Origin of the sequence: Streptomyces sp. NBC_00353, from assembly GCF_036108815.1 — a bacterium.
GTDB lineage: Bacteria > Actinomycetota > Actinomycetes > Streptomycetales > Streptomycetaceae > Streptomyces.
Map to the genome: position 1 here is coordinate 8,604,891 of NZ_CP107985.1, position 56,967 is coordinate 8,661,857.

The 56,967-nt window shown below is 68.5% G+C and carries 49 protein-coding genes and 1 riboswitch (2 of these 50 running past the window's edge); of the genes, 19 read left to right on the forward strand and 30 right to left on the reverse strand.

All coding sequences use genetic code 11. The features are described 5' to 3' along the window. Positions 1–211, forward strand: the end of a protein-coding gene (gene lnt, locus OHA88_RS38775; RefSeq protein WP_328628958.1) for an apolipoprotein N-acyltransferase. 1,382 nt of this gene lie to the left of the window's left edge; 211 of the gene's 1,593 nt are visible here — the last part of the coding sequence; the start codon falls outside the window, past its left edge; the stop codon is at positions 209–211. Between the two features lie 33 nt (positions 212–244). After that, positions 245–724, forward strand: a complete 480-nt coding sequence (locus OHA88_RS38780; RefSeq protein ID WP_326601982.1) for an NUDIX hydrolase — start codon at positions 245–247, stop codon at positions 722–724. A gap of 88 nt (positions 725–812) precedes the next feature. Here the strand turns inward: OHA88_RS38780 and OHA88_RS38785 are convergent, their stop codons facing one another. The 15 genes from OHA88_RS38785 to dacB all read right to left on the reverse strand — a co-directional run bounded on the left by OHA88_RS38785 (position 813) and on the right by dacB (position 25,312). Continuing rightward, positions 813–2,195 (reverse strand): MFS transporter, encoded by a 1,383-nt coding sequence (locus OHA88_RS38785; RefSeq protein WP_328628959.1) that lies wholly within the window; start codon positions 2,193–2,195, stop codon positions 813–815. A 726-nt stretch (positions 2,196–2,921) separates the two neighbouring features. Then, on the reverse strand, positions 2,922–4,382 hold the full coding sequence (gene zwf / locus OHA88_RS38790) for a glucose-6-phosphate dehydrogenase (protein ID WP_328628960.1): 1,461 nt from the start codon (positions 4,380–4,382) through the stop codon (positions 2,922–2,924). 3 nt (positions 4,383–4,385) lie between these two features. Next, positions 4,386–5,417: a phosphogluconate dehydrogenase (NAD(+)-dependent, decarboxylating) gene (gnd, locus tag OHA88_RS38795; protein WP_389117419.1), complete on the reverse strand. Its 1,032-nt coding sequence runs from the start codon at positions 5,415–5,417 to the stop codon at positions 4,386–4,388. 388 nt (positions 5,418–5,805) lie between these two features. Further along, a complete protein-coding gene (sbnA, locus tag OHA88_RS38800) occupies positions 5,806–6,888 on the reverse strand; it encodes a 2,3-diaminopropionate biosynthesis protein SbnA (protein ID WP_328629897.1) in 1,083 nt (360 codons plus the stop codon). Positions 6,889–7,100: 212 nt separating this feature from the next. After that, positions 7,101–8,171: a 2,3-diaminopropionate biosynthesis protein SbnB gene (sbnB, locus tag OHA88_RS38805; protein ID WP_328628961.1), complete on the reverse strand. Its 1,071-nt coding sequence runs from the start codon at positions 8,169–8,171 to the stop codon at positions 7,101–7,103. After that, positions 8,168–9,172: a TauD/TfdA family dioxygenase gene (locus OHA88_RS38810; protein WP_328628962.1), complete on the reverse strand. Its 1,005-nt coding sequence runs from the start codon at positions 9,170–9,172 to the stop codon at positions 8,168–8,170. The genes sbnB and OHA88_RS38810 overlap by 4 nt, the downstream gene beginning before the upstream one ends. 23 nt (positions 9,173–9,195) lie before the next feature. Next, entirely contained in the window at positions 9,196–12,450 is a 3,255-nt protein-coding gene (locus tag OHA88_RS38815; RefSeq protein ID WP_328628963.1) for a non-ribosomal peptide synthetase, read from the reverse strand. Between the two features lie 62 nt (positions 12,451–12,512). Continuing rightward, positions 12,513–15,047 (reverse strand): Pls/PosA family non-ribosomal peptide synthetase, encoded by a 2,535-nt coding sequence (locus tag OHA88_RS38820; RefSeq protein WP_328628964.1) that lies wholly within the window; start codon positions 15,045–15,047, stop codon positions 12,513–12,515. 593 nt (positions 15,048–15,640) lie between these two features. Continuing rightward, the gene (locus OHA88_RS38825; protein ID WP_328628965.1) at positions 15,641–16,831 is read right to left on the reverse strand and encodes a thiolase family protein; all 1,191 of its coding nucleotides are present in this window, start codon (positions 16,829–16,831) and stop codon (positions 15,641–15,643) included. Between the two features lie 115 nt (positions 16,832–16,946). Next, a complete protein-coding gene (locus OHA88_RS38830; protein WP_267006787.1) occupies positions 16,947–17,591 on the reverse strand; it encodes a CoA transferase subunit B in 645 nt (214 codons plus the stop codon). After that, positions 17,591–18,373 carry a CoA transferase subunit A gene (locus tag OHA88_RS38835; RefSeq protein ID WP_326813748.1) on the reverse strand — a complete coding sequence of 261 codons (783 nt, stop codon included), beginning with the start codon at positions 18,371–18,373 and terminating at the stop codon, positions 17,591–17,593. Before OHA88_RS38835 ends, OHA88_RS38830 begins: the two co-directional genes overlap by 1 nt. Positions 18,374–18,462: 89 nt before the next feature. Then, positions 18,463–20,226 carry an FAD-dependent oxidoreductase gene (locus OHA88_RS38840; RefSeq protein WP_328628966.1) on the reverse strand — a complete coding sequence of 588 codons (1,764 nt, stop codon included), beginning with the start codon at positions 20,224–20,226 and terminating at the stop codon, positions 18,463–18,465. A 14-nt stretch (positions 20,227–20,240) separates the two neighbouring features. After that, positions 20,241–22,202, reverse strand: coding sequence for a maleylacetate reductase and hydroxyquinol 1,2-dioxygenase domain-containing protein (locus tag OHA88_RS38845; protein ID WP_328628967.1), 1,962 nt, complete (start codon positions 22,200–22,202; stop codon positions 20,241–20,243). A 234-nt stretch (positions 22,203–22,436) separates the two neighbouring features. After that, complete coding sequence (locus tag OHA88_RS38850) at positions 22,437–23,339, reverse strand: AraC family transcriptional regulator (RefSeq protein ID WP_267006791.1); 903 nt, start codon at positions 23,337–23,339, stop codon at positions 22,437–22,439. A 350-nt stretch (positions 23,340–23,689) separates the two neighbouring features. Continuing rightward, on the reverse strand, positions 23,690–25,312 hold the full coding sequence (dacB, locus tag OHA88_RS38855; protein ID WP_443044326.1) for a D-alanyl-D-alanine carboxypeptidase/D-alanyl-D-alanine endopeptidase: 1,623 nt from the start codon (positions 25,310–25,312) through the stop codon (positions 23,690–23,692). Positions 25,313–26,902: 1,590 nt separating this feature from the next. Then, a riboswitch (cyclic di-AMP (ydaO/yuaA leader) is annotated at positions 26,903–27,090 on the forward strand. A gap of 2 nt (positions 27,091–27,092) precedes the next feature. Here dacB and OHA88_RS38860 point away from each other — a divergent pair. Further along, positions 27,093–27,860, forward strand: coding sequence for a transglycosylase SLT domain-containing protein (locus tag OHA88_RS38860; RefSeq protein ID WP_328628968.1), 768 nt, complete (start codon positions 27,093–27,095; stop codon positions 27,858–27,860). Positions 27,861–28,289: 429 nt separating this feature from the next. After that, positions 28,290–29,933, forward strand: a complete 1,644-nt coding sequence (locus tag OHA88_RS38865; RefSeq protein WP_328628969.1) for a GMC oxidoreductase — start codon at positions 28,290–28,292, stop codon at positions 29,931–29,933. A 3-nt stretch (positions 29,934–29,936) separates the two neighbouring features. Here OHA88_RS38865 and OHA88_RS38870 read toward each other — a convergent pair whose 3' ends face one another. The 3 genes from OHA88_RS38870 to OHA88_RS38880 form a co-directional block, all read right to left on the reverse strand. Further along, the gene (locus OHA88_RS38870) at positions 29,937–30,416 is read right to left on the reverse strand and encodes a carboxymuconolactone decarboxylase family protein (protein WP_328628970.1); all 480 of its coding nucleotides are present in this window, start codon (positions 30,414–30,416) and stop codon (positions 29,937–29,939) included. Beyond that, complete coding sequence (locus OHA88_RS38875) at positions 30,413–31,492, reverse strand: NAD(P)H-dependent amine dehydrogenase family protein (protein WP_328628971.1); 1,080 nt, start codon at positions 31,490–31,492, stop codon at positions 30,413–30,415. Before OHA88_RS38875 ends, OHA88_RS38870 begins: the two co-directional genes overlap by 4 nt. Positions 31,493–31,668: 176 nt before the next feature. Further along, positions 31,669–32,862, reverse strand: coding sequence for an MFS transporter (locus tag OHA88_RS38880; RefSeq protein ID WP_328628972.1), 1,194 nt, complete (start codon positions 32,860–32,862; stop codon positions 31,669–31,671). A gap of 74 nt (positions 32,863–32,936) precedes the next feature. Between OHA88_RS38880 and OHA88_RS38885 the strand changes: the two genes are divergently transcribed. Further along, entirely contained in the window at positions 32,937–33,695 is a 759-nt protein-coding gene (locus OHA88_RS38885; RefSeq protein WP_267006797.1) for a DeoR/GlpR family DNA-binding transcription regulator, read from the forward strand. Between the two features lie 143 nt (positions 33,696–33,838). Here OHA88_RS38885 and OHA88_RS38890 read toward each other — a convergent pair whose 3' ends face one another. Then, positions 33,839–34,900 carry an ArsR family transcriptional regulator gene (locus tag OHA88_RS38890; RefSeq protein ID WP_328628973.1) on the reverse strand — a complete coding sequence of 354 codons (1,062 nt, stop codon included), beginning with the start codon at positions 34,898–34,900 and terminating at the stop codon, positions 33,839–33,841. 160 nt (positions 34,901–35,060) lie between these two features. Here OHA88_RS38890 and OHA88_RS38895 point away from each other — a divergent pair, with 160 nt between their 5' ends. Both OHA88_RS38895 and OHA88_RS38900 read left to right on the forward strand, forming a co-directional pair. After that, positions 35,061–35,435 carry a peptidase inhibitor family I36 protein gene (locus OHA88_RS38895; protein WP_328628974.1) on the forward strand — a complete coding sequence of 125 codons (375 nt, stop codon included), beginning with the start codon at positions 35,061–35,063 and terminating at the stop codon, positions 35,433–35,435. A gap of 259 nt (positions 35,436–35,694) precedes the next feature. Beyond that, the gene (locus OHA88_RS38900) at positions 35,695–36,450 is read left to right on the forward strand and encodes a hypothetical protein (protein ID WP_328628975.1); all 756 of its coding nucleotides are present in this window, start codon (positions 35,695–35,697) and stop codon (positions 36,448–36,450) included. A gap of 188 nt (positions 36,451–36,638) precedes the next feature. Here the strand turns inward: OHA88_RS38900 and OHA88_RS38905 are convergent, their stop codons facing one another. Continuing rightward, the gene (locus OHA88_RS38905; RefSeq protein WP_328628976.1) at positions 36,639–38,864 is read right to left on the reverse strand and encodes an FUSC family protein; all 2,226 of its coding nucleotides are present in this window, start codon (positions 38,862–38,864) and stop codon (positions 36,639–36,641) included. Between the two features lie 486 nt (positions 38,865–39,350). Here OHA88_RS38905 and OHA88_RS38910 point away from each other — a divergent pair, with 486 nt between their 5' ends. The 3 genes from OHA88_RS38910 (at position 39,351) to OHA88_RS38920 (ending at position 41,137) form a co-directional block, all read left to right on the forward strand. After that, on the forward strand, positions 39,351–40,130 hold the full coding sequence (locus tag OHA88_RS38910) for a hypothetical protein (protein ID WP_328628977.1): 780 nt from the start codon (positions 39,351–39,353) through the stop codon (positions 40,128–40,130). A gap of 235 nt (positions 40,131–40,365) precedes the next feature. After that, a complete protein-coding gene (locus OHA88_RS38915; RefSeq protein ID WP_328628978.1) occupies positions 40,366–40,881 on the forward strand; it encodes a GNAT family N-acetyltransferase in 516 nt (171 codons plus the stop codon). 103 nt (positions 40,882–40,984) lie between these two features. Beyond that, positions 40,985–41,137, forward strand: a complete 153-nt coding sequence (locus OHA88_RS38920; RefSeq protein WP_328628979.1) for a winged helix-turn-helix transcriptional regulator — start codon at positions 40,985–40,987, stop codon at positions 41,135–41,137. A gap of 110 nt (positions 41,138–41,247) precedes the next feature. Here the strand turns inward: OHA88_RS38920 and OHA88_RS38925 are convergent, their stop codons facing one another. The 5 genes from OHA88_RS38925 to OHA88_RS38945 all read right to left on the reverse strand — a co-directional run bounded on the left by OHA88_RS38925 (position 41,248) and on the right by OHA88_RS38945 (position 46,448). After that, positions 41,248–42,153, reverse strand: coding sequence for a YncE family protein (locus OHA88_RS38925; RefSeq protein WP_328628980.1), 906 nt, complete (start codon positions 42,151–42,153; stop codon positions 41,248–41,250). Further along, on the reverse strand, positions 42,150–43,136 hold the full coding sequence (locus OHA88_RS38930; protein ID WP_328628981.1) for a 3-hydroxyacyl-CoA dehydrogenase NAD-binding domain-containing protein: 987 nt from the start codon (positions 43,134–43,136) through the stop codon (positions 42,150–42,152). The genes OHA88_RS38925 and OHA88_RS38930 overlap by 4 nt, the downstream gene beginning before the upstream one ends. A gap of 68 nt (positions 43,137–43,204) precedes the next feature. Beyond that, positions 43,205–43,987 carry a crotonase/enoyl-CoA hydratase family protein gene (locus tag OHA88_RS38935; protein ID WP_328628982.1) on the reverse strand — a complete coding sequence of 261 codons (783 nt, stop codon included), beginning with the start codon at positions 43,985–43,987 and terminating at the stop codon, positions 43,205–43,207. After that, a complete protein-coding gene (locus OHA88_RS38940) occupies positions 43,984–45,216 on the reverse strand; it encodes a CaiB/BaiF CoA transferase family protein (protein WP_328628983.1) in 1,233 nt (410 codons plus the stop codon). Before OHA88_RS38940 ends, OHA88_RS38935 begins: the two co-directional genes overlap by 4 nt. A gap of 5 nt (positions 45,217–45,221) precedes the next feature. Continuing rightward, positions 45,222–46,448: an acyl-CoA dehydrogenase family protein gene (locus OHA88_RS38945; protein WP_328628984.1), complete on the reverse strand. Its 1,227-nt coding sequence runs from the start codon at positions 46,446–46,448 to the stop codon at positions 45,222–45,224. A gap of 363 nt (positions 46,449–46,811) precedes the next feature. Between OHA88_RS38945 and OHA88_RS38950 the strand changes: the two genes are divergently transcribed. From OHA88_RS38950 to OHA88_RS38960, 3 genes are all read left to right on the forward strand, one after another. Next, positions 46,812–47,384, forward strand: coding sequence for a hypothetical protein (locus OHA88_RS38950; RefSeq protein ID WP_328628985.1), 573 nt, complete (start codon positions 46,812–46,814; stop codon positions 47,382–47,384). Continuing rightward, positions 47,357–47,902, forward strand: coding sequence for a hypothetical protein (locus OHA88_RS38955; protein ID WP_328628986.1), 546 nt, complete (start codon positions 47,357–47,359; stop codon positions 47,900–47,902). The genes OHA88_RS38950 and OHA88_RS38955 overlap by 28 nt, the downstream gene beginning before the upstream one ends. A 157-nt stretch (positions 47,903–48,059) precedes the next feature. Further along, positions 48,060–48,242, forward strand: coding sequence for a DUF6381 family protein (locus OHA88_RS38960; RefSeq protein ID WP_267006810.1), 183 nt, complete (start codon positions 48,060–48,062; stop codon positions 48,240–48,242). Positions 48,243–48,392: 150 nt separating this feature from the next. On the opposite strand, the gene OHA88_RS38965 is transcribed toward OHA88_RS38960, so the two are convergent. Both OHA88_RS38965 and OHA88_RS38970 read right to left on the reverse strand, forming a co-directional pair. Beyond that, complete coding sequence (locus OHA88_RS38965) at positions 48,393–48,752, reverse strand: peptidoglycan-binding domain-containing protein (protein WP_328628987.1); 360 nt, start codon at positions 48,750–48,752, stop codon at positions 48,393–48,395. 144 nt (positions 48,753–48,896) lie between these two features. After that, a complete protein-coding gene (locus OHA88_RS38970; RefSeq protein WP_328628988.1) occupies positions 48,897–49,454 on the reverse strand; it encodes a TetR/AcrR family transcriptional regulator in 558 nt (185 codons plus the stop codon). A 130-nt stretch (positions 49,455–49,584) separates the two neighbouring features. Here OHA88_RS38970 and OHA88_RS38975 point away from each other — a divergent pair, with 130 nt between their 5' ends. Together OHA88_RS38975 and OHA88_RS38980 are read left to right on the forward strand one after the other, a co-directional pair. Continuing rightward, positions 49,585–49,803: a hypothetical protein gene (locus OHA88_RS38975; protein ID WP_328628989.1), complete on the forward strand. Its 219-nt coding sequence runs from the start codon at positions 49,585–49,587 to the stop codon at positions 49,801–49,803. Positions 49,804–49,865: 62 nt separating this feature from the next. After that, positions 49,866–50,927, forward strand: coding sequence for a hypothetical protein (locus tag OHA88_RS38980; protein ID WP_328628990.1), 1,062 nt, complete (start codon positions 49,866–49,868; stop codon positions 50,925–50,927). A gap of 99 nt (positions 50,928–51,026) precedes the next feature. Here OHA88_RS38980 and OHA88_RS38985 read toward each other — a convergent pair whose 3' ends face one another. The 3 genes from OHA88_RS38985 to OHA88_RS38995 all read right to left on the reverse strand — a co-directional run bounded on the left by OHA88_RS38985 (position 51,027) and on the right by OHA88_RS38995 (position 52,802). Next, a complete protein-coding gene (locus tag OHA88_RS38985; protein ID WP_328628991.1) occupies positions 51,027–51,812 on the reverse strand; it encodes an HAD family hydrolase in 786 nt (261 codons plus the stop codon). Between the two features lie 65 nt (positions 51,813–51,877). Beyond that, positions 51,878–52,318: a CBS domain-containing protein gene (locus OHA88_RS38990; RefSeq protein WP_328628992.1), complete on the reverse strand. Its 441-nt coding sequence runs from the start codon at positions 52,316–52,318 to the stop codon at positions 51,878–51,880. Positions 52,319–52,499: 181 nt separating this feature from the next. Further along, entirely contained in the window at positions 52,500–52,802 is a 303-nt protein-coding gene (locus tag OHA88_RS38995; protein WP_328628993.1) for a hypothetical protein, read from the reverse strand. 286 nt (positions 52,803–53,088) lie between these two features. Here OHA88_RS38995 and OHA88_RS39000 point away from each other — a divergent pair, with 286 nt between their 5' ends. The 4 genes in view from OHA88_RS39000 to OHA88_RS39015 are tightly spaced (at most 45 nt apart) and all read left to right on the forward strand, a layout consistent with a single transcriptional unit that may run on beyond the window. Next, complete coding sequence (locus tag OHA88_RS39000) at positions 53,089–53,826, forward strand: DUF1684 domain-containing protein (protein ID WP_328628994.1); 738 nt, start codon at positions 53,089–53,091, stop codon at positions 53,824–53,826. A 45-nt stretch (positions 53,827–53,871) separates the two neighbouring features. Next, a complete protein-coding gene (locus tag OHA88_RS39005; RefSeq protein WP_328628995.1) occupies positions 53,872–55,389 on the forward strand; it encodes an ABC transporter substrate-binding protein in 1,518 nt (505 codons plus the stop codon). Next, positions 55,389–56,354: an ABC transporter permease gene (locus tag OHA88_RS39010; RefSeq protein ID WP_267006820.1), complete on the forward strand. Its 966-nt coding sequence runs from the start codon at positions 55,389–55,391 to the stop codon at positions 56,352–56,354. Before OHA88_RS39005 ends, OHA88_RS39010 begins: the two co-directional genes overlap by 1 nt. After that, positions 56,351–56,967 carry the 5' portion of an ABC transporter permease gene (locus OHA88_RS39015; protein WP_326632662.1) on the forward strand. The gene runs 211 nt beyond the window's last position, so only the first 617 of its 828 coding nucleotides appear in the window; it begins with the start codon at positions 56,351–56,353; its stop codon lies beyond the right edge, outside the window. The genes OHA88_RS39010 and OHA88_RS39015 overlap by 4 nt, the downstream gene beginning before the upstream one ends.

The following is a 56,967-nucleotide window of genomic DNA, read 5'->3' on the forward strand; positions in this document are numbered from 1 at the left end:
GGTCAGCGCGGTCATCCGCCCGGACGGGACGATCGTCCAGCAGACGAAGATGTTCACCCCGGACGCGCTGGTGGACAAGGTGCCGCTGCGCTCGTCCCTGACCCCCGCGACCCGGCTGGGCACGCTCCCCGAAGGGCTGCTCGCGCTGATCGCCGTGGCGGGACTGGGCTGGGTGGCTGTCCGGTCGGTACGGGTCCGCCGCGGGCGGTGAGTCGTGCCGGGCGAGCCACGTATGGTCGTCCCCATGGCTACTCCTGACTTCATCCGCGAACTCCGTGTCACTGCCGGTACACAGCTGCTCCTGCTGCCGGGCGTCACTGCCGTGGTCTTCGACGACGAGGGCCGGGTGCTGCTCGGGAGACGCTCCGACACCGGCAAATGGTCGGTCATCGGTGGCATCTGCGAACCGGGGGAGCAGCCGGCGGTGTCGGCGGTCCGCGAGGTGTACGAGGAGACTGCCGTGCACTGCGTGGCGGAGCGGGTGGTGCTCACGCAGATGCTCGATCCCGTGCAGTACGCGAACGGCGACCGGTGCCAGTTCCTGGACGTCACCTTCCGTTGCCGGGCGACCGGGGGCGAGGCGCGCGTCAATGACGACGAGTCGCTGGAGGTGGGCTGGTTCCCGGTCGACGCCCTGCCGCCGTTGAACGAGTTCGGGCTCCTGCGGATCAAGCAGTCGCTCACGGACGAACCCACCTGGTTCGAGCCCGCGGGCCGGCAGTGACGCAGTAACAGCAGCCGCGCATGCAGACGCCGGACGGGCTCGACCACTCAGCCCGTCCGGCGATTCCACGACTCACACAGTCAGATGCTCATGCGGTACGGGCGTCGGCGGGCACAGCTGCGCCCGCGTCCGGCTCCGGTGCCGCCTCGATGTTCTCGAGGTCGCGGTACCGGGTCTCCTTCGCACACACGACAGCCAGCACGGTGATCAGCGCCGCGGCGATCACATACAGCGAGATCCATGTCGAACTGTGGTAGTTCTCGAGCAGCGCGGTGGCGATGAGCGGCGCCGGGGCACCGGCTGCGACCGAAGAGAACTGAGCACCGATCGACGCACCCGAGTACCGCATCCGGGTCGCGAACATCTCCGAGAAGAAGGCCGCCTGAGGCGCGTACATCGCCCCGTGGAAGATGAGCCCGACCGTGACGGCGAGCAGCAGGCTTCCGAAGCTGCTGCTGTCGATCAGCGCGAAGAACGGGAACATCCACAGCCCCACACCGACCGCCCCGATCAGATAGATGGGCTTGCGGCCGAACCGGTCCGACAGCGCGCCCCACACCGGGATGACCGCGAAGTGGATGGCGGAGGCGATGAGTACGGCGTTCAGCGCCGTCTGCCTGCTCAGGTCCGCGGCAATCGTCGCGTACACGAGGATGAACGCCGTGATCACGTAGTAGCTGATGTTCTCCGCCATCCTGGCCCCCATGGCGATGAGCACATCCCGCCAGTGGTGCCGCAGCACGGCGACGAGCGGCATCTTCTCGGCCGCGGCGGCGGCCCCCGTGCGCGCCTCGGCCTGCGCCAGCGCAGCCTTGAACACCGGTGATTCATCGACAGAGAGACGAATCCACAAGCCGACGATCACGAGCACACCGGAGAGCAGGAACGGGATGCGCCAGCCCCAGGACCCGAAGGCGGAATCCGACAGCAGCGCGGTGAGCGCGGAGAGCACCCCGGTCGCGAGCAGCTGCCCGGCCGGCGCCCCGGTCTGCGGCCAGGAGGCCCAGAACCCACGCCGCTTCGCATCCCCGTGCTCCGATACGAGGAGCACAGCCCCGCCCCACTCACCACCGAGGGCGAAGCCCTGCACCAGTCGCAGGACCGTGAGCAGGACCGGAGCGGCGGCACCGACGGTGGCATGCGTCGGCAGCAGCCCGATGGCGAAGGTCGCCCCACCCATCAGCAGCAGACTCAGCACCAGCAGCTTCTTGCGGCCGAGCCGGTCGCCGTAGTGCCCGAACACCAGGGCGCCGAGTGGCCGGGCTGCGAAGCCGACCGCGTAGGTGAGGAAGGAGAGGAGCGTTCCGACGAGCGGGTCGGACTCGGGGAAGAACAGCTTGGGGAAGACGAGCGCGGCTGCTGACCCGTAGAGAAAGAAGTCGTACCACTCGATGGTGGTCCCGATGAGGCTTGCGGCGACGATGCGCTTGAGCGAGCGGGTGGTTGGCGGTGCGGATGCCGAGGCGGCCATGGGTACCACTTCCGGACGGTTGCGGGGACGTTTCCGTGTCGCCACACCGTAGGAACGGGCAGGTCAGAGGCGTATGTGGTGGGAGACCATAGTTCTCGGGTCGAGTGTGCACGGGGCCACCATGACAGGTGTGTCGAGCCTGCCTCATGGACCGTACTGAAGGCGGCGGGCGTCTGTCCGAGTTGTGTCGTTCGGCATGGTTCAGTGCCTTGGTGCTGACTCCCGTGCTGGTCCTGATCACCCGTCCCGTGCTGACTCGGTGCTGACTACGCAGCGTTGAACTTCAGGATTCGGGGCGGATCGGGCGGTGGCGTTCTTCGCCTTCCACGGCTGTCGTCAGGTCCGCCGGGTTCCCGCTGAGGCGGCCATGGGCGGTGGCGCGGAGTCTCGCCGTTCTTGGGTGCGTCCGCCGGTGCGTGAAGTTTGGCTCCTGGCCGGTCCGGATCTTGGTCCGCGCTCAGAGCGTCGGCGGGTGCTGGACCGCGCCCTCGTCAGCGGCATGGCCGAGAGACCCCGGAGTCCGGTCGGAACGCCCCGCATGGATACCAGGGCCATCTGGTCGGCCGCTGCGCTGCCGGCCGACAGCACCCCGCGGTGCTGGGCCTCCCACAGCACGGTCATCGCATCGACGGCCTCCCGCGATGTCCGAGGGCGGTCAGGCACACCTACAGCTGACCGTGCAGGGGAAGGGCTCGACGGGCGCGGTCCGTCCGCGCCGGTTGCGGGTCACCGGCGGTCGGGCAGACTCCAGCGGTACGGAGCGATGAGCCGGTCGACCGACTCGGGGCCCCAGGAGCCCGGGGCGTACGGCTCGACCTGCGGCGGGTTCGCCAGCAGCGGGGCGGATGCCTCCCACAGACGCTCGATCCCGTCGGAGCGGGTGAACAGGGACTGGTCTCCCAGCATCGCGTCCAGGATGAGGCGTTCGTATCCTTCGAGCGCGTACATCGAGTTGAAGGAGCCGCCGTAGTCGAAGACCATCCCGGCCTCCTCGAGGCGCATGGCAGGGCCGGGCTCCTTCACCAGGAAGCGGGTGGCGATCCGGCCGGGGTCGTCGAAATCGATCACCAGCTCGTTGTTCCGGGCTTCTTCTGAGTCGCCCTGCGCGGGCAGCGGGAACATGCGCAGGGCCGGTTCCCGGAATCCGAGCGTCACGACGTGCCTTCCCTCTCCGAGCGACTTGCCCGAACGCAGGAAGAAGGGCACACCGGCCCACCGCCAGTTGTCGAGTTCGACGCGCAGCGCGATGAACGTCTCGGTGTCCGACCGGGGATCGACGCCCGGCTCGTCGCGGTACCCCTCGTACTGGCCACGGACGACCTGTGCCGGGTCCAGTTGCCGCAGGGACTGGAAGACCTTTTCCTTCTCGTCCCGCAGCGACTTCGCCGTGAGTTCGGCAGGGGGCTCCATCGCCATGAACCCCATGAGCTGGAAGAGGTGAGTGACGATCATGTCCCGGAAGGTGCCGGTGCCTTCGAAGAACTGTGCCCGGCCCTCGATCCCGATCTTCTCCGGCACGTCGATCTGCACATGGCTGATGTGGTCGCGGTTCCAGATGGGCTCGAAGAGACCGTTGGCGAACCGGAGGGCGAGGATGTTGTCCACGGACTCCTTGCCGAGGAAGTGGTCGATGCGGAAGGTCCGGGACTCGTCGAACACGGAGTGGATCGTCGCATTGAGGGCCTGGGCCGAGGGGAGATCCGTACCGAAGGGCTTCTCCACGATGACGCGGGCGTTCTCGGCGAGGCCGGTCGCGCCCAGCATCTCGATCACGGAGGCGAAGGCCGTCGGCGGCACAGCGAGGTGGAACAGCCGGCGGGGTCTGCCTCCGACGGCCTGCTCGGCCTTCCGTACGGCCGAAAGGAGCGGCTCGGGGTCGTCGGGGTCCGCCGCGCCGAATGTCAGCGCTTCCTCGAACTCCTGCCACTCCGGGCCTTCCGGCTTCGATCTGCCGAATTCGGCGACCGCCTCCCGGGCCCGTTTGCGGAAGTCGTCGTCGCTGAGCGCGGCCTGGGACGGTGCCGAGCCGACGATCCGGTAGCGGGCCGGCAGCAGTCCGGCCTTGGCGAGATGGAAGAGTCCTGGCAGGAGCTTGCGCCGGGCGAGGTCACCGGTCGCACCGAACAGCACGATGACGTGGTCTTCGGGGACCGGACCACTGCTTTCGGATCCGGGGCCGCTGGTCATGGTTCACCGCGCCTTCTCGGCGTGACCGCCGAATTCGCCGCGCATCGCGGACAGCACCTTGTCCCTGAACTCGCCCAGCCCGCGCGATTCGTACCGCTCGGTGAGCGCGGCGCTGATGACGGGTGCGGGCACGCTCTCCTCCACGGCCGCGACCACCGTCCACCGTCCCTCTCCGGAGTCGGAGACCCGGCCGGCGAAATCGTCGAGTTCGGGCGAGCGGGACAGCGCGTCGGCCACGAGGTCGACCAGCCAGGAGCCGACGACGGAGCCGCGGCGCCACACCTCGGCGACCTCGGCCACGTCGATCTCGTACTGGTAGGCCTCGGGTTCGCGCAGCGGGGCGGTCTCGGCGTCGACGGAGCGCGAACGCAGGCCCGCGTCCGCGTGCTTGATGATGCCGAGCCCCTCGGCGATGGCGGCCATCATCCCGTACTCGACCCCGTTGTGGACCATCTTCACGAAGTGGCCTGCGCCGCTCGGGCCGCAGTGCAGATAGCCCTGGGACGCGGTCCCGTCGGTCCGGGTCCTGCCGGGGGTGGGTTCGGCGTCCCCGGTGCCCGGGGCGATGGCGCGGAAGACGGGGTCCAGCCGGGCTACCGCCTCCTCCTTGCCGCCGATCATCAGGCAGTAGCCCCGCTCCAGGCCCCAGACACCGCCCGAGGTCCCGCAGTCGACGTAGTGGATCCCGCGCGGAGCGAGCTGCTTCGCCCGGGTGATGTCGTCCCGGTAGTACGAGTTGCCGCCGTCGATGACGGTGTCACCGGGGTCGAGCAGGGCCGCCAACTGGTCCAGTGTCGACTGCACCACGCCGGCGGGGAGCATCAGCCAGACGTTTCTGGGCTTTTCCAGCTTGTCGACCAGGTCGTGAAGGGAGGAGGCCGCGGTCGCCCCCTCCTTCTCCAGTTCCTGTACGGCCTCCCGGTCGAGGTCGTAGACGACACAGCGATGGCCGTCACGCATCAGTCGGCGCACGAGATTGGCGCCCATCCGGCCGAGCCCGATCATGCCGAGCTGCATGGGTGTGTCAGTGGTCATGGCCGACTTCCCGTTCTTCAGAGCGCGGTGGTGACGGATGACTGCGTTGGCGGACGAGCCGTGGCCGGGCTCCGGCTCCTGGGCGATGCCGTCATGTCCTCGCCTCTGCCGCGACTGCACCAGCGCTCGTGACCGAGCCCCTAAGCTAGCGTCGACGAACGATGGAACCGGGCATGCCGGGCCGCACAGGGTCTGGGATCCTGCTGTCTTTACGCTGAACGGCTCAGGTTCGACGAGGTCGAGGGTTAGGGCGGGGATCCGCTTCCGGCCCCTGGAACATTCCGTGACGCCTCTGCAGTCGCGGCGTCGGGTGCGCTGTACCGCGGCTCTTCCAACAGGGTCCGTCCGCGTGCGGCTTCGGGCAGCCACTTGTTCCAAACGAAAGGCCCTAGGTCTTTCGATCCTGGAGCTGATGGTGCTGGTCGCTGTTGCGGTCGCCGGTCTGCAGGTCCAGCCGCCGACGCCACCGTGCCGCCGGCGCGGCGGAGTCTGCCCAGGAACCGGGGGGCACCTTACGGGAGTTGAGCACATCCTCACCGTAAATGTCCTGCAGCCAGTTGGTGTGGTAAATGGTGTCGAGGTAGCGCTCGCCGAGGTCCGGGGCGATGGTCACCGCGGTCAGTTCGCTCGTGTCATGCCGGGCCAGCCAGTCCGTTGCGCCGCTGACCACCGTGCCGGTGGAGCCGCCGAACAGGAATCCGCCCCTGGCCAAACGATGGCAGGCACGGATCGTGTCCGCCTCCTCGACACGTATCACCTCATCCACATAGGACTCGTCGAGCAGCGGCGGCCGCATGCTCATCCCCAGGCCGGGAATCATCCGGCGGCCCGGCGAACCGCCGAAGGACACCGAGCCGACGCTGTCCACCGCGATGATCCGCACCGGCCGGTGCCACTCCCGGAAGTAGCGCGCACAGCCCATCAGGGTCCCGGTGGTGCCGGCCCCGACGAACAGCACGTCCAGTCGAGGGAACTGGCGGGCGATCGCCGGCGCCGTCGTGCGGTAGTGCGCCTTCCAGTTGCTCGGATTGGTGTACTGGCTGAGCCACACGTACCGGTCGTCGGAGGCGCACAGCGCGCGGATGTACTCGATCCGCGCGCCGAGAAAGCCGCCGTTGGCCTCCTGGTCGGCGATCACGTGCACCTGACTGCCCAACGCCTCCATCATCAGCCTGGTCGACAGGTTGCCGCGGGCGTCCGTCACGCACAGGAACCGGTAGCCCTTGCTCGCCGCGATCATGCTCAGTGCCACGCCGAGGTTTCCGGACGAGGACTCGACGAGGATCGATTTCGGCGTCAGGATTCCATCCCGCTCAGCGGTCTCCACCATCTCGGTCGCGGCCTTCAACTTGATCGAGCCGGCGAAGTTGAAGCCCTCACACTTCAGGTAGAGCGAGTGCCCGAACATCGACCGAAGGTCGACATAGAGCTCCTCTTGGTTGAAGGCGTAGGGAACGGATATGACGGGCACCATGGTCTCCTCTGTCTGGCGCAGCGCAGTTCCGGGAACGTCCATCCGGCCGTGGGCGGGCTTCTCGCTCTTGCGGCCGGGAGCCCGTGTCCAACCGAGCCGGGCGGCCCTGCGTCAGCGGCCGCTGTGCCGTACGTCCTGACTTGCTGCGACTTGACCGGTGATCTCTCCTGGGAATACCCCTGCACAAGCCTCCTGGGTTCTCGGCCGGCTCATCCGTACCGGCTCAGTTCGTGGAAGAAGTCGTCGACGATGTGCAACTCGCCGCTGCGGACCACTTCGTTGTAGACGTCCTTGCCCACCGCGAGGTCGAGCACCCCGAGGCCGAAGGGTGAGAACACCACCGGCCGGTCCGCCGGCACCGTCACGCGTGCGGCCATCACGTCGTCCAACGTGCCGTGCAGGAAGTCCCGGTTGCCCGTGAGCTGCTCGGCCAGATGCGGCGAGGTGTCGGCCTTCAGGCAGTGCTCGACGTCATCGACGATGTTGGTCGAGGCGAGCAGGATCTCCGGCGCGAGGTCGCGCAGCGACACGTGCAGCACCAGGGGATTGTGCGCGAACCATGACAGGTCGCTGACATGCGGCCGGCCGGCGACGGTTGCGAAGACCACCAGGTCGCTGTGGCGGATCAACTGCTCGGCGCTGTCGTGCACGGTGATCCGGCCGGTGGTGCCCGACTGTTCCAGGTAGCACCGGAAGCCTGCCGCGCTGTCGGCGGACAGGTCGTGCACGCCGATCTCGTCGAACGACCAGCCGGTGCCGGCCAGGAAGGTGTGGATGTAGCGGGCGATCAAGCCCACCCCGAAGAACCCGACGCGCGTCGGTCGGGGCCGGTCGCGGCTGAGCCAGTCGGCAGCCGACGCCGCCGACGCGGCCGTCCTGGTGGCGCTGATGATCGAGCTTTCCAGACAGGCGAACGGGTAGCCGGTGTCCGGGTCGTTGAGGATCAGCACGGCCGAGGCCCTCGGGATGCCCGCCCTCACGTTCTCCGGGAAGCTGGAGATCCACTTCAGGCCGTCCACCCGCGCCTCCCCGCCGATCGAGGCGGGCAGCGCGATGATCCGGGAGGACGGGCGGTCGGGGAAGCGCAGGAAGTACGACGGCGGGTTCACCGAATCACCGGCGCCGTGCACCCGGTAGGTGGCCTCGACCAACTCCACGATTCGTTTCTCGCGTCCGTGCAGCGCGCGCTGGACCTGGGCACCGGAGATCACCGCGAACGGTGGCACGGTGATCGGCGCGGGCAGCGCGGACTCCGTTGCGGTGGAAGCGACGGCGGTCATCCTGTGCTCACCTCGACAGTCGGCGAGCAGTCGGCCAGATGTACGGGGTCGGCCATGGCGACGACCACTTCGCGCGGCCCCTCGAAGGGCTCCCTGCTGTGCGCGGTGCGGATGTTGTCGACGAGCATCAGGTCGCCGGCCTGCCACGGCTCGCGTGCGGTGTTGGCCTCGTAGACGCTGTTGAGCAGCTGCACGACGTCCTCGGCGATCGGGTCGCCATTGCCGAAGCGGGTATTGAACGGCAGCCCGTCGGCGCCGTAGACGTCCACCAGGTACTCGCGCACCTCGGGGGCCATCGTCCACTCGTTGAGGAACGCGATCTGGTTGAACCAGCAGCGCCGGCCGGTGACCGGGTGACGCACCACGGCGCTGCGGCGCTGTCTGGTGCGCAGTCCACCGTCGGGCTGCCACTCGAACGTGATCGCGTTGGCGCGGCAGTAGCTCTCGACGGCGCCACGGTCGTCGGTGCCGAACGCCTCGGCGACGGTCGCCCCGATCTCGTCGTTGTAGCTGCGGGTGAGCAGCCACCCCTCCCGCTCGAAACGCTCGGTCAACTCGGCGGGCAGCGCGTCGAGCACGGTCGGTGAGTCGGCCACCGCGGTCGCCCCGCCGTCGGTGGGTGCGCTGAGACAGGCGAACATCATCATGCCGGGGAACTCAAGCGTGTAGCTCAGTTCGTGGTGCATGCACATCGGCTGGTTCGGCGGCCACTTCGATGAGGAGTACACGCCGTCGGAGTAGGTCCGTCGGGGCGCGAAGACCTCCTTCTCGGTCATCAGACCCGTGGCCAGCCTCGCGAAGACGGCGCCGGTTCCGGCCGCGTCCCGCAGCCCGAGGCCGCGTACCAGGACCGACCCGTGCTCGGCGACGACAGCGCGCAGCGCGTCCCGGTGCTCGGCTGCCCAGCCCGGCGCGTCGCCGGTGGCCTCGGCCCGCAGCAGCGGGGGTTTGCCGGGTTCACGTTCCACGTCGACCAGCGACGCCGTGGATAGGGACGACATCTCGATGTCCTTTCAGTTGCCACTCAGGAAGAAGCGAACAAATCGGCGGCGCGCAGTACGGCCTCTGCCGCCTCGGTCGGACGGGTGCGCAGGAAGTAGTGGCCTCCCTCGGCGAGCTCGTGCAGGTCGACCTGCTCGGCCAGGAGCTGCCAGTCGCGGTACCGGCGCGGGTACTCCGCTGTGCTCGGGTCGTCGGCGGCAACGACCACGGTGACCGGCGCGGACAGCTTCAGCGCCGGTGGGCTGTCCAGGGCGTCGGCGAAATAGTGGTGCGCGGACACGCAGTCGTGCCGGTAGGCGGCACCGATGTGCTCGGCGTGCTGCGCATCCAGCTCACCGAGCTCGGTGTACCCGCCCTCCGAGCTCAGCCTCGCGGCGATCTCGGCGTTGCTCCGCCCGGTCAGATCGGCGATGGTGGCCCGCCGGTCGGCGGCGTTGCCGAGCAGCTGCGCGCCGAGGAACACCCGCTGGACGTCCACCCCGCTCTCCTGCAGCTTTCTGGCAGTCTCCACGGCCAACGCGGTTCCCGAGGAATGGCCCCACAGCAGGACCCTGGTCAGGCCACGCCGGATGATCTCGACGACGACGTGCTCGGCCACCTGTGCCATCGGCGCGAACGGCTCGCTCTCGGCGGCCACGTCGTGACCGGGCAGCTCGACGGCGTAGACCGCCGGCCCGCCGCCCGGCAGTGCCCCGGCCATCGGCTGGAAGTTCACCGCGTTGCCGCCGGCGTAAGGGAAGCACACCAGGGCGGCGGCCTGCGTTCCGTCCGATTCCGACAGTGACTGGAGCAGTCCGGAGCGCCGTTCGGACCTGCCGTCGACCAGCCCGGCCAGATCGGCAAGGACCGGGTGGCGGGTGACGTCCTTGAGGGACACCGCACGGTCCAGGGTGATCGCCAGCTTCACTGCCGACAGCGACGTGCCGCCCCGGTCGAAGAAGTGGTCCCGCCGTCCGATCTGGTGCTGCGGGATGCCGAGCACCTTCGCCCATGCGACCGCCAGCTGCCGTTCGGTCGGCGTACTCGGCGCGCGGTACTCGTCCTGGGCGGCGCCGAGTTCTTCGGAGAGCCCTCGCAGAGCCTTCCTGTCGATCTTGCTGTTGGCTGTCAGTGGCAGACTTTCCCGCCAGTGGAAGGCCGACGGGACCATGTACTCGGGCAGCGACTCACCGAGCCGGTCCCGCAGGACGTCGACCTCGAGCGGCCGTCGACCGGAGTAGAACGCCACCAGGTGCTTGCTCCGGTCGGCCCGCTCGGTCACCACCACCGCACCGTCGCGAACACCGGGCACCTGCAACAGGGTGTTCTCGATCTCGCCGATCTCGATCCGGAAGCCACGAATCTTCACCTGGTTGTCCCGGCGGCCGAGGAACTCCAGTTTGCCCCCGGGCTGCCAGCGGCCGTAGTCGCCGCCCCGGTAGAGCCGGGCGCCGTCACGGTGCGGATCGGCCAGATAGGCCTGCCGGGTGCGCTCGGGGTCGTTGACGTATCCGCGGCCGACGCAGACGCCGGAGAAGACGATCAGACCGGGGGCGCCGAGCGGCACCGGGGTCAGGTGCTCGTCGACGACATACACGTGCACGTTGTTGACCGCGGGACCCAGCAGGATCCGGTCCCCGTCGGGCACGCGGTCCATGACCTCGTGGTTGGTGTCGTCCGAGGTCTCGGTCAGCCCATAGGCGTTGACCAGCTTGATCCCGGGCTGGGCGGCGAACCAGCGCTGCGCGAGCTCCTTCTTCAGCGCCTCGCCGGTGACCGACACGCACCGCAGGTCCGGCAGCTCGCGGGGGTGCTGCTTCAGACAGGACACGACGACGTCCAGGTAGGAGGGTACGACCTGGAGGACGGCGACCCGGCCGTCAACGATCTTGTCGACGAACCGCTCGACGTCCAGGATCACCTCCTGCTCCACCAGCAGCGTCCGCCCGCCGACCAGCAGCCCGGACACCAGTTGCCACAGCGAGATGTCGAAGCACTGGGGCGCGGTCTGGGCGACCACCTGTCCCTCGCCGATCCCCAGGTCGTCGATCTTGGCGTAGAGGTGGTTCAGCATGCCCGCGTGCTCGCACATCGCGCCCTTGGGCTCTCCCGTGGAGCCGGAGGTGAAATAGATGTAGGCAAGCTGGTCCGGTGCGACGTGGAGGCCCAGATCGTCGTCGGCATGGTCCTCCTCGTAGGCTGCGCCGACGAAGAGCTTCTGGACCCCGGACAGCGAGCCGAGGGCCTGGTCGAGCGTGGAGGTGCTGCCGGGATCGGTCAGCACGAGCCCGCATGCGGCACGGGAGAGCATGGTCGCGACGCGATCGGCCGGGAAATGCGGCTCGATGGGCAGGTACACGCCGCCGGCCTTGAAGACAGCGAGGACGGCGGCCATCCAGTCCAGGTTGCGCTCCGTCACCACCGCGACGACACCCTCGGGGCGCAGCCCCCGCGCCAGCAGGGCTCGTCCCACCCGGTTGGCGCGTGCGTTGAGTTCCCGATACGTCAGCTGCTGCTCCCCGTGCACCGCAGCGACGGCGTCCGGGTGAGCCGACACCCGCTGCTCGAACAGCTCGTGGAACCGGTGGTCCGGCAGCTCCCGGTGTGGACCGGCGAATTCTTCGAGCTGGAAGTGGAGTTCCTCGGCGGAGAGCAGGCTCTGCGGTCCGTGCTCGGCGTCCGGATCGGCGGCGATCAGCGCGAGCGCGGTGAGATGGTAACCGGCGATCCTGTCGGCGCAGTCCGCGTCGAGCGCATCGGTCCGATACCGCAGTCGCAGCACGAGATGGCCGCCGCGTTGCGAAAATCCCAACCGCAGCACGGTGTTACCGGCGACTTCGCCGCCCGAGCCGTGCGGATCGAACACGGTCTCGACCGACGGTTCGGCCAGGCCCAGCTCGCGCCTGAGCTCATCGACCGGAAAGTCCTTGTGCAACAGCAGATCCGACGCTGCTCGATGGGTGTCCAGCAGCAGCGCACGCCACGAGTCGGGGTCCGTCGTCAGCCGGCACGGCAGCGGCCGGCCGCCCTCCACGGTGACGTAACCGGTCGTGACCTCACGCTCGCCGGACAGCGCGGCAAGTACCTTGGCGTGCGCTGCCAGCAGCACGGAGTCGACCGGCACCGCCAGGCCCTTGGCCAACCGGCCCAACGCCGCCACGACGCCGTCCGGGATCGTCGCCTCGTGTTCGCCGACGCCCGTCACCGGATCGAGCGTCCACCGCGGTATTGCGGTGCATCCACCGGCGAGCAGCACAGCGCGCCAGTACTCCCGGTCGGCCTGCTCCTGCATTCCCATCTGGTCGTCCCTCTCCATTCACCGTCGCCACCGTGCTGTTCGCGCCGACAAGGGCGGCGCTGCTACCTCTTCCCGGTCAGCGCCTCGGGCTGATACAGGGCATCTCGCATCTCCGTGGCGGGGTTTCCTCCCCAGCGGGCGTGCTGCGGGACTTCCTCGCCCTTCATGAGAAAGGAGTCGGGGGCGAGTACCGCGCCCTCGCCCATCGTCACGCCGTAGTGGACGTGGGCTCCCACACCGAGGGTGCAGCCGACGTCGATGGTGCTGCGATCGGACTTGAAGGTGCCGTCCTCCTGCGAGTGGCACTGGATCTTGCTTCCGGCATTGAGCGTGCAGTCGCTCCCGATGGTGGTGAGCGTCCGCTCCGTCAAATAGCAGCCGTCATCGAAGACTCTGCTGCCGATCCGAACGCCCAGCATCCGCCAGATCACGTTCTTGAAAGGGGTGCCGTTGAAGACGTTGAGGTACGTGTCGGGCACCTTCCAGAGGCGCTCGTGCCACCAGAAGTAAGGCTCGTAGATGGAACACAACCGAGGTCGCAGCGAGCGGAATGCCGCGATACCGCGTTCCACCAGTACGAAGTAGACAGCGGTGAACCCGAGACTGGACACCAGGAACACAGCGATCAGCACATGTCCGTAGGAGTCGTACAGTTCGGCGTTCGCGAGGCCGAGCATCGTGAGCACGAAGAAGTGCAGCCACCGCACGAGCAGGAAGAAGACCATCGATCGGATGTTGTAGCGGTTCTTTGCGGCGAGGCTGCGGCGCAACTCGTCGCCGGTCCGAAGGTGGTCGAACCGGGAGTCGCGCTCGACCGACCGGGGAATCTCGAAGCACGGCGAGCCGAGCAGGCCCACACCCTCGCGCACCTCACCGTCGAGCGGAACCATCACCTTCGTCGCAAGGAGACAGTTCTCGCCCGTCCTGGCCCCCGAGGGATAGGCGATGTTGTTCCCGAGGAAGTTGTATGGCCCGATCGAGGCCCGGGACACCCGGAAGGACGTGCTCGAGAAGTCGGCGTTGACGATGGAGAGTCCGTCAGCGACCATCGTCCCGCTGCCGACAGAGCACAGATACGGGGTCTCGTGCTGGACTTCCGTGCCGAAGTTCGACCCGGTCTGCTCGACGCGGGACAAGTCGTATCCGAGGCCGCGCAAATAATGGACGATGTAGGAGCTGTCACCGAGCAGCCACTTGAAGAACTTGATGTTGGTCATGCGCCCGATCGCCCGGTGAGCCGAGTAGTGAAACCCGTACAGCGGATAGACCTTGTCCGGCTTGACGACCAGGTTCAGCAGGCGCGGAACGGTGAACAATACGGCCAGGCCCACGACGACGAAGCCGAAGAACAACACCAGGGAAAGGATCAGCGCGTCGATGTAGAGATCTGTCGATGTGAACCCCACCGTGCCCGGGCCCAGCCGGTTGTGCAGCGCCGGAACCAGGGTCACCAGCATGTACGCGCCTCCGACAGCCAGCGGCACGTAGAGGAAGAACAGCTGAAGCACGGTGACGAGGCCGAAGCCGGCCCGCCGCAGCGTGCTGCATTTGGCCGGCGCGATCCTCAGGTAGTCGTGCTGCGTGAGCTGTGCCGGGGATCCGTGCCAGCGCTGACCGTCCGGGACCGCCTGACCGCTGTACAGCGTGGACGTGTGGCCGAGTTGAGCACCGTCGCCCATGGACGTGTCGATGTCGAGGACGGTCTTCTCGCCGATGAACACGTCCCGGCCAAGGGTGACGCGACCGGTCTGGATACGGCCGGCGTGCGCCCGGTAGCAGAGGAAGAACGAGTCCTTGCGGATCACCGTGCCGGAGCCGATCGTCAGCAGGTCGGGGCAGACCGGAACGCTGCGGGAGAGGATCGTGACTCCCTTGCCGATCCGTGCGCCCAGGGCCCGCAGGTACAGCACGTACAGGGGATTGCCGACGAAGAAGATCATCGGGTTGGCGTGGATCAGCACCTTGACGGTCCAGAAGCGCAGGTACGTCAGACCCCAGACCGGGAACTCGCGCGATGTCCACCGGCCGATGAGGAGCCATTTGGCCGCGATCGGGAAGGTGCACAGACCGACGAAGCCGACGCCGCCGAAGACGAGCGATCGCAGATAGATGTCGATCACATCCGAGCCGGCGGAGACCCATGCGTAGCCCAGGTCGGCCACAAGTCCGGCGAGGAATGAATATCCCAGGAAGAGCAGGAACTGCAGTGTCCCGCAGAGGGCGTACTGCACTGTGCCGACCGGGGCCACCACCTCGGTCGGCGCCGGGGACGACGACTCGACAGGGATGGGCGCGGCTTCCGCGAGCCCCGTCGCCAGGCTGCGTATCGTCGGGTGCCGGTAGATGTCCTTCATCGACGCCGACGGAAGGTCCGCCCGCTTCCTGACCCGTGCGCAGAAATGCGCCATCACCAGGGAGTTGGCGCCGAGGTCATCGAAGAAGTGGCTGTCGACCGACACTCGTTCGACACACAGGACGTCAGCCAACACCTCGGAGAGCTCTCTCTCGATGCCGGTCTCCGGGGCGGTGTATCTGCACTCGTCGATCGCAGATTCATTCGGCCCGGGCGTCAGGACTTCGAGGGATTTCTCCTCCATACGGGCTCCTTGAGGAACTTTCGAGAGTCGTCGGCCATGACGGTCGGCGCCCTGTACTCGCGCTTTTCGATGGCCGGATCGAGTAGTCCGGAAGTCATGAGGCCGGGACGTGTTGTCCGGTTCAGAACCGTTGCCTCAGTCTCAGCTGATCACCGTCGGGCTGCCACTCGAACTCGATCACATCGGCGCGGCCGGAAGCTCTCGACGGCACCGGAGGGTCCTCGCTGCCGGACGCCTGGCGCCGGGAGCGCGGAGCGATCGCTGCCCGATTCACGCCTCATCCACGATCGCGCCCGGCGTGACGGCGATGAGCTGCGCACGGGTCTTGCCGTACTGCATGCGAGTGGCGTGTGCCTGACGGGGAGGTAGCTGTGCCGGGGGCGCCGCAGCCTTGAGACGGCAGAGCGACGCCCACACGCTCCTCAATGGTGGCGCGGTGACACACGCGGCCGAAACCAGCTCATGTGACTCGATCCAGTGAGGTACGCCCATCCGGGGGTGACGACCTCGCGACCGCGGCACTCACCCGGATGCCCACCGCACCCACGACACGGCCACCGCCATGCCGCGGTGCGCCGACTGCCGGGCGTGACTCAGCGCTCCAGGACCAGGGCCTGGCCCTGCCCGACACCGATGCACAGCGCGGCCAGACCCGTGCCCGAGCCCGCTTCGGCGAGCTGGTGGGCGACTGCTCCGGCGATGCGGGCGCCGGAGGCGCCGAGGGGATGTCCCAGGGCGATGGCTCCGCCCCTCGTGTTGAGGACGTCGGGGTCGAGGTCGGGCAGTGCCGCGAGGCATCCCAGTGCCTGGGCGGCGTAGGCCTCGTTGAGCTCGACGGTGCGCAGGTCGCCGAAGTCGCGCCCGGCTTTCGTCAGGACCTTGCGGATGGCTTCGACCGGGCCGAGACCGAAGTACTGCGGCTCGATGCCGGTCACGGCGCCGGCCCTGATCCTGGCCAGCGGCTCACGACCGATCTCGGCCAGCCCGGCCTCGTCGGCCAGCAGCAGGGCTGCCGCGCCGTCGTTGAGGGGCGAGGCGTTGCCGGCCGTGACCGTACCGCCCTGACGGAAGACGGGCTTGAGGCGGGCCAGCGCCTCGAGGGACGTGTCGTCCCTGATCCCCTCGTCGCGGGGCAGGTCGACACCGTCGACGGGAACCACCTCGGTGTCGTAGGCACCGTCCTGCCACGCTCGCGAGGCCTTCTCGTGACTGGCGAGCGCGAAGACGTCCTGGGCCTCGCGGGTGATTCCGTACTTGTCGGCGATCAGCTCGGCGCTCTCGCCGAGCGGGATGGTCCACTCCTCGGGCATGCGCGGGTTGACCATCCTCCAGCCCAGGGTGGTGGAGTACAGCTGCTGGTTCCCTGCCGGGAAGGCCCGTTCCGGTTTGGGCATCACCCACGGGGCGCGGCTCATGGACTCCACGCCGCCTGCCACCGCGATGGAGGCATCGCCGAGCGCCACCGCACGGGCGGCCTGGATGACGGCCTCCATCCCCGAGCCGCACAGCCGGTTGACGGTGGCTCCGGGGACCGTGACGGGCAGGCCGGCCAGCAGTACCGCCATGCGGGCGACATCGCGGTTCTCCTCCCCGGCGCCGTTGGAGTTTCCGAAGAGCACGTCGCCGATGAGGCCCGGGTCCAGGGCGGGGCTGCGGTCGAGCAGACGGCGCAGCACGCCGGCGGCGAGGTCGTCGGGGCGCACTGAGGACAGGGCCCCGCCATAGCGGCCGATCGGGGTACGGACGGCGTCGACGACGTAGACGTCCCGCAGGTACTCGTTCATCGGGACTCCTTGCGGTGGAGAGGGAGAAACGGGGGTGGGTGATGCCGGCCCGCCGGTCCGGGGCGCTGTCCAGGAGACTCGGCCGGCGGGCGATCAGGGGGTGGGCCGACCGCAGTCAGCCGATGGTGTCGGGCACTCGTACGCGCGCGGCGGTACGGCTGACGACGTCGTCCACGCTGACGCCGGGAGCCGTCTCGACGAGGACGAGACCGTCCTCGGTGACGTCCAGGACGCCGAGGTCGGTGATGATGCGGTCGACGCATGCCCTGCCGGTCAGGGGCAGGGTGCAGGCCTCGACGACCTTCGGGCTGCCGTCCTTGGCACAGTGGTCCATCACGACGACCACCCGCCGGGCGCCGTGGACGAGATCCATCGCACCGCCCATGCCCTTCACCATCTTGCCCGGGATCATCCAGTTGGCGAGGTCCCCGGCGGCGGAGACCTGCATGGCCCCCAGAATCGCGGCGTCGATGTGACCGCCTCGGATCATCCCGAAGGACAGCGACGAGTCGAAGAAGCTCGCGCCCGGCAGCACCGTGACCGTCTCCTTGCCCGCGTTGATGAGGTCCGGGTCCACGTCCGCGTCGGCCGGGTACGGGCCGACGCCGAGGATGCCGTTCTCCGACTGGAGCACCACATGCACCCCTTCGGCGATGTGCTCGGGCACCAGCGTGGGCAGTCCGATGCCGAGGTTGACGTAGTCACCGTCCTGGATTTCGGCCGCCGCGCGTGCGGCCATCTCGTCCCTGGTCCAAGCCATCAGCGCCGCACCGTCCCTCGTGCCGGAGGCGCGGAAACAGTGCGCCGTTCGATCTGCTTGTCCGCGGCCTGCTCCGGCGTCAGTTCGACCACCCGCTGGACGAAGACGCCGGGGAGATGGATCTCGTCCGGGTCCAGCTCGCCGGGCTCGACCAGCTGCTCCACTTCGGCGACGGTGACGCGGCCGGCCATGGCGGCGAGCGGGTTGAAGTTGCGGGCCGAGCGGTGGAAGACGAGATTGCCGTGGCGGTCGCCCTTGGCGGCGCGGACGAGTGCGAAGTCGGTGGTGATGCCGTGCTCGAGCACGTGACGCCGGCCGTCGAACTCGCGTATTTCCTTGGGCGGCGAGGCGACTGCCACGCTGCCGTCGGGTGCGTAGCGCCAGGGCAGGCCGCCGTCGGCGACCTGGGTGCCGACCCCGGCGGGGGTGAAGAAGGCGGGGATGCCGCAGCCGCCGGCTCGCAGGCGCTCGGCGAGCGTGCCCTGCGGCGTCAGCTCGACCAGCAGCTCCCCCGAGAGGTACTGACGGGCGAACTCCTTGTTGTCGCCGACGTATGAGCCGGTGACACGGGCGATGCGACCCGCGGCGAGGAGGATGCCGAGGCCGCCGCCGTCCACGCCGCAGTTGTTGGACACCACGCTGAGCCCGCTCGCGCCGGTCGCGTACAGCGCCTGGACCAGCACATTGGGAACACCGCTGAGGCCGAAGCCGCCCACGGCCAACGACGCTCCGTCCATGACGTCGGCCAGCGCCTCCTCGGCGGTGGCAACCACCTTGTCCATGTGCACTGCACTCCGTTCGGGTCCGGCAGACCGCCGGACCGGCGTCAGCCTCGGTTCGTGTGATCCTGAGTGGGGCCTGTGCCGTGCCGTCAGCACTGGAGCACGGCCCTCAACGCGCCGAGCAGCTCGGCGCGGGCCGAGGAGCCGGCCTGCGGTGCCCGGGAGGACCGCCAGGCGATGTGTCCGTCCGGGCGGACGAGCAGGCAACCGTCCTCGGCCATCCCCGAGGTGCGGCGCCACTCGCCGTAGGCGTCGCGGCTGTTCTCGGAGCCGATGCGCACGCACTTCAGCGGAATACCCAGGGTGTTCCCGCATTCGGCCGCGGCGGCCTCCCACTCGCCACCGGACAGCCCGGTCAGCACGGTGAAGGCGCCCTTGCCGACGACGTCCAGCGTGGACAGCCGGTTGCCGTCGCCGTCGACGAGCCAGGCGTGCGGCAGTTTCGCACCGGGACGGGTCGAGGGCTGGTGGAACAACTCCGGGTCCCGTGCCCACACCTCGCCGGCGTCGCCGTCCGGGACGACGGCGGAAGAGACGTAACGCTGGTTCATCTCGACGCCGTGGGCGTTGAACTCGTAGTTCTTCAGCTGGATGGCCTCCTCCAGCGCCTGCCGGCGTTTGGTGCCGTCGGCCGTCTCGCTGCGGCACGCGGCGAGGCCGCCGGCGATGTCGTCCTCCTCGCTGTACTCGTCGAGTCCGAGCGCTTGGAAGATCGGGCCGAACTGGTCGCGGCTGAGGTTGGCGCGGTCGACGATCTGCTTGCCCACCGGCGCCCGCTCGGCGGTGTACGAGTCCAGCAGCCCCGGTCCGGCCTGACCACGGATGACCATGGCGAGCTTCCAGGCCAGGTTGTACGAGTCCTGGATCGAGGTGTTGGAACCGAGACCGTTGGACGGCGGGTGCCGATGCACCGCGTCCCCGGCGCAGAAGACACGCCCGGCCGAGTAGGTCGTGGCGTAGCTGTGGTTGACCGTCCACAGCGAGCTCGACGTGATCTCGACGGGGATGTCCCGGTCGCCGACGAGGTCGTGGACGATGTCCCGGGCGGTCGCCTCGTCCATCTCGGGCGGGGGCTGATCGATGTCGTATCCCCACACCAGCAGCCATTCGTTCCATGGCCGCACCATGCGCACCAGGCCCATGCCGATGCCGCCCATATGGGCGCCGGGACGCATCACCCAGTACAGAACGCTCGGGCGGTGGGCCACGTGCCGGGAGAGGTCGGCCTTGAAGGTGATGTTCATGCTGCCGGCCTTGCCGCTCTGCCCGGCGATCGGTAGCCCGACCTGCTCGGCCACACTGCTGCGGCCGCCGTCCGCACCGATCAGATAGCGGGCGCGCACGGTGAACTCGTCTCCGCGCAGGCGGTCCCGGAGCCGGGCGGTGACTCCGTCGGCGTCCTGTTCCAGGCTGAGGAACTCGGTGTCGAACCGGACCTTGGCGCCCCGCTCCGCGGCGTTCTTCACCAGGATCGGTTCCAGATAGGTCTGCGGGAGGTCGATCATCTGCACGGGGCTGGCGGCACCGTACTCCGTCGCCGTGTGCGGGCCGGTGCCCCAGCTGCGGATCCGGCCGATCTCCTCGCCGGCCAGGGCGGTGCACAGGACGGTGTCGCCCATGAGCTCGGCGGGGCTTCCGGCCGCGGCGGCTTCGGCGTCGACGCCGAGGTCGCGCAGCACCTCCATGGTGCGCTGGTTGGTTATGTGCGCGCGGGGGGTGTTGGCCAGCCAGCCGTACTTGGTGACCAGCAGGGTGCGGATGCCGTAGGTGGCCAGAAGCAGGGCCGCGGATCCGCCGGCGGGGCCGCTGCCGACCACGAGGACGTCGGTGTCGTAGGCGTGGGTCGATTTCATGGGACTGCTCCTCGTCAGCTTGCCGGTGCGTCGGCGATGCGGGCGATGCGGAAGGTGAACTGCAGGCTGCGCCACTCCCCGTCGACGGCGCGGCCGTCCGGGGTCGGGCCGGTGCGGGGCTCGAAGTCGATGACGAGTCCCTCCTTGACGCCGAACACGGTGTCGGAGTCCAGGTACGGGCCGCCCTTCACGAACAACTGGGTGATCAGGCGCCGGTGGCCGGGCGCGGAGATCATGAAGTGGAGGTGGGGGGCACGGTAGGGATGACGGTTGACGGCCTGGAGCATCTGCCCCACCGGCCCGTCGTCCGGGATCGGATACTCGGCCGGCAGGATCGTCCAGAAGCGCAGCCGTCCCTGGTCGTCCGTGCGCAGGCGCCCCCGCAGCACCGGGCCTTCGTGCTCGGGCAGCTGGACGTCGTAGAACCCGTCCTTGTTGGCCTGCCACACATCCACGACGGCGTCCGGCAGGGGGCGGTCGTCCGTGTCGGTGATGCGGACGTCGGCCCACAATGGGGTGCCGGCGACACCTCGCGAGATGTCGGCGCCCTGTGCGGTCTCCGGGGGACCGTCCGTGTAGAACGGTCCGAGCACCGCTGACGGTGTGGTCTCGGGGGTGCGCGAATTGGTGAGCAGGTCGACGATGCTGGAGACCCCGAGGGTGTCGGACAGCAACACGAACTCCTGGCGGGTACTCGTGCAGATCTGTCCGGTGCGGGTCAGGAAATCAACGGCGTGCTGCCATTCCGATTCGGTGACGTCGTTGCTCGTCACGAAGTGGTGCAGGTGCCGTACGAGGTCACCGAGCAGCTGCCTGACCCGCGGATCCGGTGAGTCGGCGAAGCTCGCCACAACCTGATCGGTCAGGCGCTCCAGGTCCGCAGTCGCCCCGAGTGCCGGGGGAGCCTGCACCGCGGTAGCTGCCGGACGACGCCCCCGCGAGGCGTCCTGCAGCAGGCTCTCGATGCCCTGGTACGTCAGCTCCCGGGGGTTCGGGTACGGCGTGGCGACGGCCAGCCGCGCGGCCTCCGGCAGATCCGCTTGCGCCATGCCCAGCTCGCCCAGCGAGGTGGGGCCGCCCACGGAGGCGATCAGGTCGAACACCCCGCTCGGCGCGTCCGCCACGCCCAGTGCTTCGGCGATGCGGTTCATGACGTCCCGGGCGGCAGGGGCGTTGTAGGCCATGGCGTGCGGCAGGATCACCGTGTGTGTTTCGGCGTGCGGCAGGCCGAACGTACCGCCCAGTGTGTGGCACAGCTTGTGGTGGAGTCCCATGCCGACGGAGGCGAGGCAGGTACCGGCGAGCCATGCGGCATGCAGAAGGTCGGCGCGTGCCGCGGTGTCGGACGGTTCGGCGACGAGAGCCGGCAGGGAGCGGGCGATCCTGCGGACCGCGTCGAGCGCCATGCCGTCGATCACCGGGTTCGCCTGCGGCGAGTACAAGGCCTCCACGGCGTGGGCCAGGGCGTTGACTCCGCTGGTGACCGACATGCCCACCGGCAGGTCACGGGTGAACTCGACGTCGTAGACGACGGTCTCGGGCAGGATCGCGGGCGAGGACCGGGTGATCTTGCGTCCGTCCTGCGTCTCGCCCAGTACGGGGGTGACCTCGGAGCCCGCGTATGTGGTGGGAAGGATCAGCTGCGGGAGATCGGTGCGCAGAGCCAGTGCTTTGGCCAGCCCTGTCGTGGAACCGCCGCCGACAGCCACCAGACAGTCGGCGGCGTGTTCCCGGAGTACGTCGAGCGCTCGCTCGGTCACCTCCACCGGGGTGTGCATCGCGGCACCGTCGAACTCCGCCACGGTGAGGTCCCCGAGGACATCTCGCACTCGGGCGGCGGCCTTGGCCACCGGCGGGCTGGACAGGAGCAGGACGCGGGAACAGCCGAGCCGCTCGACTTCGTCGCGGACCTGGCCGGCTGTTCCGGTGCCGAAGATGACCCGCGAGGGGTGGGAGGTGTGGACGAAGTTCCTCATCGCTTTCCGCCTTCGCGTGTGCCGTGGGTCCCTGGATGTCTGCCACCGAGTGTCGGGGCCGTGGCCCCCCCGTTTCCTGCACGTTTCGCGCGCATCTTCTGCCGGATCGGCGCGGCGCCGTGGTCGTGAGAGGGGTCGCGGACGGGTTTGAGCCACACCGGAAGGCGGGTGCAGCGGCGCGTGCGGTGGGGCGGGCAGGAGTGAATGCGGCGGCGCGGGACGCGGAATCGAAGGTCAGCAAGCCCGACGGAAGGCAGCAGGGGTCGTGCCCAGCTTGGCGCGCATCACGCGTGTCAGGTGCTCCTGGTGGGAGAAGCCGCAGTGGGCGGCCAGGTCGGCGATGGGCATCGTCGTGGTGCGCAGCAGCCGACGTGCGTGGTCCAGCCGCAGTTGGAGCAGGAACTGGTGGGGTGACTTCCCGGTGCTGGCCCTGAACTGTCTGCTGAACTGGCTCGCGCTCAGACCGGTGGCCGAGGCCAGCTCCGCGACGGGCAGCGGCTCGGAGATCCGTGTCTCCATCAACTCGCGTGCGGACATGAGCTGCCGGCTCGTCAGTCCTGACGACGCGCTGTCGCGGTCCACGGGCCGGCCGGCCGCGTGTGCCCGGGCGAGCTGAGCAGCGAGCGTTCCCACCAGGTGATCCACGTAGGTACGGGCGGAGGGCTCCCGGAGCCGTACGACACCGTCCAGAGCCAGGACGAGTTGCTCGATCAGCGGATCGGAGCTGCCCAGCTCCTCGGCGAGTTCCACCGTCCCGCCCTCTCCGTGCGCTGCCTGCAGGACCGAGTCGCTGAGGTACAGGTGGACGGTGTCGAGTCCCCCTTGGAGTTCCACGTCCAGCGCGCGGCCCGCGGGGTGGAGGAAGATCCCCCCGGCCGGAATGCGCTGGGCCCGCATCGACCGGCTGATTCGGCGCCGGACGGTCACCGGGCCGCCCAGGTGCAGGATCAGCAGGTGGGTGGGCGCAGCCTCGAATGTGGCGTGATACGGCTGTTCGCGCTGGGTGGAGACGTACACGTGCTCCCAGCCCAGTCCTGAGCTGGTCCGCTCCGGGCTCACCCCTGGCCGGCGCAGGATGCCAGTGGTGTCGAGGAGTCCCAGCTCAGGCATCGTTTCGCCCGAGGTCGAAAGTCCCATGCGATTCTCCCGTGCGGTCCGCGCCGTATCACTTTTATTGAATGTTGGATCATTGTGATGTATTCCCCGTCGGGCCGCCCGGACCTTCCCGCTGATCCGGTCGGCCTTCGGTGAGCGTCCGCCGAGTCGCACAGGTTACCGCCGCCGGAGGCGCCCCCTTCAGACCTGAAACCCGACGCCGGGCACCTCTGATCACCACTCGCGTGCTGAGCCGCGCGAGCAGGCCGGCAACGGCAACAGGTGAGGGGCGGGGTGGGTCCCCGCCCCTCACCTGATCCGGTCGACCACCGGCCGGATCAGGTCGGCGCCTCGCGGATCCGTGCGCCGTCCTGGAGTGCCCCGACCGTCGCTCAGCAGCTCGCGGGCTTCGTCCAGGAGCATTCGAGGTCGGTGCGCCCGGACTGCTCATCCCTTGCAGTGGGCGCATCGGTCGTGGGCCGGTCGGACCGGGCCGTACCTTGCGGCTGCTGTGCGCCCTTCACGCTGTAGCCGGCGAGCGCCGCTCCGACCGCATCCTCGATGCTCTTGACCGAGCTCGCGACGTAGTTGTTGCTGACGAAGCTGAAGACGAGCTTCCGGCCGTCGGCGTCCGTGACGTAGCCGGAGAGCCCCGACACGCCGGTCAGCGAGCCGGTCTTGCCGTGCAGATTGCCCGCAGCCGCGGTCCCGCACATGCGGGAGCGCAGCGTTCCGCCGGTCATCCGGTCGGACGCGCAGGCGATCGGCAGGGCGTCGTACCACTCCTGGAACCACGGTTGATGGCGCACGGCGACCAGCAGTCCGGTGAACTGCTCGGTGGAGACCACGTCCATCCTCGACAGGCCGGAGCCGTCCATCTGACGCAGGCCAGCAGGGTCCAATCCGAGGGTGCGCAGGTGGTCGGCGATCGCCGACAGCCCGGCCGACCAGGTTCCGCTGCCCTTCACCTCGTAACCGATGGTCTTGACCAGCACCTCGGCATGGTTGTTGTTGGACAGCTTCAGAAACGGCGTCAGAAGATCCTTCAGCGGCATCGACGGATGGGACGCCAGGGTCGTGGCACCCTGCGGGACGGACTTGCCCAGCACCGTGCCTCGGGTCACTTTCACTCCGTGTGCGGCCAGCGCGTCCGCGAAGACGGCGGCCGCATAGCCTGTGGGCTCCCAGACGCTGGTCCAGGATGTGGCCGGCGTGCTCCCGACGGGGATCTTGCCGCTGACCACGATCGTGTTGCTGCCGTGCATGCGATCGACGGTGATCGCACGGCTCCCACCAGCGGCGACCGTGGTGGCACGGTTGTCGATGCGGACGTAGTCGTTGGACGGGGTGACTTTCACCGCGGCCGCTTCGCCGGGCGCGGAGCCCGGGGCCACCGAGAGGAGCACGGTGCCCGCGTCGTAGTCGGTGTCCGGGGCCACCGTCAGCGGAGAGATCTGCGACGAGTAATAGGCCGACTCGTCGTCGGCCGCCCAGGACGCGCCGAGCCGGCTGCTGTCGAACCGGGTGTCGTCAGCGACCAGTCGGCCGGTGAACCGGCGAATCCCCGCTGCGGCGACCGTGGCGGCCAGCCGGTCGTAGTCCTCGGCCAGCATCGTGGGGTCGCCGGTGCCGCGAAGATACACGTCGCCCTGGAACACGGACCCGTGGCGGGAGCCGTCCGCGAGCACGTCGGTGCTGAACCGGTAGTCGGGGCCCAGCAGTGCCATGGCCGCGGTCGACGTCAGAAGTTTGGTACTGGATGCGGGTACCAGGCGGCCATCGCCGTTGCGTTGATAGAGCGTCTGCCCGGTCTCGGCGTCGCTGACGACGACTCCGACCTGGGCGCCGTTCAACCGGGTGTCGCCGAGAATCTGGTCAAGGGTCTGCGACAGGCCGGGCGCCGGGGTGTCGGCCCCGGCCGGCGCTCCTGAGGTGGCTGTCAGAGCCAGGCTTGCGGCGACGGCCCAGAGCAAGGCCCGATGGCGGAATCTTCGGTGAGTCGTTGGCATGCGCATGGAAAGAGATGATCAGGCATCCGGATCCTCGGCGGAAGGCCTACGGCGTTCGGATCCAGGGGGCAACCGGGCCGGGGTGCCGAGGGGCGACGGGTCGGACGGAGGCCTGCTCCTGTCCGCAATCGGTACAGCTCACCGTTCCTGCAGTGAACATGGTGGCTTTGGAAGGCATCTGATCAGCATTCAGGCGGCATTCACTGATTCATCCGGTCCGGAATGAACCTTGCCTACGGTTCCGTCGCGACGCACCTGATGCGCGACAGAATTTTTGCCGGGCCGAATCGATTACGAGGACTGCGCAACGTGGGAACACGGCAGGCATCAAGGGATGCAAGCGAGCTCATGCCGACTTCCGAGGATTGATTCAACGCGGCGGTCTTCTCCGATGAATCCGTCGGCTTGGAAACGATTGTGGTGGAAGGAATCGACTGGTGGAATGCGCGCCTCTCGACTCTGCGGCCACTGCCCCTGCTTCCGGCGATCGCTGTATCAACGCAGGGCGACAAGTGGGGCGTTACCCCATCGCTTCCGGAGCAGGCGTGTTCACCGCTGGTTTCGACGCACAGGATCGGGATGGATTCGGATAAGCAGCCGAGGCCCCGACTGCCATCAAGGGCTGTCCCGCAACGCCGCCGGGCAGAGGTCGCTGCATTGCTACGACCGGCGATGTGACCGATTCCGAACTCCTCCGAGAACCGGACGAGCCCGAGGGATGCTTCCTCCGAAGAGGACGAAGCGAGGACTCCTGCAGAGCGCTCCCGCTTTGCCGGGAAGCTGAAGAAGATCGATCCAGCAGCCTTCGAGGCCACGTCGGGTTCATCCGGCCGGAGCCCCTCGACCGACGGCTTCAGCGGTGGCGATCACGATCGTGTGCGGGTGGGTGTTGCCCGGTTTCGCCGGCCGGGACTGCAGGACGACCAGGGCCCGCCGCTGTGCCCGGTCCGGACGGCCGGTATGCAGCAAGCCGATGGCCGGGCGATGCTGCGCGGCGAGAGCGGCACGGTGATCAGCACCCGGGGCGCTCCATCGCCGTCACTTCTCTCGTGCTGCCGGACGGCCCCGGCGGGCGGGCAGGGCGTTCGCGCACCATGCCGGGCACGCCGAAGGCGTACGGCACCTCCTGTGCCCGTCGGGGCGTCGTTCGCGTGAGCCTGCGCGCCCCGGTCGGTGGGCGGCCACTCGTGTGCCGCAGCCGGTGGAGAGGCCTGATGCGCTGCCGCCTCTGCTGTTGCCTCCCGCGGGGACGTCCGTCCCGACGAGTCGAAGACCTCGCCCGTCCGCAAATGTCTTAAATGTCCCAATTTGGTTAATAGAGAGAAATTGCTCTCCATGTCAGTGAATGCATGACTCGCACGGGTCGAGGCCTCGCCTGCCGGGCAAATCGCCCTTTTCGGACCGAGTGGCGAGGGTCACTTTCCGGACCCGCGGACGCGACGGCGTACCGCTCGGTTCCCTTCTGCGCCAAGAAAATTGGCTTCGCGGGCGGGTGTGGATTTCCGATAATTCCCCGACTCGATCTTGTAAATGAATTGTGATCGAAAAGTGGGGGCTTGTTCAGGTCGGAGTTTCTCGCCTACGGTCACCGTCAATCCGGATGGAACGCCGAATCCTGCCGCCGTCCGGGAATCCGACCACTCACGTACGGCAGGAGCGGGGGACCCAGGTAAGCAGCCGATCCGGTATCCGGAACGGCTAGGGGTGAAGCCGTATTCCCATACGGCCAGGCAACTCCAGCCTGAACCCGACAGCTCACCTCGTAGGCGACGGAGAGGAATGCACCATGCCCGCAACGGGTAACCACCGTCGTCGTACGTCCAGTTCGCTGACTCGCGGTTTCATCGCCGTGAGCGCGGGGGGAGCCGCTCTCGCGCTTCCTTTGATCGGTGCGACCACTGCCTCGGCAGCGCCGGCGCAGTCCGTCACCGCCGCCACAAAGACTGTGGCGCCCGCTGCGGCCCCTGCCAAGGCAATTGCCGCCGCGAAGGCTACGCCCTCCGTCTATTCCGTGATAGCCGGTGACACCCTTTACAAGATCGCCGCTGGGCATTCCGTGACCGGCGGCTGGCAGCAGCTGTACCAGGACAACCGCGAGGTCATCGGCTCCGACCCCGGCCTGATCCGCCCGGGCATGAAGCTGACCATCGGTGCCAAGGCCGAGTCCACGGCTGTCGAGTCCAAGCCGGCCGCGAGCAGTGCCACCCCTGCCGTCGCGAAGCCCGTGACGTACACGAACAACCTCGACGGCTGGATCAAGGAGTCGCTGGCTGTCATGGCGCAGCACGGCATCCCCGGCAGCTACGACGGCATCCACCGCAACATCATCCGCGAGTCCTCGGGCAACCCCAAGGCCATCAACAACTGGGACTCGAACGCCGCCAAGGGCACACCGTCCAAGGGGCTCCTGCAGGTCATCGACCCCACGTTCAAGGCCTACCACGTGGCCGGCACGTCGATGGACATCTACGACCCGGTCGCCAACATCACGGCTGCGTGCAACTACGCCGCCGCCAAGTACGGTTCGATCGACAACGTGTTCGGGGCTTACTGACGCCCGGTTGCGTTGATGCCGGTTGAGGAGTGACGGGTGGCGAGGGTCCGAGGGGGCCTCGCCACCCGTTCCCGTCCCTGCTCGCGCAGGCGCTCGGCACGTGCGGCCAGGGGGACCGATTACGCAGGCGCCCTGCGGGAGGCCGGTGTCCCGATCGAATCCGTCCGAGGGTGTCACAGGAGCTACCGCATCGGCCGTGGATTCGGCTTCCTCGCCTGGTGTTCACGCCCCGTCGCCGGACCCTGCTGCGTGGGTCGACGCTCGGCGGCGGTCGAGCGGTACATCGCGGACCGGCCCGCTGTGCGCTGACGCCCGGTGTGGCGTATCCGGGGTACGCCCCCGAGCGGAAGTTACCCACAGGTATGTAGTGACTTAACGCGCAAACGGCAGTAGAACGAGTTTCACTCTGTCGAGAGTGAGGCGTGTCACATGAGTGACTCTACCATGCATGATGCAGGCACCAAGGGCGTTTCGCGTCGAAGATTCATCACAGGAACTGGTTCTATTTTAGGTGCCGTGGCCCTCGCGGGTCACAGCACCCCGGCCCAGGCCGGGGTCGGCTCCGCGGCCGCTCCGATCGACTCCGGGGCTCATGTCCCGGCCCTCGTGATCGGCACCGGATACGGCGGATCCGTCGCCGCCCTGCGTCTCGCCCAGTCGGGCGTCGACGTGCACATGATCGAAATGGGCATGGCCTGGGACACCCCCGGCCCGGACGGCAAGATCTTCGCCAATACGACCTCGCCGGACAGCCGGTCGTACTGGCTCCGCACCAGGACCAAGCAGCCCCTCAGTAATTTCCTCGGCTTCCCCATCGACAAGAACGTCACCCGCAGCACCGGGATCCTCGACGCCGAGGAGTTCAGCGGGATCACGGTCTACCAGGGCCGCGGTGTCGGTGGCGGCTCGCTGGTCAACGGTGGCATGGCGGTCACCCCCAAGCGCGAGAACTTCGGGGCCGTCCTCCCGTCGGTGGACGCCGACGAGATGTACGGGATCTACTACCCGCGCGCCAATGCCGGGCTCGGTGCCAGCACCATCGATCCTGCCTGGTTCGACACCGCCGCGTGCTACCAGTACGCCCGGGTCGGCCGCAAGCAGGCCCAGCGTGCCGGCTTCCCGTTCGTCTTCGTGCCCACCGTGTACGACTGGGACTACATGAAGCAGGAAGAGGCCGGAACCGTCCCCAGGTCGGCGCTGGCCGGCGAGATCCTCTACGGCAACAACTACGGCAAGAAATCGCTGCAGAAGACGTACATCGACCGGATCAGGGCCACCGGCAGGGTCGCCATCTCGCCGCTGCACAAGGTCACTTCGGTCGCTCCGGCGGCGGGCGGCGGCTATACGGTCGTCATCGACCAGATCGACACCGGCGGTGTCACCACGGCCACCAAGACGGTGACCGCGGACCGGGTGTTCTTCGCGGCCGGCAGCGTGGGCACCAGCAAGCTCCTGGTCAAGCTGAAGGCCACCGGCGCGCTCGCCGACCTGAACGACGAGATCGGCAAAGGATGGGGCGACAACGGCAACGTCATGTGCGGCCGGGCCAACCACCTGTGGGACCCCACCGGCAGCCTCCAGGCATCCATTCCCACCGGCGGCATCGACAACTGGGCCGCCGGTGGCGCGTTCGCCGAGGTCGCGCCGCTGCCCACCGGGATCGAGACGTTCGCCTCGTTCTACCTGTCCATCACCAAGAACCCGAACCGGGCCGAGTTCACCTGGAACGCCGCGACGGGCAAGGTCGACCTGAACTGGCAGACCGCATGGAAGCAGCCGTCCATCGACGCCGCCAGGACGATCTTCGACAGGATCAACCAGAAGGAGGGGACGATCTACCGGACCGATCTCTTCGGCACCTACAAGATCTGGGGCGACCACCTCACGTACCACCCGCTCGGCGGCGCGGTGCTGAACCGCGCCACCGACAACTACGGCCGCTTGCACGGTTACTCCGGCCTGTACGTCATCGACGGCTCGCTGATCCCCGGCAACACCAGCGTCAATCCGTTCGTCACCATCACCGCGCTCGCCGAACGGAACATCGAGAAGATCATCGCCACCGACCTGTGACGATCAACGACCGGGCAGCGCGCACACGGTGTCGAGGCCCAGCACATGGTTGAGCCGGCCGAACGCCAGCCATGATCCGATGCTCATGCTCAGCTCCACGATCTCGAGCTGGCTGTAGTGCGCGCTCATCCGGGACCAGAACGCGTCGTCGAGGTTGTGGTGATCGAGGGCGTACCGCTCGGCGTATTCGGCGGCCAACCGGGTCCGGTCGTCGAAAACGTCGGTGGTACGCCACTGGGTCACCGCGTCGGCGAAACCCTCCTCGACCTTCACGCCGTCCCGTTCGGTCCGCCAGTCGAGACAGAAGACGCACCCGTTGATCTGGGCGATCCGCAACCGCGCGGCTTCGAACTCGCGCAGCCCCAGGGTCGTATGGGTGTACACCGCCAGCGAGAAGCTCGATGCGGCTATCCCGATCCCGGGCACCATCTCGCCCCATACGTACTCGATCGCGTCCTTGCCCTCGGGGATGTCGATGTTCATGGTTCTCTCCTTCCGAGCCTGCCGACTGCGGGGCGCAGCGGGACGTCGAGCGCGTCGTAGAGTCCTGGTTCCGCGTTCACGAGCCAGTCGATGGCGCTCACGAGCCGGCCCACCGCGGTCGCGTTCCCGCCCGCGGATCTGTTCTCGTCCTCGTCGGTGGCCTCGACCGTGACCTCGATGCGCGGGCGGCCCTCGATGATCACTCGATGTGCGCCGTCACCGTCGGGCGGCGTCGGCCAGTCCGGTGCGCAGGAGGGGTGAATGCGCGTGATGTGCTCGATGACGATGCGGGGTTCGCCCCCGACGATGCCCTGCACTTCGAACCGCACCGCGCCCTGGGTGCCGGCCTCGAACGAGCCCATCGTCCTGGTGCTCACCGTGGCGTCGAGCGCGCGCCGGTCCAACGTCTCGCGGATGTCGTCGAGTTCGACCCCCAGAGCCCTGGCCATCAGCCGTATCTGTCCACCCCACACCATGGTCGGGACGGTCGGTGCGAGCATCAGCGGCTCGTACTCCATCGGCTGGCCCATGCCGACCAGGTACCGGACCGATTCCTCCTGCTCGTAGGTGGAGTAGTCGAAGATCTCCTGACAGCGGATCACGTCGATGGAGGTGCCGAGTCCGCTGATCAGCAACGGGAGCACGTCATTGCCCCAGCCGGGATCGACACCGGAGACGAACAGCGAACCGCCACCGTCCGCGATGGCGGCCAGCACCGGTTCCCGCAGCTCCGGCGGGGCGCCCAGCTGGTCGTACAGGGCGTACAGCGCGGGGGTGACGACCACGGCCCCGGTCCGGATCGCCCTGCTGATGTCGGCGAGGGCCTCGTCGGGGCGGATGTCGCCGGACGCGGCGTAGACCACGGCCCGGGGACCGGTGGCCAGCACGGCATCGACGTCGTCGTTCGCCACGACCCCCAGCGGACGACCGAGCCCACCGAGCTCGCCCGCGTCACGTCCCACCTTGTCGGGGTTGTGGACGAGCACGGCGGTGAGCTCGAGCGCCGGATGGGCCTCGACAGCGCGGATTGCGGCGCGGCCGACGTTGCCCGTGCCCCAGACAACCGTGGAAATCATGCGCGGAGGGTAGCGAGAGGGCCTGTCAGTTCCTAGTGCCGTGACACGACGAGTTTGTCGGGCGGGACAGAGGAGCCGGGGCCTCACCGGGAGGCGGCTTGGGCTGTGCCCGCTACGTCGTCAGGGCAGTGGATACACAGCGGCACTGCGCCCCGGGCTCGCGTGGTCGGTTCCGGTCAGGCCGTCTCGGCCTCCAGACGGCTGGGAGCGGTATGCGGCGAGCGGAGTACGTGGGCTGAGCACACGGCCACGACGCAGAAGCCGAGAGGCAGCAGAAAGGTCAGGTTGAGCGGCATGAAATGCGTCAGCGGTCCGATGACGGCGGGGCCGGCGAGCATGCCGAGATAGCCCAGGCCGGCGACGCGCGAGACATTCGTTCCGGCGGCGCCCGGATCGGCGTGGCCTGCGGCGCTGAAGAGCTGAGGGATGCAGCCGGACAGTCCGGCCCCGAACACGGCCCAGCCGGCCAGGGCCAGCGGGATCGACGTGGAGAACGTGGCCGTCGTCAGGCCGACCGCGGCCAGGGCCGCCCCGTAGCGGAGGATGGCCACCGGCCCGAAGCGCATGGCCACTCGGTCGGCCAGCAGTCGACCGATGGTCATGGCGGTCGAGAACGCACCATAGGCGAGAGCGGCGACGGCGGCGGAGGCGTTCAGGACATCCCGCAGATGCAGAGTGCTCCAGTCGTTGGCCACGCCTTCGCAGAGCATGAGCATCAGCGCGAGCGCGGCCAGCGCCCAGATGCGGCGGGATGTCCGGTGCACCGGTTGCGTCACACCGGCGGGGGCCTCCGCGGCAGACGAGGGGGTGTGCTCGGTCGGCAGGAGCCCGCGGGCGGCGAGCGCGGCCACGGCGAGACCGAGAACGGCCACTGAGCCGAGGGTCACCGCCGGGCTCCAGCCCCAGCTGAGCGTGCGCGCGCCAAGCAGCGCGGCAAGGACGCCGCCGATGGAGAACGTGGCGTGGAAGGCGGACATGACGGGGCGTCGGTAGCCCCGCTCGACCTGGATGGCGTGGGCGTTCATGCTGACGTCCAGACAGCCATTGCCGAGTCCGAGCAGCGCAAGTGCCGCTCCCAGCGTCCACGCGTCCGTGGCCAGGCCCGGCAGGACCACGGCTGCGCTGCACAGTGCCGCGCTCAGCGGTACGACGGTGCGGGCGCCCCAGCGATCGGTGAGCGGGCCCGTGATCCGCATCCCCGCGAAGGCTCCCGCGCCCAGGAGCAGGAGTAGCCAGCCGAGCACGGCATGACTGATGCCGACGTGGCGCTCGACGGCAGGGATGTGGACGACCCACATCCCCAGGACGAAGCCGTTCAGGGCGAAGTAGGCGGTCGTGACCAGTCGGCCGGTCCGCAGCGATCTCTCCATACCGATGAACATAACGAACATCTCTGATGTTTGAAAGCTTGCATTTTGAACATCGTTGGTGTTCTATCGCTGATGTGGCGAGTACGGATCGACTGAGACGGATCACCGAGGCGGTACGCGAAGCGGGCAGTGCCGGCGTCGCGGAGCTGGCTGCCCTGACCGGCGCGTCGGAGATGACCATCCGCCGTGACCTGGAGACCCTGGCCGAGCAGGGCATCCTGGAGCGGTACCGAGGGGGAGCGAGGAGCCTGCTGCTGCGCGGCGACGAACCCCCCTTCGGGCTGCGGGCGACTGAGGGACTGGAGGCCAAGCGACGCATTGCCTCCGAGGTCGCCGGGCTGATCGCCGACGGGGAATCCGTGGTCCTCGACAGCGGCACCACCTGCCTGGAAGTGGCCCGCGCGCTGGAACACCGGCGCCTGACGGTCATGCCGCTTTCCCTGCACGCGGTGAACGCACTGACCGGAGCGCCGGACCTCACGCTGCTGGTGCCGGGCGGCCGCCCCCGGCGGGGCGAACTCGCACTCACCGGCCCGCTCGCCGAGGCGTCGCTGGCCGCCCTGCGTTTCGACACCGCGGTCATCGGCTGCTGCGGACTGAACGCGGCGAACGGCCTGACCGCGTACGACTTGGACGACGCCGCCACCAAGCGGGCCGCCATCGCATCGGCCCGCCGGGTCATCGCGGTCACGGACGGCGCGAAGTTCTCCCGTACCGCCCTTGCCTTTGTCGCACCCGCCACCGCACTGCACGCCGTTGTCACCGACGAGACCGCGCCCGAGGGCGAGGTCGACGCACTGGCTGCGGCGGGCGTGCACGTGCGACAGGTATGACCTGGGCGTCAGTTGAACGGCACGCGCCCCAGCGTTCCGTCTTGATGCTGTCCAGAATGCGGGTGCTCGCCACGTTGAGCGCACTGCGGAGCAGCAGGTTCCTCTGACCGGTGGGCCGGCCGCCGCTGCTCCACCGCACATGACTATTCGTGATCGAGATCCATTCCTGCGACAGGCCTCGAGGGCCGACGACCGATGCCATTGGCCCTGGCCCGGGTCGCGTTGGCGGCGAGCAGGGCCAAACCGAGCGGGGTGAGTGTGTGCAGCACGGTGGTCGCGTAGCGGACGCTGGCGATCAGTTGCGAGTCGCGCAGCGCCTGGGTGTGGAAGGTGACGGTGCCGGGGGATATGCCCAGAGAACGGGCGAGTTCACTCCCGGTGGCCCCCGTGGCGGAGGCGCGCAGTACGAGTGCGCGAGTGCGGCCCAGCAGCGTGGTCAGCGGGACGGTGTCGCCGTCGGCGATGTCTGCCGCTGCGGCCACCCGCTCGTGGCGCATGGGGTAGACCAGTACGGGCGGTAACTCGGGGTCCGCCAGCACCACGGCTGAACCCCAGCAGAAGTACGAGGGCACCAACCGCAGTCCTCTGCCGCCCAGATGCAGGTCCGCGTCGACGGTGGGGTGGTCCGCCTCGAGGACGGGGCTGCGCCAGCGAAAGCCCGGCCCCAGGCCGGACAGCATGTCCTCGACTCCTCTTCCCAGCAGGGAACGGGTGCGGAAGACCCGCTCGGCCTCGATGCGGGTGCGAATGGTCGCCTCGTGCGGCGCGATGAGCGCGTCGTAGTACGCCCTCAGCCCTGCGGTCAGCTCGTTCCTGTGCTCAGCGGCGGCCAGCCGGGTCAGTCCGCGCGGAGTCGCGGTCACCACTCTGGTCAGCTGGTCGAGTTCGGCCGACACCCGGGCGGACGGGGTGGCGCGGATGGCTTCGAGACCGGGAGAAAGCCCCTCGCTGGCGGCGGCGGGGGTGAGGAAATCCGGGAAGTAGGCGGCGCGCGGAAACAGTGGCAGCAGCAAATGCCGCACCGTGCGCGCCAGTGCGGGATCGTTCAGCTTTTCGCAGGCGAAGCGCAGCCAGGCGGCGTAGGTCCCGCGGCCGCGCTTGGTCTGCAGGCGGTGGAGTGAGGCCGCTGTCTCCCACAGGGGATCGGGCTCGGCGGTCAGGCGGGTCCGGCCGAGATCGGGTCCGGAGAAGTGAATGCGGAGCACAGTACTCCTTCACGTGAGGTGCCCGTTTCAACAGAGCTCGAACAAGGTAGCTGCCTGTGAACAGCGGTGGCAATCTCTGTGAAGGTGTGGTTCAACCGGCTTCACAATTCAGTGATTCGGTTGGATTGCGTGTTTCGGTATCGATCGAGAAGGGGAGAAAATGAAGCTGGCCAAGTTCTTTGCTGCCGCGGCTGTGGCTGGAATGTCCATTGCCGGTCTTGCGGCCCCCGCGAGCGCCACGGAGCACAATGGCGTGTGCGAGTCGGGCGAGTTCTGCCTCTGGTACAACCCGAACTATGCGAACGGCATCTGGGACATGTACTACGCGGACCTCAACCTCAACGACAACTACTTCATCGGCAACTCCAGCCAGCGGGTCGGCAACAACTCCGCCTCGGCCAAGAATCGGGACTCCCTGCGGTGGTACGTCTACTTCGGGACGAACAAGACCGGTACGTCCGGCTGGTACGACTCCGGTGAGGTCAACTCGCAGATGACGAACTTCCGGAACCAGATCGAGTCCGCCTCGTACTGATCCCCCGGCCCGGCCGGCCGGCGGGGCTCGCAAGCCGCGCCGGCCGGCCGGGGTGCACGCACCCACCCCTGGAGCCTGGAGACCAGCCATGTTCGCACCCGGGCGCAGAAAGCCCGCGCGCTTCCCGTCCGCTGCCGCTGCCCTGCTCGTGGCCTGCGTCCTTGCAGGTTGCTCGGCCGGTGCGGGGCAGTCCGGGAAGCATCTCGAAAACCCCGCGGCACAGTCCCTCCGTATCCCCACGGCCGTGGAAGCCGCTCGCATGGAGGTACCGCTGGCCCGTTACACCGTCGGCCTGGCCGACGGTCGCGCCATCAACGCGGCCGAGAGCCGCCTCGTCGCGCAGTGCGCGGCGCGCTACGGCCTCACGCTGGCGCCCGAGCAGCGGGACGGCGGCGCGGAGCCCGGCACCAGTGTGGAGCGCCGGTACGGGATAACCGACCGGAAACTGGCCGCCGTGAGCGGGTACGGGATGGGCGACAAGCCCGCGAAACGGACCGCCGAACCACATGCGAAGATCCCCGAATATCTCCGGACGGCAATTCTTTCCGGCCGCGGACCGGCCACCGTGAACGGCCGCAAGGTGCCGGACCAGGGGTGCAGTGGAGAAGCCCGCGAAACGCTTGCGAAAAGAGCGGCACCCAGTCGCAACCAGAATCTTGCTCTCAGCCTCATGGACGAGAGTTTCTATGTGTCACAACGCGATCCCCGGGTGCGGAAAGTGATTTCCGAATGGTCGGCCTGCATGCAGCGCGGTGGTTACGACTACAACGATCCGCTGGACGCGGCAGGAGATACCCGTTTTGGTACCGGACAGACCCGGCTGGAGCGCGATGTGGCATTGACGGACATTGACTGCAAGGAAGCAGTGAATCTCACCGGGATCTGGTTCGCGGTGGAGTCCGAATATCAACAGGGACAGCTCGCCGAGAACCGGACACAGCTCGAGGACGCCCTTCGGGCGGGTCGTGCACGGGTCGTCGCCGCACAAGGGATTCTCGATCGGGCCGGTAGCTGAACGGGGTCCCTTGGTCCGCCGGGTCGACTCCGCCCGAAGTTGTACCGAGTTCCGCGTGGCCACGGTCAGTTCGTGCGGGTCTGCCTGATCGAGGATGTGAGAGGGAGCGGCTGTCCGGGCGAGCACCGTATGACTGCGGCGAACGGACAGCCTGCTCGGAAGGGCAGCTGGAACGGGGCTGTCCTGAGTCAGGACGGACTGCCCGGCCTCGCCGCAGCTGCCAGGATCGGCTGGAGGCGGCGGGCGGCGTTGAGGTGGTCGGCGGTCCAGATGATGCGGACGGCTGTGGCTGTGGCCAGCCCGTTTTCGTCACGCAGGTCGTGGCGGAGGGATTCGACCAGGCGAGCCTCGGCGGCAGGATTGCGTGGCAGGGGATCCGGGAGCGAGGTGTGCCCGCCGAGGCTGATCGCCAGGTCGCGGTACCAGCTGGACACTCGACCTGCGGCGTCCAGTAGTACGAGGCGGGCTTCGGCCCGGTCCGCTTCGATGCGCTGTTCGCTGCCGCGTTGCCATAGTCCAAGCACGGCGTCGGCGGCGAGGCGCAGTCCGACGACGCCGGTGACCAGGGCGGTCATGTCGGCCAGCGGCACACGTTTCGGACCGCGTTCGGCCAGGTAGCTGCGGAAGGCGTCGTCGAGTCTTCGTGCGGCGGCGGCAGCCTGGCGTCTCTCCTGCAGTGGAGCGTCGGCTGGTGCGGGCCCGGCGCTGCAGCGGCTGACCGCGTAATCCACCGCCCCGGCCAGATACCGGGCGCTGTCCGTGTACGCCTCGGCGAGGGCCTGGTTGACGGCTGCGGCGGCGCCGCGCGGCCAGAAGAACAGGCCCACCAGGACGCTTACCGCGCAGCCGATGCCGATGTCCTGGATCCGCAGCAGTGCGATGTGCCAGTCCGGGTTCTGGTCGATGTTGAACATGATCACCAAGGTGATGGTGAAAGCCGCCTGGCCGGCGGCGAAGGAGATGGCTGAGGGGGCGATGCCGGCGATCAGTACGGCGAGCGGCAGCAGCAACCAGAGCAGGGTGCCGTGGTGGCCGATGAGATGCAGCAGTCCGGCCCCGATGAGCGAACCCGCGATCGTGCCGCCCAGGGCGCGGACCGCGTTCTGCCCGGTGTTGAGCGCGTTCGAGCGCAGCACGGAGAGGGTCCCCAGGAGTACCCAGAACGAGTGCTGAACGCTCGTCAGGTCAGCGAGGGCAACCGCGACGCCCAGGCCGACCGCTCCGCGGAGGCTGTTGTGCAGCCAGACCGAGTTCGGCCGGAGATGGGCGGCTGCCCGCTCGCGGGCCGAGGCCAGCGGTCGAGTCAGGGCGCCGGGCTCGCGGCCGAGCAGCCGATCCCGCCAGCTGCGTCGTTGGGCCGCCGCTGCCAGGTCCACGTTGTCTGCGATCTGGAGGGTTGCGAAACCCAGTTCCTGGGCGCGGAATGACAGGTCCAGGGTTTCGATGAAGGCCCGGGGCTCCCACTCCGTGCCGGCCCCGGGCGGGTGCATGGGCAGCCGGGTGGTCGCGCTGCGTTCCATGGCGGTCATGGCCTCGTGCAGGTCGACCGAGGCGGTTCGGAGCGCGTCGGGTGCGCCGTAGGGTGCGTCGAGCAGGTCGGCCGCCTGGTCCAGGACCGCGGCGGCATCCTGTCGAACGGCGTGTGCCGCGGGATCGCAGGTCGGGCGGCCGCTGTGCGGGGGACTGCTGTCGGCCACGATGGTGCTCAGCCAGGTGAGTTCGTCGACCAGGCGGACCAGGGCGCGGGAGCTGGTGGACAGTCCGGTGGGCCGGTAGGGAGTGGCGTCGAAGGCAGTACGGAGGTCGGATGCCGCTGCAACGGCCTGATCGGCGGTGTCCTTGCACTGCCGGGCGCTCGGTGCGTCAGGCTCTCCGGTCAGCCGGTAGGCGTCGGCGCGTAGTTGTGCTGCGGCGGTCCGGCAGACACGTGCGGCATGCGGACCGAGCGGGTCGGTGGCGGGCCGGGGCCACAAGAGGGAGATCGCGAGTATGGCGCCGGCCGCCGCAAGACCCGCTCCAGCGAGTCGGTCGGGCAGTTGGGACAGTGGTGCGGGCGAGGCCACCGGCAGGACGAAGGCCAACAGCAGAGCGGTGGTCGCCTCCGCGAGGACGGAGCTGACGACGCCGGAGAAGAGCACCAGGAAGCCGACCACGACGGTGATGGTGACCGCGAGCCAGGTCGTGCGGGCCACGAGCGTGCTCAGGCAGATGAGCACCGCCCAGGCCAACGCGAGCCCCAAGTGAGCGCGCAGCCGCTGCACCATCGGGCCGGTGAACTCCACCAGCAGCAGCATCGAGAACGAGCCGAAGGCTGCGAAGGTCGCCATCGTCGCGGAGTGGAGCACCTGGCTGCAGAATGCGAACAGCGCGGGCATCACCAGTGCAGTACGTGCGGCCCGGCGGGTCGCGGCCAACTCCGGATCATGGGTACGCAACCACGCAAGGGGCCGCCCGAGTCGGATGTGGCCAGGTGTCTGCATTCGCTCGCACACCTCCTGGGGCGCCCGCGTATCCCATCGATCGAGAGTATCTGCCCGGCCGGTCTGCCCGGCTCGGGGCTCGCGCAGCGTTGGGCGACGCTCCACAGGTCCGCGCGTGTCCATCCACTCGCGGTTCGGCCACCGGCCTGCCGCCGGGCGGGTGCACATCCGGCCGCGACAGGCTGCGGTCGCCCGTGTGGGGGCCGGCCGCAGTGCCACAAGCCCGCATCACCAACCCTGTTGACGCATGGTGAGACCACCATCAGCGGGGGCACGAAACGCTCTCGCCGCCGACGGTCAGCCACCCCGAACCACCTTTCAGGGGGTGGGATTTCACGAGGCGTCCCACGGCAGGCGCTCACGCGGCCCTGATATACGCTCCGCGCACCACATCGGGGCCGGGGAGAGGGACATACACGTATGCGCAGGACAAGAGGCGTAGCTGTGGCGGCGGGGGCGGCGGCGCTGACGCTCGTCACCGCGACGGGCGCGCACGCCGAGGGGCGGGGCGACATCCGGGTGACCAAGACGGTCGTCGATCACGGGACCAACGTCATCGTGGGGACGTCGAAGACCATCAGGTACCCGATCGTCATGACGATCAAGGACAACTCAGGGGTGAAGGGGGTGACACGGGTCAGCACGTACAGCTACAGCAGCGGTAGTGGGGTCGCGGAGCAGGACGGCTCCGTCACGTGCGTGAAGCAGAGCACCACGACGTCGGTCTGCACCGCGATGATGAAGATCGTCCCGGGCTGGATGCCCGGGTACTCGGCAGACGACGCCAACGTGATGGCCGGGGTGTGGATGGTGAGCGCGACGGTGAAGGCCAACGACGGTGACTACTGGCTTTCCGACAGCATCGCCTCGTACAAGGTCAAGCGCGCCGCGACCCTCGTCACCAACGCCTCGCCCGAGCCGGTGAAGAAGGGCGGCAAAATCACCGTCACCGGCAGGCTCACGCGGGCGCACTGGGAGGACCTGAAGTACTACGGGTTCACAGGGCAGGCGGTGAAGCTCCAGTTCAAGAAGGCCGGCGCCACCTCGTACACGACGGTCAAGACCGTGAAGACCGGCAGCGGCGGAAAGCTCAGCACCACCGTGACTGCGGCTTCGGCCGGCAGCTGGCGCTGGTACTTCGACGGCACGACCACGACGATGCAGGTCGCTTCGGCCGGCGACACCGTTCAGCTGAGCTGAGCTGAGCTGACGAAGGCCGAGGCATACGGCGCAAGGGGTCCGGTGTGTTCACCGGGCCCCTTGCGTACGGGGCCCCGCCATAGCCGGTGTCCTTGTCTCACAGCGGCTGGAGGGCGGCGGTTCGGGCCAACCAGAGCATTCACTGAATTCGTGGACCGCCTGGCGGAGTTGCTCACGGAACGCGCTCAGTACTCCATCCGCGGATCGTGATGGTCCGGATCGGTATCTTTGCCGTGTGCCTGAACTGATCGCGCCCACCGCCCGCCTGCACGCCGCCTGGCGCGAAGCACATGACGAGTGGGGTCCTGGCTTCCACGAGGATGGATTCGGACTGGGGCCGTCCGACGAGGTCGACTCGCCGGACGGGTTCGCGGCCTGGGTGGCGCTGCTGACTGACGAGTCGAGTCCGAAAGCAGTGGAGTCCGGCCGGGGTTGTACGTACCGATGGATCGTCGAGGGCGACCGGGTGCACGGCGGAATATCGTTGCGGCACGGGCTCAACGACTACGTGCTGCGGTTCGGCCACATCGGCTACGGCATCCGGCCGTCTTCACGTCGGCGCGGGCTGGCCACCTGGGCGCTGGGCCGGATGCTCGACGAAGCGCGGACGCTCGGCCTGGACCAGGTGCTGATCATCTGCGAAGTCGACAACCTTGCCTCGGTGAGGACCATCGAGCACCAGGGCGGCGTCCTCGAGGGCATCCGGGACACCGAACACGGCCCCGTGCGGCGGTACTGGATCAAAATCTAGTTTGTGAACTTGCCGGTGGGGGGCCGGGGTGGTCCCGTCTGCTGGGTTCCCTGCTCGGTCGCCCGCACCATGGATCTCCTGGGGGGACTGGTGGACGCCGCCGGTGCTGCGGGAGGCGTTCTACGGGATCCGGCGATTCGACGCATTCCAGGAGTCGCTGGGAATCGCGCGCAACACACTCAACGACAGGTTGCGGCGGCTGGTGGACGAGGGACGGGCGTCGGCCGGGACGGTGGAGGTCGATGCCCGCGCGTGAGAGCGGGCACACCGCAAGCCGCTCGCTGCGGGACTGATCGGGAGCTCGACAGCGAAGGGAACTCCCCGGCTCGGCCCACCCGGTCCTCGTCCCTCAGGTCAAGGATCAAGTCAGACCCTCGTTCCGGTCGGCAGGACGGCACGGGCGATGCCGGTGAGGTTCCCCTGCAGGACAAGGATCTCCCTCCGGTTCGATCCATCGAGGTCGGCCGCGTAGACGTTCCCGGCCAGGTCGGTCACGTACATGCGGCCGTCGTCCGGATCGAGGGCGAGGCCGATGCCTTCCATCAGGTGGGTCAACAGGATCTCGGGCGTCCGCCGCCCGTCCGGCGGGTCCATCGGCGAGCGGTTCACGCTGTTGCCCCGCGGCGGGTCCCCGCGATCCGTCCAGTACAGCGTGCGCTCCGCGAGGTCGAGCGCGAGGTCGATCGGCTCCGGCAGCCCCTCGAACAGCACCTCGATGTCGCCGCGCTCGGCCGTGCTGTCCCCGGCGGGCAGGTCGACTCCGGCCCGTAGGATCTTCCCGAGCCCCGCGTCACTCGGGCCCTTCTGCGTCCAGTAGAGGTGTCCGCCCACGGGGTCGACGGCGACTCCCACGCACCATCTGGTCTCGTCGCGACGGTCGTCCTCGCCCTGTCCCGTCTGCACGAGGGTTTCGACGTTCGAGCCGTCGAGGTCGCAGCGCATCACGCGCATGCCCTCACGATCACCCCAGTACAGCTTCCGGCCGGCGGCCTCCAAGTGGAGTTGCTTCGGCGTGTACGTGACACCGCTGGGGACGATCGTCGTCCGGTTGCCTCCGTCCAGGTCCACGCGTTCGATCGAGCCGTCGTTCGCCGGTGGAAGGCCCATGTTCGTCCAGTAGATGTGCCCGGCCATGACATCGACGGCGACTCCGTCGGGGACCCTGCACCCGGTGACAACGACCTTCTTGTCGGAACCGTCGGGGTTCACGGAGAACAGCCGACCGCCACCGCTGGCCTCGAGCACGAACAGTTTCTCCTGGCGCCGCGTCACGGGCCCTCCTTCGCCGGGCGACCGGCTGCGGCACTCGGGCCGGACGGGTCGCACTCGGCGCGCACGGCCAGCAGCGCCGAGAGCATCGCGTCGCGCCGAGCGGCCAGTTCATCGACCGAGCGACCGCCGGCCTCCTCCAGGACGCCGCCCACGATCTTCTCCATGAGCTCGGGCGTGAACTCGGGCGTGCCGAGTTCCTGCCAGGATGCCACCATCCGCGGCATGAGGGTGTCCATGAAGTGCTGGATGCCGCCCTCTCCTCCGCCGAGATGCCACAGCAGATGGGGGCCCATGACGCCCCATCTGAGCCCCGGTCCCCAGGACACCGCGTCGTCGGAGTCCGCCACGTCGAGCACCCCCTCCTGGACCAGGTGGACGACCTCGCGGTACAGCGCGGCCTGGATGCGGTTGGCGACATGCCCGGGGAGCTCTTTCTTGAGGTGGATCGGCTTCTTGCCGATCGCGGCGTAGAACGACATGGCGTCCCGGATCGTCTCCGGGGCGGTCTTCGTACCGCCGACGACCTCGACCAGCGGGACGATGTGCGGGGGGTTGAAGGGATGACCGATGACGGTCCGCTGCGGACGCCGGCACTCGGCCTGGATGACGCTCATCGTGATGCCCGACGAACTCGACGCGATGATCGCGTCCGGCGGCGTGGCGTCGTCGATGTCGGCGAACAGCCGGACCTTGAGCTCCGGGCGCTCCGGCGCGTTCTCCTGCACGAAATCGGCGTCCGCGACAGCCTGACGCAGGTCCGTGGTGAAGCTCAGGCGATCGGGCGAGGCTCCGGGCGAGAGCCCGATCGAGGCCGCCGCGTCCCATGCCGCCTCCACGTACGAACGCAGTGCCGCCTCCGCGGTGGCGGCGGGGTCGGTCGCCGTGACGTCGAAACCTCGGACGAGATAGTGCGTCGCCCAGCTCGCACCGATGGTGCCGGTGCCGACGATCGCCACGCGGTGGACGGGTCTGTGCGCATTCATGGCTGGCTCTCTGCTCCTGGGAGTCGGACGCGGGCTGTGGGGGAGGTGGGCGGCCGGCCTGGCCGGCATCAGCGGCTGTGCCAGACAGGGGCGCGCTTCTCGGCGAACGCCCGTGCGCCCTCCTGCGCGTCCTCGCTGGCGAACAGCCCGCTCGTGAGCTCGTCCTGGCGTGTGAAGGCGTCACTCTCGTTCAGTCCCTGCGTTTCACGCAGGACCTCCTTGACGGCCGCCAGCGCCAGCGGCGCGTTCCGCGCCACGCGCCCCGCCAGCCCGCGGGCCACGTCCAGCGCGGCGCCGGTTGGGGTCAGCTCATTGACGAGGCCGTACTCCTTGCCTTCTGCCGCGGTCAGCGCCTCGCCCGTGAGCAGTACGCGCGCGGCTACGTGGTACGGAAGGCGGCGCGGCAGCCTGACCAGACCACCCGCTGCCGCCACGAGACCGCGCGTGACCTCGGGAAGCCCGAACCGGGCGTCTTCCGCGGCCACGATCAGGTCGCAGGCGAGCACCATCTCGAAGCCGCCGCCGAGCGCCCAGCCCTCGACCGCGGCGATCAACGGCTTGCGCACCGCCGTGCCGGTGAGCCCGCCGAAGCCCCGGCCGGGGAGCACCGGCAGCTCACCCTTGGCGAATGCCTTCAGGTCCATGCCCGCGCTGAACACCCCGCCCGCGCCCGTGAGTACGCCGACCGACAGCTCCGGGTCCGCGTCGAGCAGATCCAAAGCCGCGGCGAGCCGTACCGCGACCTCGTGGTCCACGGCGTTCTTCTGAGCCGGGCGGTTGAGGGTGATGGTCAGCACGCCGCCGCGGCGCTCGTGGAGCACCATGTCGGACGCTGCGGACGCCGTGCTCATGGCGACGCCTTGCCTTCCGTCGTGCCGGGGATGGTTCCCTGGGCCCGCAGCTCGGCGATCTCGGCAGGACCGAATCCCAGCTCGGTGAGGATCTCGTCGTTGTGCTCGCCCAGGTCCGGCGCTCGCTTCGCCGGTACCTTCGGCACCCCTCGGAGGTTGACCGGACTGCTGATGGTTTCCTCCAGCCCGCTGACTCCTTCCAGCGGCACCACGATGTCGTTCGCGCGCAACTGCGGGTCCTGCGCGGCCTGCTCCGGCGTCTGAATGAGGCTGTAGGTGACGCGTTCCCGGCCCAGGGCGTCCTTCCAGTGAGCGAAGGGCTGCGTGCGGAACTCGGCGTCGAGCAGCTCGCTCAGCGCGGCGGAGTTCCTGACGAAACCCTCGACGTCCGCGAAACGGGGATCATCGAGCAGCTCGGGGTGCCCGATGGCCCGCGTCAGTCCCGGCCAGTGCGGGGGTGAGGCGACCAGCATGAACCACTCGCCGTCCGCGGTCCGGTAAGGGTTGATCAGCGGGTTCGCCGGCGCCGTCCGGTCGTGCAGCTCGAACGGCGTGCCGCCGGCGAGCGCGCCGGCCACGAGCGTTCCCGTGGCCCAGACGCCCGCGGCGAGCAGCGACGTCCCGACACTGGCTCCTTGTCCTGTGCGCTCACGGCGGTACAGGGCGGTCACGATCGCCGCGTAGATCGCGATCGCCGACATGTAGTCGCCGCTGCCCCAGACCGGCACCGTCGGCGGGGCTCCCGCGTCCCGGGTGGAGGCCAGCAGTCCGCTGCGCGACCAGGCGGCGGTCAGGTCGAAGCCCGGCTGCCCGGCGTCGGGGCCGGTGTCCCCGAAGCCTGTGATGTCGGCGTAGACGACCCGCGGATTCCAGCCCGCGACCTCCTCGTAGCCAAGGTGCAGCTTCTCGCGTGTGCCGTGCGGGAAGTTGGTGATCACGACGTCGGCCCACTCGACGAGGCGCTTGAGGATCGCGGTGGCCGCAGGTGACTTCAGGTCGATCACCATGCCGCGCTTGTTGCGGTTGGCGAGGTGCCAGCTGTAGTTGGCCTGCGCCCGGGGACTGGGCGGCACGGAGCCCAGCCGCCGTTGGGGGTCGCCCTGTCCCGGCGGCTCGATCTTGATGACGTCCGCTCCGAAGTCGGAGAGCACGGTGGCCGCGGCCGGTCCCGCGATGAAGCTCGACGCGTCGAGGACCTTCAGGCCGGTGAAGACGGATTCGGTGGTCATCTTCGTCACCTCACGAAGGCGCTCAGGCCGCCGGTCACGGCACGGCCGACGATGAGGGTCTGGATCTCCCGCGTGCCCTCGTACGAGTAGATGGCCTCGGCGTCGGCGACGAAGCGGCCGATCTTGTACTCGAGGAGGATGCCGTTGCCGGCCAGCAGTTCCCGAGCCCACCCCACGTTCTCGCGCATCCGCACGGTGCAGTAGGCCTTCGCCAGGGCGGACTGCTCGTCCCGGTACACCCCGGCGTCCTGCAACTGGGCCAGGCGCGCCATCATCCCGCACGAGGCCGTGGCATTGCCGAGCATCTTCACCAGCAGGTCCTGTACGAGCTGGAAGCTCCCGATCGGGCGCCCGAACTGCTCGCGCTCCTTCGCGTACTGCAGGGCGATCTCGTAGGCGGCGAACATCACTCCCACGGCCTGCCACGCCACGCCGCTGCGCGTCTGGCGCAGGATCTTGGCGGTGTCCTTGAACGAGTTCGCGTTCTGCAGCCGGTTGGCCTCCGGTACGCGGCAGCCGTCGAGCACGATGTCGGCGTTCTGCACGATCCGCAGCGCCATCTTGTTCTCGATCTTCGTCGCGGTGAATCCGGGGGTGTCCTTCTCCACGACGAAGCCCAGCACGTGCTGCGTCTCGACATCGCGGGCCCAGATGACGACCAGGTCGGCGAACGTCGCGTTTCCGATCCACCGCTTCGCGCCGTCAAGAATCCACACGTCGCCGTCGCGGCGCGCGGTCGTCCGCAGGCCGCCGGCCACGTCGGAGCCGCCGTGCGGCTCGGTCAACCCGAAGGCGCCGATCTTCTCGAAGCGGCTCATCGCCGGCAGCCAACGCCGCTTCTGCTCGTCGGAACCGCAGGTGAGGATGGTGCCCATGGCCAGACCCGTGTGCACGCCGCCGAACGTCGCCAAGGACGCGTCGACATGCGCCAGCTCCAGCGCGATGAAGCCTGCGAGGAGGTTGCTCGGACTGGATTCCGGGGAGTCAGGGTCGGCCCAGTCCATCATGCCCAGCTTCCCGAAGCCCTCGACCAGCTGGAAGGGGAACTCGGCCCGGGCCCAGTAGTCGTCGACGATCGGGGCGACCTGCGTGCGGAGGAACTCGCGAACGGACGCGACCTTCTCCCGCTCCCTGTCCGACAGCATTTCCTCGTAGGCGTAGAAGTCGGCGGGCAGCAGCCCTTTGTCCAGGCTGGGACCGGACGGTGTCGGCAGAGCCGTTGTGCCGCTCATGGCAATCTCCCTCAAGCGCTGTGGGGCGGGGCCCGGGGATCCGCGCCCGTCAGCACTCTCCGCGCCCGGCTTTTCGGTTCTCGGACGCGATTAAACGCGGATCCGGAACCGGTCCCCCGGACCCGCGCCGCCCACGGGTGCCGTGTCGCCGCGGACCACCCCATCGGCCCGTAGCCGCCCGTGCGCGAGAGGTGGGCCAGGGCTGCCAGGGCTGACAGAACGTCATTTCAGTGGTGGATGCCCCGCACCCGGCGGTAACTCGCAGGCGATCGCTGCAGCGGGCCGGGTGCGCGCCGAAGCGGCGGTGGGCAATGCGGGCGACGGCCTCGATCCACTCATCCGGAGGCGGCACAAACGCACCACATGCTCGGCAGCGCCTGCCGAGCGCTGTACCTCAGGCACCGTCGTCGACAGGACATCGACGACTGCGTGCTCAGTCTGCGGGCCGCCTACGGCACGTCGTTGTCCGCGCCCGGGGCCGTACGGATGGGCGAAGCCGCTCAGCTGCTCGCGGCCGCGCTGCTCGACCTGTACCGCGTCGACGGGCAAGGCCGGTACCTCGAGGAGGCCGCCCGGACGGTCCGCGAGTGCCTCGAGCGCGAGGGCAGGACAGAAACGCGTATGCGGCTTCTGGTCCGCCAGGCAGAGGTGCACTACGCGGCCTACCATCACACCGGAGACCGCGCCGAGTTGGATGCCGCGATCGCCACCGCGGACGAGATACTCCTCGAAGCCGCGGCCGACGCCGATGCCTCCGGGTCCGCGCAATGGGAGTCCGCCATCGGCCCGACGCTGGCGCAGGCCCCGGTGCTACAAGGTGAACTGGACCAAGTACCGCACCAGTTCCGACCGCCGGGGCAAGGTGAAGCCAGGCTCAGCACTATGAAGCTTCCTGCCGAGGTGACCGGTTGGCGATACCGGTCGACGAGTTCATGACGCCGCGACCTCACCCCTTGCGGTGCAGCCTCGTCCTCTGCGCTTCCGTCCTGTCCGTTGCCCTCGCCACCGGGTGTACGAGTGACTCCGGCGGGCCGAACGGGCCCAGCGCACGGGAGACCAGTCCAGGGCAGCAACGGAAGCATGCCTCCGAAACGTCCGCTCAGGATGAGGAGAGACTCGGTAAGCAGGTTGAGGAAGCTCTCGACACCGAAGAAGTCGGCGACAGTGACCCACTGTTCATCGAGGCGGGTCTTGAACGTGTCAGCGACGGATTCCACACCGAGCCGGAACTGGCACGAGGTCGCTCGTACAGGTTGTCGGTCGCCTGCGCCGGAAAGGGCAAGATCGTCCTGTCCATAGCCCTGAAGGCTCGCGTCCGCCGGACCATGGACTGCGACGGCGTCCCACTTCAGCTGCGCATCACAGCCTCAACGGCCAGGGTCACGATCGATACCGAGCGGATGCCGGGGGCCACCGGGATGGTTGCCTGGCGCATGGACAGGGTCGAGAAGTAAGCCGCAAGTCCGTCGGGCGCCGCGGATGCGGTCGAGTCCGCATGTGCGTACCGCGGCCTGCGCGGATAACGGTGGGTGAGCCTTCGAGATGCGCGCGCAGAGGCGCGCTGCTTCGCTGGTGTGGCCCGCTCTTCCCCGATGACACCAAGGAGTGATCATGAGCGTTGCAGGCGAGTCCGGTGCCCGTGCCCAGCAACTTCTCCAGAAGGCACAGGAGATGGAACAGGCCGCAGAGCGCATCTCCGACCCGCAGGAGCGTCAGCGGCTGAAGGACAAGGCCCGCGAGCTCAAGCAGCAGAGCAAGCAGGCGAGCAGCGGGGACATCGACCCCATCGTGTAACAGCCGTGTGCATACGCCGGCCGGTGGCTACCGCGCGTCCTTCCCCAGGCGCGCGCGAGGCCATCGGCTGGTCGTGTGTGTGGGCCACGCCGCACACCTCCACTCTGCGCGCGATTTCCGATCCAGCCGTCGCGGCCTCACCTGGGCAGGTCACTTCGGATACGGGTCGTAGCAGTCCAGTGCGGGGTGGTAAAGCACCCGCCAGGTGTCCTGGTCGACGACTCCGGTTCTGCCCAGGCCGTGACATCCCTGAATCCAGATGATCTTCTTCGACGTGGCGGTGCCGAAGACCCCGTTGACGGCGAGTTTCGGAACACCGCCCCACACGTTGCTCAGACACTGCGCCTGCTTCACGGAAAGACCGGTGCTCACGTACGTGAGCGCGGGGCGATCGATGGAGGACGTGTAGGGGCATGTCTTATCGGCGGCGGCCGCCTCGGGCGTCGTCGTCGCCAGGGCCCCGGCGGTCAGCAGCGCTGCGCCGAGGGCCGAACACTTGCGGCGGATCATCTCGCGCACTCCTCTCCGTGCCGGCCATGTGCACACGCATCCAGCATGGGGGTGCAAGCGTCGTCTCGCGCATTTTCGAACTGTCACGCCCACGGAAGGGGTCCTGACGAACGCCGTGTCGGTGGGTGAAGAGGCCCGGACGGATCAGCTGTCGTCCGACAGGGCCGTGTGGGCGGCGTGGAGGATCTCCTCGGACAGTGGGGAGCCGTTGGTGGCGCGGGCCAGCAGGAGGGCGCCGACCAGGGTGGCCAGGCGGGCCAGGCCGTCTTCGTCGTCGGTGGCGAGCCACTGGGCGAAGTCGCGCACTCCCTCGATGTAGACGTCGTGGGCGGCGTCACCCGCGTCCCGGGCCATGTCGGCGGCGAGCGCGGCGGCGGGACAGCCGTCGCCGGCGTTGTCGCGGTGCCGGGTCGACAGGTAGTAGTCGATCAGGCCCTGACGGGCGGCGTCACGTCGCCCGTCGTGCTCGTCGAGCTCTGCCGTGCGGCGCGCCTCCAGCTGAGCGAAGGCGTGCACGGTGGCCTCACCGACCAGGGCGTCCTTGGAGGCGAACTGCTTGTAGAAGCCGCCCTGGGTCATCCCGGCCGACTTCATCAGGTCCGCGACGCTGACGCCGGTGCCCTGCTCGCGGAACAGCCTGGAGGCGTTGGCGACCACGCGCTTCCGGTTCTCCTGTGCCTGTGCCTGTGACACTCGGCCCATCGGGCCACCCCCTCTACATGGATGTCGGTTGCAATCTATCGTACGAGCCTGTTTAGATTGTTAGTGAAATCTATTTTCCGTCCGCTGCGCTCACGAAGGGTGGCCACCGCGGTCGGCGCAGGGAGAAGGCATGGGGCCGAAGGACTCCGTCACCGGCGGCCACCTGCCCGGTACGGGGCCTGCTCCGCGGCCAAGGGCCGGCCACGTCCCCGCCGGCCGGAAGATCGACCCCGCCTCGATGGCCACGCAGGCCCTGGACGGCCTGCGGTGCGGACTCCCCGAGATCCTCGCCGACGACTGCAGCCGCCAGGTCGAGCAGAGCCTGGCCACACAGCCGGCCGCCGCCTGACGCAGCACGGCCGCCGCGGCCTCGTGCGGCACCGTCATCTTTCAGAACACCGGAGTTATCTCATGACACCCACCGTCGGTCCCGTCTCCGCCCGCAGCGAGGAAGTGGCCGCACCGCCCGGCTCCGTCCCCGGCGAGGCGGCCGCGCCGCGACACCCGGGCCCGAGCAGCCGACCGCCGCTGCGGACGCTGCTGCAGCCCGCGGTGATCGCCCTGGTCCTCGTCTCGGCCTTCATCAGTTGCTATGTCGGGCTGCAACGCGACCCGAAGCCGCATCAGCTGCCGGTGGCGGTCGTGGGCAACACCCTCGCGCACAAGATGGAGCTGTCGCTCGGCGACAGCGTCGACGTACGCCCCACGGTGAGCGCGGCCGCAGCCCGCCAGGCCGTGGAACAGCACGACGTGGTGGCTGCACTGAGCTCCGGCGGCAACGGACAGCTGAGCCTGGAGGTGGCCGGGGCGAACGGCCTGTCCACCACGGGCGCGGTCAAGAGTGTGGTGTCCGCGTACGCAGCGGGATCCGGCCAGCAGGTCACGACGACCGACGTGGTGCCGCTCGCTCCGTTCGACGGGCGGGGTCTCGCCGGGTTCTACGTGTCGTTCGGTGTCACCCTCGCCGGATTCGTCCTGGCTCAGAACGCGCTGGGCATGGCGAACGTGCTCCATCTGCGGCACCGGTTCTGGCTGATCACGGGCGTCTCGGTGGCGACCGGCATCGTTGCCGCGATCATCGCAGGCCCCGTCCTGGACGCGGTGCCTGCCCCGTTCCTCCCGCTGGCGGCGACACTGGCGCTGCTGGCGGCCGCGGCAGCGTTCACCACGAAGCTGCTGGGCACCTACCTCGGCCCCATCGGTGTCCCGGTGGCGACGTTGCTTCTGCTGACGGTCGGCAACTCCACCAGCGGCGCCACCATCAGCTCCGACCTGCTGCCGGCCGCGGCCCGGGCCGTCTCCGCTCTGTTGCCGCCCGGCGCGGCGGTACGGGCGGTGAGCGATCTGAGCTACTTCGACGGCGCCCACGCAGGAGTGCCGCTGCTCACCCTGGCCCTCTGGGCCGTGCTGTCGGCCGTGCTCGTGGGTATCAAGTCCCGGCTGCGCTCGACCCGCCCCGCCGCGCACGCCTGACCCGGCCGAATTCCTGCTTCCTCCGGGCGACGGCCGCCCGGAAGGGGTGCCGCCACCGCTGTGACGGGTACTCCTCGGGCCTCGCCTCGGCCCTGAGATTCAGCGCGCTCCCGGGGCCGTCGCGTCGTCCGGGCGCGCTCCCGCCGATCCGAGGGCGGAACCTTTCCGCATCAGGGCAGGAAGTTCGTGAAGAGAAGTGATCTCGTGTGACGGGGGACGCAGCAGGGGGTCGCGCGCCACGTGCGACCGGTTCAGCCATATCGAGGCACCCAGACCCGCGTTGAGCGCTCCGCCGATGTCGGTCACCAGGCTGTCGCCCACATGGCAGACATCGGCGGGCCCGAGGCCCATGCGTTCGAGGGTGATCTCGAAAATCCTCTGATCGGGCTTGGACACGGCTACCTCGCCCGAGATCACGGTGACGTCCAGGAATCTGTCCAGACCGGTCGCCGTGATCTTGTCCCGCTGCGCGTCGCCCGGACCGTTGGTGACAAGCCCCAACCGGTACGAGGCGCTGCGAAGTGCACTCAGCGTGTTCGCCACGTCGTCGAACAGGACGTAGCGCCGACAACGCTGCCGCTTGTATTCATCGGTCGCAGGATCGGCGAGTCCGGCGTGCCCGCACTCGTCGAGTGCCTGCCGCCAGCACTCCCTCCAGATGCAATCGGCATCCGGGATCCGGCCGGGCGGGTGCTGCGCACCGTCCCCGCCCGCGCGCATGTGGTCGAGATAGCGGCGTGTATAGGCGTCGTGCAGCGAGTCGGCATCGAGATCGGGGGCCGACCGGACCAGGACGTCGCACACGGCCCGCACGGTCGCCCTCCAGGCGGGCATGCCGTAGTCGAGCAAGGTTGCGTCGAGGTCTAGCAGTACCGCCTGGATCATGCGCAGAGCATACGCACCGACCGCGTCAGGAGAAGCCCGTACTGCGACGGCAGTTGAATGATCTGCTACGTCTGAGCAGTCGCGTACACGCAGCTCACGAATTCAGCGATCTGTTCGTCGCTCAGGTTCTTCGCGAGATCGGCCTCCGTGATCATGCCGACCAGGCGGTGGCCGCCCTTCACGTCGATCACGGGCAGTCGCTTGATCTGATGTTCCTCCATGGTCGTCAGGACATCGGCGGCGTCCGCTTCGGCATCGATCCAGTGGATCTTGGCATTGAAAGACCCGGCCTGCACGGTTGCAGGGTCGACGCCCTCGGCGCAGCACTTGACGACGATGTCCCGGTCGGTGATCAAGCCAGTGAGCCTGTTGTTGTCGCCGCAGATGGGTAGGCAACCGACACCCAGATCGCGCATCGTCTTCGCTACCTCGAACAGCGACTCGTGTGCACCGACGCACTGCACGCCACCGGTCATGATGTCTCGAGCCAGCAGCTTCTCGGACATGATTTCCTCCTGCCCTCGACCGGCGTGTTTCCCTGTCTTCGATCACAACACGAATGGCTCAACCCCGCTTGCCGACTGCGTCGGCGAGGTAGCGGATCCCGGGTCCGCCGCGATCGGGCCCGGCCGGGGCCGTGATGTCGGCCCGGCGACTCTGCGGCGCAGGCAACGCCTGGAGCGCTGACTATGACGGCTCCACATGACTGAAACCCACTTCGAAATGCTCGACCGAGGCGACGCGCTGGCCTTCCCTGTGTGCAACGTCCTCGCGGAGCCGGGCGGCAGTGTCCTCGCTGGCCCGCATGGCCTCCTCGTCCTCCCACAGGGTCAGCGACGCAGCCTTCCCGGAGGCCCGGTCGACGAGGTAGAACACGCCACGGAAGCCAGAAGCCTCCTGGATCTGCTGGAGGATCGCTTCCCAGTTCGCGGTCAGGTCTCCCTCTGCAGGAACCGGTGAACCCTGGTAGGTGCTCAGCCTCGCGAACATGGCTGCCACCCCTTTCCTGGCCGACTGCCGGTCGGGGGGACAGGCAGCTTCAGGACCAGGGTGCTCCGGCGGACCGTGTGTCGCATGCGGAGCAACCTGGGATGCTCCCTACAGGGGTGGCACGGCGGGCCTTCTGGGCTCTGACCTGCTGGAACAGACAGACCCATCTCGGCCAGTGGCCTGAATTTGACATTAGCTTGCCTTATGAAAGATAAAGAAGGTCCTTTGGGCTGAACTTCACGCAGCGTGATATCCGACGTGTGACAGCCGACGATCGTCTACGCGAATGAGTAAAGCCGTGACCCACGCCGCCGTCCCGGATCAGCCGACCGACCCCGCCGCGGACTGGGAGGCATGGCGCGCCGAGCGACGGCGCTCCATCACTTCGCCCTCCGGCAACCTCGCCCTCGTGGAGACCCGCTGGGCCCCGGCCGGTGAGCGTCCCGACCTCGACGCGGCCCGCGCCGGACAGCCGGGGAATGTGACCGTCACCACGGTCGAGCGCACCGACCTCGTCACCGGCGAGCCGGAGCACGGTCTGCGCTTCTGGGACGCGCAGTCGCCCGCGATCCAGAACTTCGATCGCACCGATGCCTTCCCGTACGACCCGGCCTGGGTGCTGGAGGCCTCGTACACCCCGGTGCCGGGCGCCCGGCGGGTCGGTTTCGAGCACATCCGCGACAACGGCGGTACCCGTGACCTCGCCGTGCCGGGTGACATCGCGCTCACCCTGGACGGACAGGAGTACGTGCTGAGCGCCTTCGACGACGACGGCACCCTGCTTCTTGTCTTCGGTGACCCCACCAACGGCGACATCACCTACGGCGCCGGGCGCTTCCTCTTCGTCACCCACACCGGCGAGGGCCGTGTCCTCCTCGACTTCAACCGCGCCTTCGTGCCGCCGTGCGGATTCTCGGACCAGTACAACTGTCCGATGCCGCCGCGGCAGAACCGTTTCCACCTGCCCGTCGAGGCCGGCGAGAAGCGCCCCGTCTTCAGTGACGGCTTCCCCGCGCAGCACTGATCAACCCCGTACTCCCGCCTCGCAGCACGAAAGCGCGTACTCCTCATGAGCATCAAGAAGACCTCTCTGTACGGCGGCGCCACCGCTGCCGCCCTCGCCCTGACCCTCACCGCCTGCGGCGGGGGCTCCAACGGGGGCGGCGCCGCCGGAGGGGCGTACGACAAGAACGCCACGGTCAACATCGGTTCGCTCTACGAGCCGCAGAATCTCGACAACACCGCGGGCGGTGGCCAGGGCGTCACCGAGGCGCTCAACGGCAACGTGTACGAGGGGCTGTTCAAGCTCACCGATGACGGCAAGGTCGAGAATCTGCTCGCCCAGGACTACAAGGTCAGCGGCGACGGACTCACGTACACCTTCACCCTGCGCGACGGTGTGAAGTTCCACAGCGGCAAGAAGCTCACCAGCCAGGACGTCAAGTACAGCCTGGAGAAGGTGATAGCCAAGGACTCGCAGTCCGCCCGCAAGAGCAATCTCGAGGTCATCAAGTCCGTCGAGACACCGGACGCGCGCACGGTGAAGGTCCAGCTGTCGAAGAAGTCGATCTCCTTCGTCTACAACCTCTCCTACGTGTGGATCATCAACTCCGACGCGAAGAGCCTCAAGACGAGCGAGGACGGCACCGGCCCGTACCGGCTGAACAAGTGGACCCGCGGTTCCGCTCTCGGCCTCGACCGGTTCGCCGGGTACTGGGGTGACGCGGCCAGGAACAAGCAGGTCGTCTTCCACTACTACAAGGACGCGACCGCTCTCAACAACGCGCTCCTGACCAATGCCGTGGACGTCGTCACGAGCGAGCAGTCGCCCGACGCCCTCGACCAGTTCAAGAGCAACCAGAACTACAAGGTCAACGACGGCAACTCGACGACCAAGCTGCTGCTCGCCTTCAACGACAAGGCCAAGCCCTTCACGGACGTCAAGGTCCGCCAGGCCGTCTCCTCCGCCATCGACGACAAGAAGCTTCTGGAGTCGGTCTGGGGCGGCTACGGCAAGCTCATCGGCTCCATGGTGCCGCCCACCGACCCGTGGTACGAGGACCTCACCAAGGTCAACGCCTACGACACCGCGCGAGCCAAGAAGCTGCTCGCCGAGGCCGGATACGAGAACGGCTTCACCTTCACCCTCGACACCCCGAACTACGACCCGCACCCGACGGCGGCGACCTTCATCAAGTCGCAGCTCGCCAAGGTCGGCATCACCGTCGAGATCAACACCATCACACCGGACGAGTGGTACACGAAGGTCTACAAGAACCACGACTTCACGGCCACGCTCCAGGAACACGTCAACGACCGCGACCTGGTCTGGTACGGCAACCCCGACTTCTACTGGGGCTACGACAACAAGCAGGTCACGAAGTGGGTCGAAGAGGCCGAGCAGGCGTCCGGCACGGCTGAGCAGACCGACCTGCTGAAGAAGGTCAACCGCCGGACCGCGGAGGACGCGGCCAGCGACTGGCTGTACCTGTACCCGCAGATCGTCGTGGCGAGCAGCAAGGTGTCCGGCTACCCGGTCAACGGCCTCAACTCGCAGTTCTTCGCGTACGACATCGAGAAGGGCTGATGGCGCGGTATCTCCTGCGTCGCCTCGCCTTCCTGCTGGTGTCGCTGGCGCTCGCGAGCGTGGTCCTGTTCGTGCTGCTGCGGATGCTGCCGGGCGACCCCGCGAACGCGCTCACCTCGGTGGGCGCCAGCCCCGAGCAGATCGCGGCGGCGCGGCACTCCATCGGCTCCGACAAGCCGCTGCCCGAGCAGTTCGTCCACTGGATCGGGCAGCTGGCCGGCGGTGACCTCGGTACGTCGTTCGTCAGCTCGCTGCCGGTCGCGCCCGAGGTCGGCTCGCGGCTGAACGTCACGATCCCGCTCACGCTCACGGCGTTCGTCCTGGCGGTCCTCATCGCCGTCCCGGTCGGCTTCGTCGCCGCGCACCGGCGCAGGACCTGGTACGGGGCGCTGCTCAGCGGAGTCTCCCAACTGGGCATCGCCGTGCCCGTGTTCTGGCTCGGGATGATCCTGATAGCCGTCTTCGCGCTGAACGCCGGCTGGCTTCCCGCAGGCGGCTTCCCGCCGGACGGCTGGTCGCAGCCGGCCGAGGCGGTCCGCTCGCTCGCCCTGCCCGTCATCACCATCGCGCTCGTGATGAGCGCCTCACTGATCCGCTACGTCAGGTCGGCCACGCTCGACGTACTGGACAGCGACTATCTGCGCACCGCGCGCGCCCTGGGTTCGTCGTTCGGGCGGGCCATGTGGCGGCACGGGCTGCGCAACGCATCGGTGCCGGTGATCTCGATCCTCGGCATCGAGCTGGCGTCCACACTGCTCGGTGCTGTGGTCGTGGAGTCCGTGTACGCGCTACCCGGCCTCGGCTCGCTGCTCGCGACCGGCATCGCGCAGCACGACTATCCGGTGATCCAGGGTGTGCTGTTCGTCTCCACGCTCGCGGTGCTGGTCATCGGCTTCGCCGCCGACTTCGTACAGCGGATCATCGATCCCCGGCTCCGCGGCAGGCTCTCCGGAGGTGTCCGATGAAGCAGTCGACGAAGCGCTCGTACACGCTGACCTCCGGATGCGTGCTGGCCGGCCTGATCGCGCTGCTTGCGCTGGTCTCGCTCTTCTGGGCCCCGTACGCCGCCGACGACACGTCCGGTGGCCGGCTCACGGGCCCCGGCGCGGGCCATCTGCTGGGCACCGACAAGCTCGGCCGTGATCTGTTCACCCAACTGATGACCGGCTCCCGGGTCGCCTTCGAAGCGGGCCTGGGTTCGGTCCTCATCGCGGCCGCCGTCGGCGTCACGCTGGGCGTGCTGGCCGCGTTCGCCCAAGGCTGGCTGGACGACACGCTCTCCGCGTTCCTCGACATCCTGATCGCCTTCCCGACGCTGCTGCTTGCGATGCTCATCGTCGCCGCGCACTCGGCCACACTGGGGTCCGCCGTGCTGGCGATCGGCCTCGCCCAGAGCGCGGTCGTGGGACGGCTTGTGCGGGTCCTGGTCAAGCGGGTCCTGGCACAGGACTACATCACGGCCGCGCGCACGTCCGGCACGTCGTGGCCGCGGATCGTGGCCGGGCATGTGCTGCCCAACATCTGGCCGACTCTCGTGGTGAACCTGGCCCTTCAGTTCGGACTCGCGGTGCTGGCCGA

Bases quoted from the DNA above. Each gene is read 5' to 3' on its own strand.
- OHA88_RS38780 (WP_326601982.1), top strand. From the start codon at position 245: ATGGCTACTCCTGACTTCATCCGCGAACTCCGTGTCACTGCCGGTACA.
- OHA88_RS38785 (WP_328628959.1), bottom strand. From the start codon at position 2,195: ATGGCCGCCTCGGCATCCGCACCGCCAACCACCCGCTCGCTCAAGCGC.
- zwf (WP_328628960.1), bottom strand. From the start codon at position 4,382: ATGACCAGCGGCCCCGGATCCGAAAGCAGTGGTCCGGTCCCCGAAGAC.
- gnd (WP_389117419.1), bottom strand. From the start codon at position 5,417: ATGACCACTGACACACCCATGCAGCTCGGCATGATCGGGCTCGGCCGG.
- sbnB (WP_328628961.1), bottom strand. From the start codon at position 8,171: ATGACCGCCGTCGCTTCCACCGCAACGGAGTCCGCGCTGCCCGCGCCG.
- OHA88_RS38810 (WP_328628962.1), bottom strand. From the start codon at position 9,172: ATGTCGTCCCTATCCACGGCGTCGCTGGTCGACGTGGAACGTGAACCC.
- OHA88_RS38815 (WP_328628963.1), bottom strand. From the start codon at position 12,450: ATGGGAATGCAGGAGCAGGCCGACCGGGAGTACTGGCGCGCTGTGCTG.
- OHA88_RS38820 (WP_328628964.1), bottom strand. From the start codon at position 15,047: ATGGAGGAGAAATCCCTCGAAGTCCTGACGCCCGGGCCGAATGAATCT.
- OHA88_RS38825 (WP_328628965.1), bottom strand. From the start codon at position 16,831: ATGAACGAGTACCTGCGGGACGTCTACGTCGTCGACGCCGTCCGTACC.
- OHA88_RS38830 (WP_267006787.1), bottom strand. From the start codon at position 17,591: ATGGCTTGGACCAGGGACGAGATGGCCGCACGCGCGGCGGCCGAAATC.
- OHA88_RS38835 (WP_326813748.1), bottom strand. From the start codon at position 18,373: ATGGACAAGGTGGTTGCCACCGCCGAGGAGGCGCTGGCCGACGTCATG.
- OHA88_RS38840 (WP_328628966.1), bottom strand. From the start codon at position 20,226: ATGAAATCGACCCACGCCTACGACACCGACGTCCTCGTGGTCGGCAGC.
- OHA88_RS38845 (WP_328628967.1), bottom strand. From the start codon at position 22,202: ATGAGGAACTTCGTCCACACCTCCCACCCCTCGCGGGTCATCTTCGGC.
- OHA88_RS38850 (WP_267006791.1), bottom strand. From the start codon at position 23,339: ATGGGACTTTCGACCTCGGGCGAAACGATGCCTGAGCTGGGACTCCTC.
- dacB (WP_443044326.1), bottom strand. From the start codon at position 25,312: ATGCGCATGCCAACGACTCACCGAAGATTCCGCCATCGGGCCTTGCTC.
- OHA88_RS38860 (WP_328628968.1), top strand. From the start codon at position 27,093: ATGCCCGCAACGGGTAACCACCGTCGTCGTACGTCCAGTTCGCTGACT.
- OHA88_RS38865 (WP_328628969.1), top strand. From the start codon at position 28,290: ATGAGTGACTCTACCATGCATGATGCAGGCACCAAGGGCGTTTCGCGT.
- OHA88_RS38870 (WP_328628970.1), bottom strand. From the start codon at position 30,416: ATGAACATCGACATCCCCGAGGGCAAGGACGCGATCGAGTACGTATGG.
- OHA88_RS38875 (WP_328628971.1), bottom strand. From the start codon at position 31,492: ATGATTTCCACGGTTGTCTGGGGCACGGGCAACGTCGGCCGCGCCGCA.
- OHA88_RS38880 (WP_328628972.1), bottom strand. From the start codon at position 32,862: ATGGAGAGATCGCTGCGGACCGGCCGACTGGTCACGACCGCCTACTTC.
- OHA88_RS38895 (WP_328628974.1), top strand. From the start codon at position 35,061: ATGAAGCTGGCCAAGTTCTTTGCTGCCGCGGCTGTGGCTGGAATGTCC.
- OHA88_RS38900 (WP_328628975.1), top strand. From the start codon at position 35,695: ATGGAGGTACCGCTGGCCCGTTACACCGTCGGCCTGGCCGACGGTCGC.
- OHA88_RS38910 (WP_328628977.1), top strand. From the start codon at position 39,351: ATGCGCAGGACAAGAGGCGTAGCTGTGGCGGCGGGGGCGGCGGCGCTG.
- OHA88_RS38930 (WP_328628981.1), bottom strand. From the start codon at position 43,136: ATGAATGCGCACAGACCCGTCCACCGCGTGGCGATCGTCGGCACCGGC.
- OHA88_RS38935 (WP_328628982.1), bottom strand. From the start codon at position 43,987: ATGAGCACGGCGTCCGCAGCGTCCGACATGGTGCTCCACGAGCGCCGC.
- OHA88_RS38940 (WP_328628983.1), bottom strand. From the start codon at position 45,216: ATGACCACCGAATCCGTCTTCACCGGCCTGAAGGTCCTCGACGCGTCG.
- OHA88_RS38945 (WP_328628984.1), bottom strand. From the start codon at position 46,448: ATGAGCGGCACAACGGCTCTGCCGACACCGTCCGGTCCCAGCCTGGAC.
- OHA88_RS38950 (WP_328628985.1), top strand. From the start codon at position 46,812: ATGCTCGGCAGCGCCTGCCGAGCGCTGTACCTCAGGCACCGTCGTCGA.
- OHA88_RS38960 (WP_267006810.1), top strand. From the start codon at position 48,060: ATGAGCGTTGCAGGCGAGTCCGGTGCCCGTGCCCAGCAACTTCTCCAG.
- OHA88_RS38965 (WP_328628987.1), bottom strand. From the start codon at position 48,752: ATGATCCGCCGCAAGTGTTCGGCCCTCGGCGCAGCGCTGCTGACCGCC.
- OHA88_RS38970 (WP_328628988.1), bottom strand. From the start codon at position 49,454: ATGGGCCGAGTGTCACAGGCACAGGCACAGGAGAACCGGAAGCGCGTG.
- OHA88_RS38975 (WP_328628989.1), top strand. From the start codon at position 49,585: ATGGGGCCGAAGGACTCCGTCACCGGCGGCCACCTGCCCGGTACGGGG.
- OHA88_RS38980 (WP_328628990.1), top strand. From the start codon at position 49,866: ATGACACCCACCGTCGGTCCCGTCTCCGCCCGCAGCGAGGAAGTGGCC.
- OHA88_RS38985 (WP_328628991.1), bottom strand. From the start codon at position 51,812: ATGATCCAGGCGGTACTGCTAGACCTCGACGCAACCTTGCTCGACTAC.
- OHA88_RS38990 (WP_328628992.1), bottom strand. From the start codon at position 52,318: ATGTCCGAGAAGCTGCTGGCTCGAGACATCATGACCGGTGGCGTGCAG.
- OHA88_RS38995 (WP_328628993.1), bottom strand. From the start codon at position 52,802: ATGTTCGCGAGGCTGAGCACCTACCAGGGTTCACCGGTTCCTGCAGAG.
- OHA88_RS39000 (WP_328628994.1), top strand. From the start codon at position 53,089: ATGAGTAAAGCCGTGACCCACGCCGCCGTCCCGGATCAGCCGACCGAC.
- OHA88_RS39005 (WP_328628995.1), top strand. From the start codon at position 53,872: ATGAGCATCAAGAAGACCTCTCTGTACGGCGGCGCCACCGCTGCCGCC.
- OHA88_RS39010 (WP_267006820.1), top strand. From the start codon at position 55,389: ATGGCGCGGTATCTCCTGCGTCGCCTCGCCTTCCTGCTGGTGTCGCTG.